Annotated in this window: 56 protein-coding genes and 1 tRNA gene (1 of these 57 cut by a window edge); 44 read left to right on the top strand and 13 right to left on the bottom strand. The window is 64.7% G+C overall.

Going from position 1 to position 55,836, the window contains the following annotated elements; all coding sequences use genetic code 11:
* Positions 1–18: 18 nt before the first annotated feature.
* The 6 genes from MJ8_RS30635 to MJ8_RS30610 all read left to right on the top strand — a co-directional run bounded on the left by MJ8_RS30635 (position 19) and on the right by MJ8_RS30610 (position 5,829).
* Positions 19–414, top strand: coding sequence for a DUF4345 family protein (locus tag MJ8_RS30635; protein WP_201412261.1), 396 nt, complete (start codon positions 19–21; stop codon positions 412–414).
* Positions 415–661: 247 nt separating this feature from the next.
* The gene (locus MJ8_RS30630; protein ID WP_201412260.1) at positions 662–1,222 is read left to right on the top strand and encodes a F0F1 ATP synthase subunit delta; all 561 of its coding nucleotides are present in this window, start codon (positions 662–664) and stop codon (positions 1,220–1,222) included.
* Positions 1,222–2,751: a F0F1 ATP synthase subunit alpha gene (atpA, locus tag MJ8_RS30625; RefSeq protein ID WP_201412259.1), complete on the top strand. Its 1,530-nt coding sequence runs from the start codon at positions 1,222–1,224 to the stop codon at positions 2,749–2,751. Before MJ8_RS30630 ends, atpA begins: the two co-directional genes overlap by 1 nt.
* 29 nt (positions 2,752–2,780) lie before the next feature.
* A complete protein-coding gene (locus MJ8_RS30620; RefSeq protein ID WP_201412258.1) occupies positions 2,781–3,665 on the top strand; it encodes a F0F1 ATP synthase subunit gamma in 885 nt (294 codons plus the stop codon).
* A gap of 68 nt (positions 3,666–3,733) precedes the next feature.
* On the top strand, positions 3,734–5,311 hold the full coding sequence (atpD, locus tag MJ8_RS30615; protein ID WP_201412257.1) for a F0F1 ATP synthase subunit beta: 1,578 nt from the start codon (positions 3,734–3,736) through the stop codon (positions 5,309–5,311).
* A 110-nt stretch (positions 5,312–5,421) separates the two neighbouring features.
* A complete protein-coding gene (locus MJ8_RS30610) occupies positions 5,422–5,829 on the top strand; it encodes a F0F1 ATP synthase subunit epsilon (RefSeq protein WP_112128560.1) in 408 nt (135 codons plus the stop codon).
* Positions 5,830–6,121: 292 nt separating this feature from the next.
* Here MJ8_RS30610 and MJ8_RS30605 read toward each other — a convergent pair whose 3' ends face one another.
* Positions 6,122–7,606, bottom strand: coding sequence for a mannitol dehydrogenase family protein (locus MJ8_RS30605; RefSeq protein ID WP_201412256.1), 1,485 nt, complete (start codon positions 7,604–7,606; stop codon positions 6,122–6,124).
* 179 nt (positions 7,607–7,785) lie between these two features.
* Here MJ8_RS30605 and uxaC point away from each other — a divergent pair, with 179 nt between their 5' ends.
* The 3 genes from uxaC to MJ8_RS30590 all read left to right on the top strand — a co-directional run bounded on the left by uxaC (position 7,786) and on the right by MJ8_RS30590 (position 10,680).
* Positions 7,786–9,195 carry a glucuronate isomerase gene (uxaC, locus tag MJ8_RS30600; RefSeq protein ID WP_201412255.1) on the top strand — a complete coding sequence of 470 codons (1,410 nt, stop codon included), beginning with the start codon at positions 7,786–7,788 and terminating at the stop codon, positions 9,193–9,195.
* Between the two features lie 168 nt (positions 9,196–9,363).
* A complete protein-coding gene (locus MJ8_RS30595) occupies positions 9,364–9,696 on the top strand; it encodes a cupin domain-containing protein (RefSeq protein ID WP_201412254.1) in 333 nt (110 codons plus the stop codon).
* A 411-nt stretch (positions 9,697–10,107) separates the two neighbouring features.
* Positions 10,108–10,680: a sulfotransferase gene (locus MJ8_RS30590; protein WP_225248080.1), complete on the top strand. Its 573-nt coding sequence runs from the start codon at positions 10,108–10,110 to the stop codon at positions 10,678–10,680.
* A 6-nt stretch (positions 10,681–10,686) separates the two neighbouring features.
* Here the strand turns inward: MJ8_RS30590 and MJ8_RS30585 are convergent, their stop codons facing one another.
* On the bottom strand, positions 10,687–11,313 hold the full coding sequence (locus MJ8_RS30585) for a LysE family translocator (RefSeq protein WP_201412253.1): 627 nt from the start codon (positions 11,311–11,313) through the stop codon (positions 10,687–10,689).
* A gap of 361 nt (positions 11,314–11,674) precedes the next feature.
* Between MJ8_RS30585 and recQ the strand changes: the two genes are divergently transcribed.
* The gene (recQ, locus tag MJ8_RS30580; protein WP_201412252.1) at positions 11,675–13,519 is read left to right on the top strand and encodes a DNA helicase RecQ; all 1,845 of its coding nucleotides are present in this window, start codon (positions 11,675–11,677) and stop codon (positions 13,517–13,519) included.
* Between the two features lie 238 nt (positions 13,520–13,757).
* Here recQ and MJ8_RS30575 read toward each other — a convergent pair whose 3' ends face one another.
* Positions 13,758–14,213 carry a MarR family winged helix-turn-helix transcriptional regulator gene (locus MJ8_RS30575; protein WP_201412251.1) on the bottom strand — a complete coding sequence of 152 codons (456 nt, stop codon included), beginning with the start codon at positions 14,211–14,213 and terminating at the stop codon, positions 13,758–13,760.
* A 151-nt stretch (positions 14,214–14,364) separates the two neighbouring features.
* Here MJ8_RS30575 and MJ8_RS30570 point away from each other — a divergent pair, with 151 nt between their 5' ends.
* From MJ8_RS30570 to MJ8_RS30555, 4 genes are read left to right on the top strand one after another with little or no spacing between them, the layout of a single operon-like run.
* Entirely contained in the window at positions 14,365–15,711 is a 1,347-nt protein-coding gene (locus MJ8_RS30570) for an MFS transporter (protein WP_201412250.1), read from the top strand.
* Between the two features lie 48 nt (positions 15,712–15,759).
* Positions 15,760–17,805 carry an FUSC family protein gene (locus MJ8_RS30565; protein WP_201412249.1) on the top strand — a complete coding sequence of 682 codons (2,046 nt, stop codon included), beginning with the start codon at positions 15,760–15,762 and terminating at the stop codon, positions 17,803–17,805.
* A gap of 4 nt (positions 17,806–17,809) precedes the next feature.
* Positions 17,810–18,019, top strand: coding sequence for a DUF1656 domain-containing protein (locus tag MJ8_RS30560; protein ID WP_140646510.1), 210 nt, complete (start codon positions 17,810–17,812; stop codon positions 18,017–18,019).
* The gene (locus MJ8_RS30555; RefSeq protein WP_201412248.1) at positions 18,016–18,897 is read left to right on the top strand and encodes an HlyD family secretion protein; all 882 of its coding nucleotides are present in this window, start codon (positions 18,016–18,018) and stop codon (positions 18,895–18,897) included. The genes MJ8_RS30560 and MJ8_RS30555 overlap by 4 nt, the downstream gene beginning before the upstream one ends.
* A gap of 45 nt (positions 18,898–18,942) precedes the next feature.
* Here MJ8_RS30555 and MJ8_RS30550 read toward each other — a convergent pair whose 3' ends face one another.
* A complete protein-coding gene (locus tag MJ8_RS30550) occupies positions 18,943–19,407 on the bottom strand; it encodes a hypothetical protein (RefSeq protein ID WP_201412247.1) in 465 nt (154 codons plus the stop codon).
* A gap of 162 nt (positions 19,408–19,569) precedes the next feature.
* Positions 19,570–19,659 (bottom strand) — tRNA-Ser (locus MJ8_RS30545).
* Positions 19,660–19,987: 328 nt separating this feature from the next.
* Between MJ8_RS30545 and MJ8_RS30540 the strand changes: the two genes are divergently transcribed.
* From MJ8_RS30540 to MJ8_RS30530, 3 genes are all read left to right on the top strand, one after another.
* Complete coding sequence (locus MJ8_RS30540; RefSeq protein WP_201412246.1) at positions 19,988–20,689, top strand: 50S ribosomal protein L21; 702 nt, start codon at positions 19,988–19,990, stop codon at positions 20,687–20,689.
* A gap of 100 nt (positions 20,690–20,789) precedes the next feature.
* Positions 20,790–21,059 (top strand): 50S ribosomal protein L27, encoded by a 270-nt coding sequence (gene rpmA, locus MJ8_RS30535; RefSeq protein WP_040991608.1) that lies wholly within the window; start codon positions 20,790–20,792, stop codon positions 21,057–21,059.
* Positions 21,060–21,185: 126 nt separating this feature from the next.
* The gene (locus MJ8_RS30530; protein WP_201412245.1) at positions 21,186–21,773 is read left to right on the top strand and encodes a GNAT family N-acetyltransferase; all 588 of its coding nucleotides are present in this window, start codon (positions 21,186–21,188) and stop codon (positions 21,771–21,773) included.
* A 183-nt stretch (positions 21,774–21,956) separates the two neighbouring features.
* On the opposite strand, the gene MJ8_RS30525 is transcribed toward MJ8_RS30530, so the two are convergent.
* Positions 21,957–22,820 (bottom strand): endonuclease/exonuclease/phosphatase family protein, encoded by an 864-nt coding sequence (locus MJ8_RS30525; RefSeq protein ID WP_201412244.1) that lies wholly within the window; start codon positions 22,818–22,820, stop codon positions 21,957–21,959.
* Between the two features lie 149 nt (positions 22,821–22,969).
* On the opposite strand from MJ8_RS30525, the gene obgE reads away from it, so the two are divergent.
* From obgE to MJ8_RS30500, 5 genes are all read left to right on the top strand, one after another.
* Complete coding sequence (gene obgE, locus MJ8_RS30520; protein WP_201412243.1) at positions 22,970–24,004, top strand: GTPase ObgE; 1,035 nt, start codon at positions 22,970–22,972, stop codon at positions 24,002–24,004.
* The gene (gene proB / locus MJ8_RS30515) at positions 24,001–25,140 is read left to right on the top strand and encodes a glutamate 5-kinase (protein ID WP_201412242.1); all 1,140 of its coding nucleotides are present in this window, start codon (positions 24,001–24,003) and stop codon (positions 25,138–25,140) included. The genes obgE and proB overlap by 4 nt, the downstream gene beginning before the upstream one ends.
* Before the next feature lie 25 nt (positions 25,141–25,165).
* On the top strand, positions 25,166–26,452 hold the full coding sequence (locus MJ8_RS30510; protein WP_201412241.1) for a glutamate-5-semialdehyde dehydrogenase: 1,287 nt from the start codon (positions 25,166–25,168) through the stop codon (positions 26,450–26,452).
* A gap of 84 nt (positions 26,453–26,536) precedes the next feature.
* A complete protein-coding gene (locus MJ8_RS30505; protein ID WP_201415630.1) occupies positions 26,537–27,124 on the top strand; it encodes a nicotinate-nucleotide adenylyltransferase in 588 nt (195 codons plus the stop codon).
* 95 nt (positions 27,125–27,219) lie between these two features.
* Complete coding sequence (locus MJ8_RS30500; protein ID WP_201412240.1) at positions 27,220–28,506, top strand: MFS transporter; 1,287 nt, start codon at positions 27,220–27,222, stop codon at positions 28,504–28,506.
* A gap of 71 nt (positions 28,507–28,577) precedes the next feature.
* Here MJ8_RS30500 and MJ8_RS30495 read toward each other — a convergent pair whose 3' ends face one another.
* Positions 28,578–29,429 carry a mechanosensitive ion channel family protein gene (locus MJ8_RS30495; RefSeq protein ID WP_201412239.1) on the bottom strand — a complete coding sequence of 284 codons (852 nt, stop codon included), beginning with the start codon at positions 29,427–29,429 and terminating at the stop codon, positions 28,578–28,580.
* A gap of 245 nt (positions 29,430–29,674) precedes the next feature.
* On the opposite strand from MJ8_RS30495, the gene rsfS reads away from it, so the two are divergent.
* The 10 genes from rsfS (at position 29,675) to MJ8_RS30445 (ending at position 39,368) form a co-directional block, all read left to right on the top strand.
* Positions 29,675–30,052 carry a ribosome silencing factor gene (gene rsfS / locus MJ8_RS30490; protein WP_201412238.1) on the top strand — a complete coding sequence of 126 codons (378 nt, stop codon included), beginning with the start codon at positions 29,675–29,677 and terminating at the stop codon, positions 30,050–30,052.
* Positions 30,053–30,114: 62 nt separating this feature from the next.
* The gene (gene rlmH, locus MJ8_RS30485) at positions 30,115–30,597 is read left to right on the top strand and encodes a 23S rRNA (pseudouridine(1915)-N(3))-methyltransferase RlmH (RefSeq protein ID WP_201412237.1); all 483 of its coding nucleotides are present in this window, start codon (positions 30,115–30,117) and stop codon (positions 30,595–30,597) included.
* Positions 30,598–30,800: 203 nt separating this feature from the next.
* Positions 30,801–32,135 (top strand): murein hydrolase activator EnvC family protein, encoded by a 1,335-nt coding sequence (locus tag MJ8_RS30480; protein ID WP_201412236.1) that lies wholly within the window; start codon positions 30,801–30,803, stop codon positions 32,133–32,135.
* Position 32,136: 1 nt separating this feature from the next.
* A complete protein-coding gene (locus MJ8_RS30475; RefSeq protein ID WP_041001023.1) occupies positions 32,137–33,468 on the top strand; it encodes a S41 family peptidase in 1,332 nt (443 codons plus the stop codon).
* 411 nt (positions 33,469–33,879) lie between these two features.
* Positions 33,880–35,073, top strand: a complete 1,194-nt coding sequence (locus MJ8_RS30470) for a divergent polysaccharide deacetylase family protein (RefSeq protein WP_201412235.1) — start codon at positions 33,880–33,882, stop codon at positions 35,071–35,073.
* 51 nt (positions 35,074–35,124) lie between these two features.
* The gene (locus tag MJ8_RS30465) at positions 35,125–35,640 is read left to right on the top strand and encodes an RNA pyrophosphohydrolase (RefSeq protein WP_201412234.1); all 516 of its coding nucleotides are present in this window, start codon (positions 35,125–35,127) and stop codon (positions 35,638–35,640) included.
* A 75-nt stretch (positions 35,641–35,715) separates the two neighbouring features.
* A complete protein-coding gene (gene alr, locus MJ8_RS30460) occupies positions 35,716–36,870 on the top strand; it encodes an alanine racemase (RefSeq protein ID WP_201412233.1) in 1,155 nt (384 codons plus the stop codon).
* Between the two features lie 272 nt (positions 36,871–37,142).
* Positions 37,143–37,556, top strand: coding sequence for a nucleoside diphosphate kinase regulator (rnk, locus tag MJ8_RS30455; RefSeq protein WP_201412232.1), 414 nt, complete (start codon positions 37,143–37,145; stop codon positions 37,554–37,556).
* Positions 37,553–38,083: a nucleoside-diphosphate kinase gene (locus tag MJ8_RS30450; protein WP_201412231.1), complete on the top strand. Its 531-nt coding sequence runs from the start codon at positions 37,553–37,555 to the stop codon at positions 38,081–38,083. The genes rnk and MJ8_RS30450 overlap by 4 nt, the downstream gene beginning before the upstream one ends.
* A complete protein-coding gene (locus MJ8_RS30445) occupies positions 38,061–39,368 on the top strand; it encodes a D-amino acid dehydrogenase (protein ID WP_412177134.1) in 1,308 nt (435 codons plus the stop codon). Before MJ8_RS30450 ends, MJ8_RS30445 begins: the two co-directional genes overlap by 23 nt.
* 267 nt (positions 39,369–39,635) lie before the next feature.
* Here the strand turns inward: MJ8_RS30445 and MJ8_RS30440 are convergent, their stop codons facing one another.
* Positions 39,636–41,798 carry a phospholipase D-like domain-containing protein gene (locus MJ8_RS30440; protein WP_201412229.1) on the bottom strand — a complete coding sequence of 721 codons (2,163 nt, stop codon included), beginning with the start codon at positions 41,796–41,798 and terminating at the stop codon, positions 39,636–39,638.
* Entirely contained in the window at positions 41,795–42,235 is a 441-nt protein-coding gene (locus MJ8_RS30435) for a hypothetical protein (RefSeq protein WP_201412228.1), read from the bottom strand. The genes MJ8_RS30440 and MJ8_RS30435 overlap by 4 nt, the downstream gene beginning before the upstream one ends.
* 221 nt (positions 42,236–42,456) lie before the next feature.
* Here MJ8_RS30435 and MJ8_RS30430 point away from each other — a divergent pair, with 221 nt between their 5' ends.
* From MJ8_RS30430 to MJ8_RS32495, 3 genes are all read left to right on the top strand, one after another.
* Complete coding sequence (locus MJ8_RS30430; RefSeq protein ID WP_201412227.1) at positions 42,457–43,032, top strand: hypothetical protein; 576 nt, start codon at positions 42,457–42,459, stop codon at positions 43,030–43,032.
* A 91-nt stretch (positions 43,033–43,123) separates the two neighbouring features.
* Positions 43,124–43,438, top strand: a complete 315-nt coding sequence (locus MJ8_RS32500; protein WP_225248079.1) for a hypothetical protein — start codon at positions 43,124–43,126, stop codon at positions 43,436–43,438.
* On the top strand, positions 43,435–43,737 hold the full coding sequence (locus tag MJ8_RS32495; protein ID WP_225248078.1) for a hypothetical protein: 303 nt from the start codon (positions 43,435–43,437) through the stop codon (positions 43,735–43,737). The genes MJ8_RS32500 and MJ8_RS32495 overlap by 4 nt, the downstream gene beginning before the upstream one ends.
* A 30-nt stretch (positions 43,738–43,767) precedes the next feature.
* On the opposite strand, the gene MJ8_RS30420 is transcribed toward MJ8_RS32495, so the two are convergent.
* Positions 43,768–44,649 carry a LysR family transcriptional regulator gene (locus tag MJ8_RS30420; protein ID WP_201412226.1) on the bottom strand — a complete coding sequence of 294 codons (882 nt, stop codon included), beginning with the start codon at positions 44,647–44,649 and terminating at the stop codon, positions 43,768–43,770.
* Positions 44,650–44,809: 160 nt separating this feature from the next.
* Here MJ8_RS30420 and MJ8_RS30415 point away from each other — a divergent pair, with 160 nt between their 5' ends.
* Positions 44,810–46,306 carry a CoA-acylating methylmalonate-semialdehyde dehydrogenase gene (locus MJ8_RS30415; RefSeq protein ID WP_201412225.1) on the top strand — a complete coding sequence of 499 codons (1,497 nt, stop codon included), beginning with the start codon at positions 44,810–44,812 and terminating at the stop codon, positions 46,304–46,306.
* A gap of 279 nt (positions 46,307–46,585) precedes the next feature.
* A complete protein-coding gene (locus tag MJ8_RS30410; protein WP_201412224.1) occupies positions 46,586–46,888 on the top strand; it encodes a hypothetical protein in 303 nt (100 codons plus the stop codon).
* A 35-nt stretch (positions 46,889–46,923) separates the two neighbouring features.
* On the opposite strand, the gene MJ8_RS30405 is transcribed toward MJ8_RS30410, so the two are convergent.
* Both MJ8_RS30405 and MJ8_RS30400 read right to left on the bottom strand, forming a co-directional pair.
* The gene (locus MJ8_RS30405) at positions 46,924–47,724 is read right to left on the bottom strand and encodes an SDR family oxidoreductase (RefSeq protein WP_225248077.1); all 801 of its coding nucleotides are present in this window, start codon (positions 47,722–47,724) and stop codon (positions 46,924–46,926) included.
* Entirely contained in the window at positions 47,721–48,050 is a 330-nt protein-coding gene (locus MJ8_RS30400) for a nuclear transport factor 2 family protein (RefSeq protein WP_201412222.1), read from the bottom strand. The genes MJ8_RS30405 and MJ8_RS30400 overlap by 4 nt, the downstream gene beginning before the upstream one ends.
* A 78-nt stretch (positions 48,051–48,128) precedes the next feature.
* Between MJ8_RS30400 and MJ8_RS30395 the strand changes: the two genes are divergently transcribed.
* Complete coding sequence (locus MJ8_RS30395) at positions 48,129–48,506, top strand: winged helix-turn-helix transcriptional regulator (protein ID WP_225248076.1); 378 nt, start codon at positions 48,129–48,131, stop codon at positions 48,504–48,506.
* 5 nt (positions 48,507–48,511) lie between these two features.
* On the opposite strand, the gene MJ8_RS30390 is transcribed toward MJ8_RS30395, so the two are convergent.
* A complete protein-coding gene (locus MJ8_RS30390) occupies positions 48,512–49,102 on the bottom strand; it encodes a GntR family transcriptional regulator (RefSeq protein ID WP_412177133.1) in 591 nt (196 codons plus the stop codon).
* 183 nt (positions 49,103–49,285) lie between these two features.
* On the opposite strand from MJ8_RS30390, the gene MJ8_RS30385 reads away from it, so the two are divergent.
* The 6 genes from MJ8_RS30385 to MJ8_RS30360 all read left to right on the top strand — a co-directional run.
* Complete coding sequence (locus MJ8_RS30385) at positions 49,286–50,221, top strand: dihydrodipicolinate synthase family protein (protein WP_201412221.1); 936 nt, start codon at positions 49,286–49,288, stop codon at positions 50,219–50,221.
* Positions 50,222–50,235: 14 nt separating this feature from the next.
* Positions 50,236–51,543, top strand: a complete 1,308-nt coding sequence (locus MJ8_RS30380; protein ID WP_201412220.1) for an NAD(P)/FAD-dependent oxidoreductase — start codon at positions 50,236–50,238, stop codon at positions 51,541–51,543.
* A 17-nt stretch (positions 51,544–51,560) separates the two neighbouring features.
* The gene (locus tag MJ8_RS30375) at positions 51,561–52,562 is read left to right on the top strand and encodes a 4-hydroxyproline epimerase (protein ID WP_201412219.1); all 1,002 of its coding nucleotides are present in this window, start codon (positions 51,561–51,563) and stop codon (positions 52,560–52,562) included.
* Positions 52,563–53,109: 547 nt separating this feature from the next.
* On the top strand, positions 53,110–54,012 hold the full coding sequence (locus tag MJ8_RS30370) for a branched-chain amino acid ABC transporter permease (RefSeq protein WP_201412218.1): 903 nt from the start codon (positions 53,110–53,112) through the stop codon (positions 54,010–54,012).
* 5 nt (positions 54,013–54,017) lie between these two features.
* A complete protein-coding gene (gene livM / locus MJ8_RS30365) occupies positions 54,018–55,409 on the top strand; it encodes a high-affinity branched-chain amino acid ABC transporter permease LivM (RefSeq protein WP_201412217.1) in 1,392 nt (463 codons plus the stop codon).
* Positions 55,409–55,836 carry the start of an ATP-binding cassette domain-containing protein gene (locus MJ8_RS30360; RefSeq protein ID WP_201412216.1) on the top strand. The gene runs 985 nt beyond the window's last position, so the window shows 428 of its 1,413 coding nt (coding positions 1–428); the start codon lies at positions 55,409–55,411; its stop codon lies beyond the right edge, outside the window. The genes livM and MJ8_RS30360 overlap by 1 nt, the downstream gene beginning before the upstream one ends.

The following is a 55,836-nucleotide window of genomic DNA, read 5'->3' as shown; positions in this document are numbered from 1 at the left end:
ACTTTACGAGGGGATAAGATGGACTTCGCGTTTCCATGGCCGGCAAGCCAGGGCGAATGGCTGGCCTGGTCGAGCGCCGTCGTGACGCTGGTTCTCGGACTGTTCCTGTTCCTGGCGCCGGGGCTCGCCTTTCGCTTGCTGCGCCTGCAGCCGAGGCCGGAGAAGGCGGCGGCGATCGCCGAGGGGCGCGGGCGCATGTCTGGCTTCTATCTCGGCGTCAGTCTGTGCTGCATCCTGCTGGCGCAGCCGCTGCTCTACATGGCGCTGGGCTTCTCCTGGCTGTTCACCGCCTTCGGCCGGCTTTTGTCGATGATGTCGGACGGCGCCAACACCCCTTTCAACTGGATTTCGATCGTGGTTGAATTGGCGCTGGCGGCGCTGCCGCTGGCCTTTGCTTTCGGCTTGGTGCCTTGAATCTGCGACTAATCCGGCGCTTGAGCTTGGCCTTATCCCGGTGATGCGACAAAAGTGCCTGAAAACCATGCCGGACGATGCATTGCGGTCTTAAAAAGCCTGTGCTAGACGGCAATCGACTTTCGACCGGGGATAGCGGAAGCCGCGCCTCCGTGCTTGGAAAAATCGCAGTAAGGTCAAAGATTTAGCCAGAGTTTTCGCTCGCGCCAACAATCTGCGGCCTGTCAGACAAGAGAAAAGACGGTCCGTGGCCCAATCGTCATCGCCAATCTCAGCTGTCGCAGAGCGCTATGCCGGCTCGTTGTTCGAGCTCGCGCTGCAGGACAATTCGGTCGCCAAGGTCGAGGCCGACCTCGCCGGCTTCGAGGCGCTGCTCAACGGCAGCGACGATCTTGCACGGCTGATCAACAGTCCGGTATTTTCCAGCGAGGATCAGGCCAAGGCCATCGGCGCCATCGTCGACAAGGCCAAGATCACCGGCTTGGTCGGCAATTTCCTGCGCGTCGTCGCCAAGAACCGCCGCCTGTTCGCGGTGCCTGGTATGATCAAGGCGTTCCGCCAGATCGCCGCCGAGCATCGCGGCGAGGCATCCGCCGAGGTCACTTCGGCGCATGCGCTGACGGCCGCGCAGCAGACTGAACTCAAGGCGACGCTGAAGAGCATCGCCGGCAAGGATGTGGCCATCGCCATGACCGTCGATCCGTCGCTGCTCGGCGGCCTGATCGTCAAGATGGGCTCGCGCCAGATCGATACGTCGCTCAAAACCAAACTCAATTCGCTCAAGCTTGCACTGAAAGAGGTCGGCTGATGGACATCCGCGCCGCGGAAATTTCCGCAATTCTGAAAGACCAGATCAAGAATTTCGGCAAGGAGGCCGAGGTCTCCGAAGTCGGCCAGGTTCTGTCCGTCGGTGACGGCATCGCCCGCGTCTACGGCCTCGACAATGTCCAGGCCGGCGAGATGGTCGAATTCCCGGGCGGCATCCGCGGCATGGCGCTGAACCTCGAAGCCGACAATGTCGGCGTCGTCATCTTCGGCAACGACCGCGACATCAAGGAAGGCGACACCGTCAAGCGCACCGGCGCCATCGTCGACGTTCCGGTCGGCCCGGGCCTGCTCGGCCGCGTGGTCGACGCGCTCGGCAACCCGATCGACGGCAAGGGGCCGATCAAGGCCACCGAACGCCGCCGCGTCGACGTCAAGGCGCCCGGCATCATTCCGCGCAAGTCGGTGCATGAGCCGATGTCGACTGGCCTCAAGGCCATCGACGCGCTGATCCCGGTCGGCCGCGGCCAGCGCGAGCTGGTCATCGGCGACCGCCAGACCGGCAAGACCGCCATCATCCTCGACACGATGCTGAACCAGAAGTCGGTGCACGACAACGGCCCGGAAAAAGAGAAGCTCTACTGCGTCTACGTCGCCGTCGGCCAGAAGCGCTCGACCGTCGCACAGTTCGTGAAGGTGCTGGAAGAGCGCGGCGCGCTCGACTATTCCATCATCATCGCCGCCACCGCGTCCGATCCGGCGCCGATGCAGTTCCTGGCGCCGTTCGCCGGCTGCACCATGGGCGAGTATTTCCGCGACAACGGCATGCATGCGCTCATCAGCTACGACGACCTGTCTAAGCAGGCCGTCGCCTATCGCCAGATGTCGCTCCTGCTGCGCCGCCCGCCGGGCCGCGAAGCCTATCCGGGCGACGTCTTCTATCTCCATTCGCGCCTGCTCGAGCGCGCCGCCAAGCTCAACGACGACAACGGCGCCGGCTCGCTGACCGCGCTGCCGGTCATCGAGACGCAGGCCAACGACGTGTCGGCCTACATCCCGACCAACGTGATCTCGATCACCGACGGCCAGATCTTCCTCGAGACCAACCTGTTCTTCCAGGGCATCCGCCCGGCGGTCAACGTCGGCCTGTCGGTGTCGCGCGTCGGCTCGTCGGCGCAGATCAAGGCGATGAAGCAGGTTGCGGGCTCGATCAAGGGCGAACTCGCGCAGTACCGCGAAATGGCGGCCTTCGCGCAGTTCGGCTCGGACCTCGACGCCGCGACCCAGCGCCTCTTGAATCGCGGTTCGCGCCTGACGGAGCTCTTGAAGCAGCCGCAGTTCTCGCCGCTGAAGACCGAAGAGCAGGTCGCCGTGATCTTCGCCGGCGTCAACGGCTATCTCGACAAGCTGGCGCTCAACCAGGTCGGCAAGTTCGAGCAGGGCCTGCTCAGCCACATGCGCGCGGCCGGCAAGGACGTGCTCGACGGCATCCGCAAGGAGAAGGCGCTGTCGGACGATCTGCGCGCCAAGCTCAAGGCGGAAATCGACGCCTTCGCCAAGACCTTCGCTTGAACGAAGCCGGACGGGATCGGGTTTGAAGCATGGCTTCGTTAAAAGACCTTCGTAACCGTATCGCCTCGGTCAAGGCGACGCAGAAGATCACCAAGGCGATGCAGATGGTCGCCGCGGCGAAGCTGCGTCGCGCGCAGGAGGCGGCGGAGGCGGCCAGACCCTATTCCGAGCGCATGAGCGCGGTTCTGGCCAACATCACCCAGGCGATCGGCGGCGGCGGCGATGCCCCGGCGCTGATGACGGGCACCGGCCGGGACGACGTGCATCTGCTCATCGTCTGCACCGCCGAGCGCGGCCTGTGCGGCGGCTTCAACTCGCAGATCGCGCGTCTTGCCCGCGACCATATCCGCAGGCTGCTGGCCGACGGCAAGCAGGTGAAGATCATCTGCGTCGGCAAGAAGGGCTATGACATCCTGCGCCGCGACTATGGCTCGCTGATCCTCGAACGCGTCGACCTTCGCGAGGTCAAGACGCTCGGCTTCGCCAATGCCGATGCGATCGCGCGCAAGGTCATCCACCTCTTCAACGAGGGCGGCTTCGACATCTGCACGCTGTTCTATTCGCAATTCAAGTCGGTGATCAGCCAGATCCCGACGGCGCAGCAGATCATCCCGGCAGCGCAGGCTTCGGCGGCAGCCGAAGGCGGCAATGGCGGCGGCGCCGTCTACGAATACGAGCCGGAGCCGGGCGAGATCCTCTCCGACCTCATCCCGCGCAACATCGCCGTGCAGATCTTCCGGGCGCTTCTGGAAAACGCGGCCGGCGAGATGGGCGCCAAGATGAGCGCAATGGACAATGCGACGCGCAATGCCGGCGACATGATCAACAGGCTGTCGATCACCTACAACCGCCAGCGGCAGGCGCAGATCACCAAGGAACTGATCGAAATCATTTCGGGCGCCGAGGCGCTCTAGGCACGCGCGGGCGAGGTCCGGGACCTCGCGGCGGCGTGAACAACGGATAGACGAAAAGGGCAAAGACGATGGCGAAAGCAGCTACCCCGAAGACCGCGGCCAAGGAGGCATCGGCACCGAAGGCGGCAAAGGCCCCGGCAGCCGCCGCGAAGGCCGCCGCTCCGGCAAAGAAGGCGGCCGCTCCGGCCAAGGCCGCGGTTTCCGCGGCCAGCGTCGCGGCCAAGCGCGTCGGCGCCGCCGGCAAGGTCCGCCAGGTCATCGGCGCCGTCGTCGACGTGCAGTTCGAAGATCATCTGCCGGCCATTCTGAACGCGCTGGAAACCGACAATGTCGGCAACCGCCTGGTGCTCGAAGTTGCCCAGCATCTCGGCGAGAACACCGTGCGCTGCATTGCCATGGACTCGACCGAAGGTCTCGTCCGCGGCCAGGACGTCTTTGACACCGGCGCGCCGATCTCGGTTCCGGTGGGTCCGGGCATGCTCGGCCGCATCATCAACGTCATCGGCGAGCCGGTCGACGAAGCCGGTCCGGTCGACGCCGTCGAGCTGCGCGCCATCCACCAGCCTGCCCCGGCCTATGTCGACCAGTCGACGGAAGCGCAGATCCTGGTCACCGGCATCAAGGTTCTCGACCTGCTCGCGCCTTACGCCCGCGGCGGCAAGATCGGCCTGTTCGGCGGTGCCGGCGTCGGCAAGACCGTGCTGATCCAGGAACTGATCAACAACGTCGCCAAGGCCCACGGCGGCTTCTCGGTGTTCGCCGGCGTCGGCGAGCGCACCCGCGAAGGCAACGACCTCTATCACGAATTCATCGAATCGGGCGTCAACAAGAAGGGCGGCGGCCAGGGTTCGAAGGCCGCGCTCGTGTACGGCCAGATGAACGAGCCGCCGGGCGCCCGCGCCCGCGTCGGCCTGACCGGCCTGACGGTCGCCGAGTACTTCCGCGACCAGGGTCAGGACGTGCTGTTCTTCGTCGACAACATCTTCCGCTTCACGCAGGCGGGCTCGGAAGTGTCGGCGCTGCTCGGCCGCATTCCTTCCGCCGTGGGTTACCAGCCGACGCTGGCCACCGACATGGGCGCGCTGCAGGAGCGCATCACGACGACGACCAAGGGCTCGATCACCTCGGTGCAGGCGATCTACGTGCCGGCCGACGACTTGACCGACCCGGCGCCGGCGACCTCCTTCGCCCACCTCGACGCCACGACCGTGCTCAACCGCGCGATCTCGGAAAAGGGCATCTATCCGGCCGTCGATCCGCTGGACTCCACCTCGCGCATGCTCGACCCGATGGTCGTCGGCGAGGAGCACTATCAGGTCGCCCGCCAGGTGCAGTCGATCCTGCAGCGCTACAAGTCGCTGCAGGACATCATCGCCATCCTCGGCATGGACGAGCTGTCGGAAGAGGACAAGCAGACGGTTGCCCGCGCCCGCAAGATCGAGCGCTTCCTGTCGCAGCCGTTCTTCGTCGCCGAAGTGTTCACCGGCTCGCCGGGCAAGCTGGTCGACCTCGCCGACACCATCAAGGGCTTCAAGGGTCTTTGCGCCGGCGACTATGACCACCTGCCGGAAGCCGCCTTCTACATGGTTGGCGGCATCGAGGAAGCGGTCGAGAAGGCGCAGCGCCTCGCGGCTGAAGCGGCATAAGAAAGCGAATAGGGAGTAGTGGGTTAGTGGGTAGAGAATAGCGGTGTGATCCGGGCGGTTGCGTCCCTTCACTACTGACTACTCACTATTCCCTACCTGCTAAGTTTTACATGGCTGAAGCTTTCAAGTTCGAACTGGTCTCGCCGGAGCGGCTGCTCGTTTCCGAGCAGGTCGAGTCAGTCGTCATCCCGGGCGCCGAAGGCGAGATGACGGTGATGGCGCAGCACGCGCCGGTCATGACCACCATCAAGCCTGGTGTCGTCACGGTGAAGGCCGCCGGCGGCAAGGAAGACCGCTATGTCGTGTTCGGCGGCTTCGCCGACATCCTGCCTTCCGGCTGCACGCTGCTTGCCGAATCGGCCGTGCATGTGAACGACATCGACCGCGCCGACCTCGCGCGTCGCATCCAGGACGCCAAGGAAGACGCCGCCGACGCCAAGGACGACGTGGCACGCAGCCGCGCGGAGCAGTTCCTTGCCCAGCTCACCACGCTGGAAGGCGCGCTGCTGCCGGCCTGATTTCGGCTGCTGATAAGTGATTGAGAAAGGTGGGGCTTGTCCCCGCCTTTTTTGTTGCCGCTTTTCGCTTGCGAAAGAGTCCCGAATGCGAATCGGGTCGACTATGCTGCGCGGCAGGTAGAGCAATTCCAGGAAAAGTGTGAGCGGTTTTCCGTCTGGAATTGCGTAAAAACAAAGAGATAGAGCGGTTCGCCGTTTCCGTGAAACGGTGAAACGCTCTAGTGAACGGGTCGGCCGGCCAATAAGTGTGAAGCCGCCCGGCTCACCGTCGAGCCAATACCGGGCACAAACGCTATCCGGCTGTTCCACTCTTGCTACCAATGCCGAGCGCGGCAAGAGCCAGCTTCGGGCCGCCCTGCTTGAAACGGACCAGATGCGTGGCGACAAGCTCGATCAACGTCCGGCGGTCCGCGTGGCCCATGGCGAAGCCGGCGAGGTCGAACACGGCCTCGGCCATTGTCGCCGTCGGCAGATTGCGGCCGAACAGGTCGCCGAGCGCCGCATCGAGCGGATCGGTGAAATGTCCCTCGGGCAAAGGACCGCCGCGCGCGGCGCATGCCGCGATCCAGGCGGCGACAACCAGCGACAGATGTTCCGGCAGCAGGCCCGCCTTCAGCCGGGCAAGCGCGGAAGCGACGATGCGCTGCGGCAGCTTCTGGCTGCCGTCGTTGGCGATCTGCGCGGTCCGGTGGGCGAGCGCGGTGTTGGAAAAGCGTTGGGCGAGCTCGGCCGTGTAGGGGATCGGGTCCAGCCCGGCATCCTGCGGCAGTGTTGGAATGGCCTCGGTCCAAAGCCGGTCGACGAACTGCCTTATTGCCGGATCGGCAAAGGCGCGGTCGACGGTGGCGTGGCCGGCGAGCAGGCCGAGATAGGCGATGCCGGAATGCGCGCCGTTCAGCAGCCTCAGCTTCATATCCTCGAAGGGGCCGACATCCTCGACCATGGTGACGCCGAATTTGTCCCAGGCCGGTCGGCCGGTTGGGAAACGGTCTTCGATCACCCATTGCCGGAACGGCTCGGTCATCACCGGCCAGGCGTCCTCGACGCCGAGCTCGTCGGCGACGCGCGCCCGGTCGGCATCGGTGGTCGCCGGCACGATGCGGTCGACCATGGAAGACGGGAAGGCCACGCCGTCGGCGACATGGCGCGCGAGATCGGCATCGCGCAGCTTTGCGAATTCGATCAGCAGCCGGTGCAGCGTCGCGCCGTTTGCCGGTAGGTTGTCGCAGCAGAGCACCGTGAAGGGAGGCGTGCCGGCAATGCGGCGGCGCGCCAGCGCTTCGGCGAGAAAGCCGTGGGCCGTCTTCGGCGATCCGGGGTTGGCGAGGTCGTGGATGATGTCGGGGTGCGCGCCGTCGAGCGTGCCGTCGGCTGCCCTGAGATAGGCCTTCTCGGTAATGGTGAGCGTGACGATGCGGGTGCGCGGGTCGGTCAGCGCGGCGAGCACCGCGCTGGGGTCCTCGGGAGCGACGAGCAAGGATTGGATCGAGCCGATGACCTGCAGCTGTTCGCCGGCGCTGTCCCGGATTGCCAGGGTGTAGAGCCCATCCTGCGGCTCAAGCGCATCGCGCGTGTCGGGGCTGCGCAGCGAAACCCCGACGATGCCCCAATCGCTTTCGCCGTTCGCCAGGCAGGCGTCGACATAGGCGGCCTGATGGGCGCGGTGAAAAGCGCCGACCCCGAGATGGACGATGCCGGGTGTAACGGCGCGGCGGTCATAGGACGGGATCGCCGCCGGCACATTCGCAATCGTAGTGTTGGACAGGCGCTTCGTCATCGGACGTGAAGGCTCCAATCGTTTTCAGCCAGGCCGCCAGGGATGACGGCAAAGATGGATGGCGGCGTAGCACCGGCCGCCTCCGCCGACAATGGACGGGGCGGCGAGGCCGCAGCTTTTCGTGTGTTGACAGCATTTCTCCCGGACCCTACCGGTGGGTCGCCGGAGGAGGGATCGACGTGGCCGCATTGACCGATCCGGATCTGCTGTTTGCCGCCGAGGGGCGCCCGCTTTCGCTCGCGCGCGCCCTTTACGCCGGCGTCAAAGACCTGCCCATCGTCAGCCCGCATGGTCATACCGACCCGCGCTGGTATGCGCTCAACGAGCCGTTTCCGGATCCCGCGCAGCTGCTGATCGTGCCCGACCACTACATTTTCCGCATGCTGTTCAGCCAGGGCGTGCGGCTGGAAGAGCTCGGCGTGGCGAGCCTCGGCGGCTCGCCGGTCGAGACCGACGGCCGCGCGATCTGGCGGCGCTTCGCCGAGCATTATCATCTCTTTCGCGGCACACCGACGCGGCTCTGGCTCGACCACGTGCTCGAGCATCTGTTCGGCATCGAAGAGTCGCTTTCCACGGCCAGCGCCGACCGCACCTACCATACGATCGCCGCGCTGCTGCGACGCGACGACTATCGTCCGCGCGCGCTGTTCGAGCGATTCAACATCGAGGTGATCGCGACGACCGAAGGCGCGCTCGACGACCTCAAATGGCATCGGGCGATCCGCGACAGCGGCTGGGACGGCCGCGTCGTCACCGCCTACCGGCCGGACGCCGTGGTCGATCCCGATTTCGAGGGGTTTGCGTCCAATCTCGATCGGCTCGGCGAGATCACCGGATGCGACACCGCCAGCTGGGCCGGTTATCTCGAGGCGCACCGGAAGCGTCGCGCCTATTTCAAGGAATTCGGCGCCACCTCGTCCGATCACGGCCATCCAACCGCCGAGACCGCCAATCTCTCCGACGCGGCGGCGGAGGAGCTGTTCAACCGCATCCGCCGTGGCTCGGAGGACGGCCGCGAGCGAAAACTGTTCCGCGCCCAGATGCTCACCGAAATGGCCAAGATGAGTCGTGACGACGGCCTTGTGATGCAGATCCATCCCGGGTCATGGCGCAATCATTCGCCTTCCGTTTTCCAGAAGTTCGGGCGCGACAAGGGCTTCGATATCCCTACCCGCACCGATTATGTGACGGCGCTGAAGCCGCTGCTCGACTGCGTCGGGCTGGAGCGCGACCTCACGATCATCCTGTTCACGCTGGACGAGACCAGCTACGCGCGCGAGCTGGCGCCGCTTGCCGGCGTCTATCCGGCGCTGAAGCTCGGACCGGCCTGGTGGTTCCACGACAGCCCGGAAGGCATGCGCCGCTTCCGCGAGATGACGACGGAAACGGCCGGCTTCTACAACACCGTCGGCTTCAACGACGACACCCGCGCCTTCCCCTCGATCCCGGCGCGCCATGACGTCGCGCGCCGCGTCGACTGCGCCTTCCTGGCGCGCCTCGTCGCCGAGCGTCGACTGCGCGAGGACGAGGCGCATGAGGTGGCCGGGGAGTTGGCCTATACGCTTGCCAAGAAAGCATATCGCCTGTGAGGACGCAGCGCCACGGAACGACCGGTCCTTCGACCGGCGGCAAGCGAAAGGCATGACGAGCTTGAGCGATCTTTCCGCCTTCGCGGGCGTCGGACTATATGCACGGCGCGATGGTGCGGCTGGCTGGCGCGGTGACCGTTTCCCGCCAATTCGAACGGACGTTTTGCGATGACCGAAATCTTTTCCCATGCGGGCGAAAAAGCCTGGGAGCCGACGGCGGACGGTAACAGGCGGCGCGTGCTGGTGCACACCGACGAACTGATGATGGTCGAGTTCGCCTTCGACAAGGGCGGCGTCGGGGCGCTGCATTCGCATCCGCATGTCCAGGCGAGCTACGTCGCCGAGGGCCGCTTCGAGGTCACCATCGACGGCCGGTCGGAGCTTGTCGAAACAGGAAGCAGCTTCATCGTGCCGTCCAATCTCGTGCACGGCGTCAAGGCGCTGGAGGCCGGCCGCCTGGTCGACAGCTTCGCGCCGTGCCGTGCCGATTTCCTGGGCTGAGTACCAAAAGGAAAACCCGCGCCGTCGGGCGCGGGTTTGTTGCCTGGGCGCTCATCGCGCCGCCGCGGTACTCAAACATCGCCGCAGGAGGGCAACGGTGCCGCAGCAGGGTAAAGATAGGTTTAACAGCCCCCTTTGAGTCTCCAGCCCTTGAAACCCGCCCGCATATCGGCCAATCAGCTAATGGCGGTCACGGCAATGTGATCCGGCGTGATCGGGGGATCGGAGATTGTGCGGAAACTTCAGGCGGCTGTCGGTTTTCTGGTTGCCCGATCGAGCAGGGAACTCGATCGCCTTGTAACGGCCGTTAAAATTCGCTGGCGCTCGAGGCCGAATGCGCCGGCCGCGCGGACCAACAAGATATTCATAGCCGGGTGTGCGCGCAGCGGAACGACCCTGACGCAACGCGTCATGGAAAGCTTCGAGGATACTTTCGTCTGGCCGCGCGAGGCGCGGCACACGAAATTCTATCTGCTGGATCGCCAGGAAAACAATCTGGTCATCAAGCGCGACTACCGGGCCTTCGCCCATCTTGCGAAACTGCCCGCCGACATCGGTCTCATCTATTGCGTTCGGCACCCCTTGGATGTGCTCACCAGCGTGCATCCGCAGACCATGAAGGAGCGTCGATTCCATACCACGGCCGACCGCTGGGTCCTGGAATACGACGCCCTGCTGAGCTTGCGAAAGGCGCAGCCGGCGCGGGATATTCTTTACCTGCGCTACGAAGACACGATCGCCGATCCGGACGCCGTGCAACAACGGATCGCAAGCCGGTTCGGGCTTCGCCCGAGAGTGCCGGTGACCGGGGACGGGGGGCGCCCCATCCACTCACGCTCGCTGCGCAAGTGGGAGCGCAACGAAGACTATCGTGCCTATCTTCAACGAGCGCTGTCGCCGGCCGCGCTCGCGCCCATGCAAGCCTTCTGTCGCGAATTCGGCTATGACATGCCCGACTGGGTTCGATCCGACTTATCCGGCTGAACGACTTCAGCGCTGCTGCAGCGCCAGGCGTATGCCGAGCGCGCAATAGATGCCGCCAACCACCTTGCCCTGCCATTTCAGCACCGCCGGATGGCGGCGCAGGAAGGAACCCAGGCCGCCCGCGCTGACGGCGAAGACGACGGTGCTGAAGAGCCCAAGCAGGACGAAGATGATGCCGAGCAGCATCAGCTGCAGCATCACGAAACCGCCTTGCGGGTGCACGAATTGCGGCAGGAAGGCCAGGAAAAACAGTGCGGTCTTCGGATTGAGCACTTCGGTCAGGATCGCCTGCCGGAAGGCCTTGCCCGCCGAGATGGGCAGCGTCCTGCCCGCCAGCCCGGCCGGCGCCTTTTCGAGAATGGCGCGGATGCCGAGGTAAACGAGATAGGCCGCGCCGATATATTTGACGATGCTGAACAGCATCGCCGAAGCGGCGATGATGGCCGAGATGCCGACGATGGCCATGATGGTGTGGATCACATCGCCCGCGGCGACGCCGGCGCCGGTGGCGATGCCGACCTTCGTGCCCGAGCTCGTCGCCCGCGCGACGGTGAGCAGAGTCGCCGGCCCCGGAATGAAGACGAAGCCGAACACGACGGCTACGTAGGTGATGAGCGTGGCGGGATCGATCATGCGAAGGTTCCTTTTGCGTCGACCGCCGCCGGCTGCAGGCGGCCCAGCGTTATAGCACCGCGGAATGCGCCGTCGGAACTCCCCCGCCGATATGCCAGCGGCGGCTTTTCGAGGACGGGCATCGGCGCGAGGCGACGTTTCCCCGCCGGAATGGTTCACCGTCCCGCGGGATCGCTGAATCACTCGGGTCCTTGTTTCCGCGCAATTCTGGACGGAAAACCGATACACACTTTTCCTGGGATTGCGCCAACCGTCGTTGTGGCCGGATGACGGCTGCGCTACTCCAGGGCATCGCACGGGTGAATCTCTTGGCTGGTCTTCACACAATCCCGAAAACGAATTCCTGTCCGGTGTCTGCCCGGTGACCCCACAGGCAGCGAGCATCCGGGCCGAGGACCACAAGCGGCGCGTCCTGAAGGACGTGTTCGGCTTCGACGATTTCCGCCCCGGACAGGCGACAGTGATCGAGGCGCTGCTCTCCGGACGGCATGTGTTGGCGGTGATGCCGACAGGCGCCGGCAAATCGCTCTGCTATCAGGTTCCGGCGCTGGTCAAGGGCGGGCTCACCATCGTGGTGTCGCCGCTGGTGGCGCTGATGCAGGACCAGGTTGCCGCCTTGCGTCTTGCCGGCGTGGCCGCCGACACTATCAATTCCTCGCTCGACCGCGAGACCAATGTCGCGGCCTGGCGCCGCGTGGCCTCCGGGCAGACGCGGCTGCTCTATCTGGCGCCGGAGCGGCTGATGACGGAGCGGATGCTGGACGCGCTGTCGCGGCTCGATGTCGGCCTGATCGCCATCGACGAGGCGCACTGCATCTCGCAATGGGGTCCGGCCTTCCGGCGCGAATATGAGGACCTGTCGCGGCTGCGCGGGCTCTTCCCGCAAGTGCCGATCATCGCGCTGACGGCGACGGCGGACGAGGCGACGCGCGCCGATATCGAGGCGCGGCTGTTCGCCGGGCGGGCCGAAACCCTCGTGCTGGGCTTCGACCGACCCAACATCAAGCTGGCGATAGAGGCCAAGCAGGACAGCAAGCGCCAGCTGCTGCGCTTCATCGAGCGCCACCAGGGCAAGAGCGGCATCATCTATTGCCTGTCGCGCCGCAAGACGGAGGAAATGGCGGCTTTCCTGGAAAAGAACGGCGTGCGCGCGCTGGCCTACCATGCCGGCATGAGCAAGGAGGCGCGGGAGGCGAACCAGAACGCCTTCATGAGCCTGTCGGGCGTCGTCATGGTGGCGACCATCGCCTTCGGCATGGGCATCGACAAGCCCGATGTCGCCTATGTCTTCCACACCGACCTGCCGGGCAGCCTGGAGGCCTATTACCAGGAGATCGGCCGCGCCGGGCGCGACGGACGGGCGGCGGAAGCGCATATGCTCTACGGCGCCGGCGACATCCGCACGCGCCGGATGTTCATCGACGAGGAGGATACCTCGCCCGAGCACAAAAGACGGGCGCACCGCCGGCTCGACACGCTGATCGGCTATTGCGAGACGGCGCAGTGCCGGCGCCAGGTGCTGCTCGGTTATTTCGGCGAGGAGGCGCAAGCCTGCGGCAATTGCGACAATTGCCTTGACCGGGCGCCGCGCGCCGACGGCAGCGCCGAGGCGCGGATCATCCTGGCGGCGGTCGCGCAGAGCGGCGAGCGCTTCGGCGCCGCCCATGTCATCGACATCCTGCTCGGCCACGAGACCGAAAAGGTGCTGGCGAGAGGCCATCAGAAGCTCGAAAGCTTCAGGACCGGCATCATGCACAGGAAGCCGGTCTGGCTGTCGCTCGTCCGGCAACTTGTCGCCGGCGGCTTCCTGATGCCCGATCCCGACGGCCATGGCGGTCTCGTCATCTCGGAAAGCGGCCGTGCGCTCGGGCGTGGCGAGGTTGCGTTCGAGTATCGTGTCGAGGGCCGGGACCGTCTCGCGCGCGGCAGGAAGCGTGCCGCGCAAGGCTTCGCCATGGATGGCGAGGGCGTCGATGCGTCGCTCCTGGCGACGCTCAAGACGCTGCGGCTGCGGCTCGCCAAGGAACGCCAGGTGCCGGCCTATGTGGTGTTCTCCGACCGCACGCTGATCGACATGGCCGAGCGCCGCCCGCGCGACCTCGACGATTTCGCCGAAGTGACCGGCGTGGGCGCCGCCAAGCTCAAGGAGTTCGGCGAGGTGTTTTTAGCTGCGATTGCGGCGCATCAGGCCGATGGGTCGGACTGAGGACCTTGACAGGTGCTTCGGGGTCTATCCTCGCGGGCCCGGATTACCGGTTACGACGAAGCGGCGGCGCTTCTTTCCGATCTGTCGGTGCTTGCCGAAAGAAAGGGCGGGGAATTCCGTCTCCGGCTTCAGTCGATCCGTGAGCGCCATGCCGGGAAAGGGCGCTTCCTCGAACGTCTGACATTGCTGGGGTAGATGCGCTCCCCGAGGGCGCATGCCTTCACTGTCGGATGCGCGCTCAGCTCTCGCCGAGCTTGTTGGCGAGCTCCGCCTGGATCTGGCGCAGCACCGCGGAGGCGGTCTCGAGCTCTTCGTCGCCGATGAGCGAAACCAGCTCGTGCCGGAGCTCGGCGAGCACGGTGTTGATGGTCTTCATCCGCGCCTCGCCGTCGTTGGTCAGCGACACGATCTTGGCCCGGCGGTCGCTTGGGTCCTCCCGCCTGGCGACCAGGCCTTCCGCCACCAGGAGATCGATGAGACGCACCACGGAAGGACCTTCGAGGCCGGCCTGTTCGGCGACGGCCCCCTGGCGGGCTTCGCCGCCCAACTGCCACAGCGCCAGGAGCGGCATGGCCATGGCGTGGGACAAGCCGCAGCGATCCAGCCGCTCGTTGGCGGTACGGCGCCAGAGACGCGCCACATTGGTTATGATCTGGCCGATCGTTTCGCGGCTTCTGGACCGTTCATTTTCCATTGCTAATTATTCGCATACAATCTATTAGGATGCAATCTATATCGGCGAGGTGGCGCGATGGATCCGTTGCATCGGAGAAGTCCGCTCTCACCAAGTCTCCGTTCTCGATCCAGGGGGCCGGCCCTGACTGGCTCCCTCGAAGGTGTTTTCGATGTCCGTTGCTCTCGACGCAGTGCCAATAACTTCCCCCGCCAATCCGCGTTCCAGGGTGATCCTTGCCAGCCTGATCGGCACCACCATCGAGTTCTACGATTTCTATGTCTATGCCACGGCGGCGGTGCTCGTGTTCCCGCATTTGTTCTTTCCCGCCGGCAACGACACGACGGCGCTGCTTGCCTCTTTCGCGGTGTTTGGCGCCGCCATGATCGCGCGCCCGCTGGGCGCGATCTTCTTCGGCCATCTCGGCGACCGGCGTGGCCGCAAGATCACGCTGGTCGGCGCACTGCTCACCATGGGGCTGGCGACATTCCTGATCGGTCTGCTCCCGACTTACGCGAGCGCCGGATGGCTGGCGCCGGCCCTGCTGGTCGTGCTGCGCCTGGCCCAGGGCTTCGCGCTCGGCGGGGAGTGGAGCGGCGCGGCGCTGGTCGCGACCGAGAACGCGCCGAAAGGCAAGCGCGCCGTCTACGGCACTTTCCCGCAGCTGGGCGCGCCGATCGGCTTCATCATCGCCAACGGCCTGTTCCTGATCATCGCCGCCATACTGCCGTCGGACGATCCCTCGCGGCCGTCGCTGGCCTTCCTTTCCTGGGGCTGGCGCATCCCGTTCCTGTTTTCGCTGATCATGGTGGCCATCGGCCTCTGGGTGCGGCTGAACCTGGTCGAGAGCGCAGCCTTCGACAACACCGTGCGCGCCGGCAAGGTCAGGAAGGTACCCTTGGCGTCGGTCGTCGGCACGCATTGGAAAGAGCTCGTCCTCGGCACGTTCTACATGCTTGCCACCTACGTCCTGTTCTACCTGATGACGACGTTTTCACTAAGCTACGGCCGCGCCGCGCCTACGGCCTCCGTGCCCGGCCTTGGCTACGATTACACGACCTTCGTGCTGATGATGATCATCGGCGTGGTCTTCTTCGGCGTCTTCACCATGGTCTCCGGTCCGTGGGCCGACCGTTGGGGCCGGCGCCGGACGCTGATCTGGATAACCATCGCCATCGCACTCTTCGGGCTCTCCTGGGTGCCGATGCTGCATGCCGGCGGCGCCGGCGTCATGGCGTGGCTCGTCGCCGGCTTCAGCCTGATGGGCATGACCTTCGGTCCGATGGGCGCGCTGCTGCCGGAGCTCTTCCCGGCCAATGTGCGCTACACCGGCTCTGGCATCTCCTACAACGTGTCGTCGATCCTCGGCGCCGCGGTGGCGCCCTTCATCGCCGTGGCGCTCTGGAGCATGGGCGGCGGACCTTTCTGGGTCGGCGTCTACCTCTCGGCCATGGCGATGCTCACGCTGGTTGCCCTGCTGATCGGGCGCGAGACCAAGGATGTCGACATCAACCGCTAGCCAACCGTGGCGCCCGCCGGCGAGGAGGCGGGCGCGAGAACCAAACCCATGACGCTTCCCTCCTGGCAGGACTGGCTGTTTTCGATCAAGGCGTTCCTCGCCTCGATGCTGGCGCTCTACATAGCGCTGTCCTTCGACCTGCCGCGGCCTTATTGGGCCATGGCGGCCGTCTATGTCGTGGCCAATCCGCTTGCCGGCGCAACTTCGTCCAAGGGGCTCTACCGTGCGCTCGGCACGCTGATCGGCGCCGCTGCATCCGTCGTCGTGTTGCCGACCTTCGTCAATTCGCCGCTGTTGATGAGCATCGTCGTGGCCTTGTGGACCGGGGTGCTGCTCTACATCTCGATGCTCGATCGCACGCCGCGCAGCTATGTCTTCATGCTGGCCGGCTATTCGCTGCCGCTGATCGCCCTGCCGGCCGTCGACGCACCCCAAACGATCTTCGATATCGCCTCGGCCCGCAGCCAGGAGATCATCCTCGGCATCGTCTGCGCCAGCGTGGTCGCGCAGCTGGTGTTTCCGATAGGGCTGTCTTCGCTGATGTCGTCGCGCATTTCCAACTGGCTGGGCGACGCCGCTGCCTGGGCCGGTGAGATCCTGCGAGGCGAGGGCGCGGCCAGGCCGGCAGCTCCGGTCCGGCAGAAGCTGGCATCCGACATTTCCGGGTTCGACATCCTCATCAGCCAGCTTGGATACGATCACCAGACGCACGGGCTTACGCGGCAGGCGCGGCAATTGCGCGGGCGTCTCATGCTGCTGCTTCCGTTGCTCTCGTCGCTCGATGACCGGCTTCACGAACTGAGATCGCAGGATCGTGTGCTGCGCGACGATCTCGTCGCTCTGCTCGACGACGTCGGCGCATGGCTGCAGGCCGTCGCCGATCCGGGACGCGCCGTCGCGCTGCGCTCGCGCATCGCCGATTTGCGTCCGCCTGCCTATGCCGTCGACTGGCGGAGCCTGATTCTCGACAGCGCGCTCGCCCGGCTGCGCGAGATCGTCGATGCCTGGCACGATTGCCTCGTCCTGAAGAAGCAGATCGCAAGCAGCGAATCCGGCGGCGAAAAGCTCGCCTTCCGGCGGCGGCGCACTTTCTCGCGCACCCGCCATCACGATTATGGAATGCTGTTCTTCTATGCCGCTTCGGTGATCGTCGCCATCCTGATCGCCTGCGCCCTGTGGATCTATTCGGGCTGGGCCGAAGGCTCCGGATTCGTGCTCATGGTGGCGGTCGGATGCTCGTTCTTCGCAGCGACTGACCGGCCAGCGCCGCTGCTGTTGTCGATGTTCATCTGGTGCACGGTGAGCCTTATGGTCACCGCGGCCTATCAATTCGCCATCCTGCCTTCGATCCAGAGCTTTCCCTTGCTGGTTCTCGTGCTGGCGCCGCCGTTCCTTGTGCTCGGCACTCTCATTCCAAGGCCCCAACTCAACATGCTGGCGATGCTGCTCACCGTTAACACCGCGTCGTTCATCGCGCTCAGCGACAGGTTTTCCGCCGATTTCACCTCCTTCGCGGGCGGAGGGCTCGCCGCGCTCGCCGGCGTCGGTTTCGCGCTTGTATGGACGCTGGTGATCCGGCCGTTCGGCGGTGAGATCTCCGCCCGGCGATTGGTGCATGCCGGCTGGTCGGACCTTGCCCAGCTCGCCGCCGGCGAGCGCGCCGAGGACCAGCGGAGGCTTGCCGGGCGCATGCTCGATCGCCTCGGGCAGCTCGTTCCCCGGCTGGCATCCATGGAAAACAAGGAATTGTCGGCGATCGACGGCTATGCGGAAATCAGGCTGGGCCTCAACATCGTGGAGCTGCAGCGGCTGCGCGGCCGGCTTACATCCGACGAGGGCGAGGCGATCGGCGATGTGCTGTCCGCCATCGCCGATCTGTTCAAGGAACGCCTCAGGCTCGGCGAGCCCGTTCCGGCGTCGCCGGGGTTGCGCGAACGCATCGACGCGGCGCTTGCCACCGTCGCGGGCCGTCAGGCCACGCCGGCTCGCCGATCCGCCGACGCGCTGGTCGGGCTGCGTCGCGCGCTGTTCCGAAACGCGGCGCCACCTGTTTATTCGACAGTGCCGGCACCGATGCTCCTGGTAGCGGAGTAGATACATGCAGAACGACATCAGTATTGGCGGCGTCTATCTGCCGGGACTTCTGGTCACGATGCTCGCGGCCTTCGTCGTGGCGCGGATCGTCTGGCAGGTTTTGTCATGGACCGGCCTCTATTCGCTCGTCTGGCACCGGGCGCTTTTCAACCTCGCGCTTTACATCCTCATCCTCGGGGCAATGTCCTCGCTCTCAAATCGGCTGTTCTCATGAAATACCGTCTTCTTCGACTGACCGGCAGGGTCCTCGTCACGGCTGCCGTCGTCGCCGTCGCCTGCGTTGCCGCCTGGAAGCTTTGGGACGACAACATGAATGCCCCATGGACGCGCGACGCGCATGTGCGCGCCGATGTCGTGGGCGTCACGCCCGACGTTTCGGGCCTCGTGGCGGAGGTCCTGGTCAAGGATAACCAGGTGGTGAAGAAGGGCGATGTGCTGTTCGAGGTCGACCGCCAGCGCTTTGCCGTCGCGCTTGCGCAGGCGCAGGCAGTGGTCGAAGGCCGGCAGGCGACGCTCGACCAGGCGAGGAGAAATCTGGAACGTCTCAAGCGGCTGACGGCGTCGGCGGTCAGCGTCCAGCAGATCGAGGAGGCGCAATCGAGCCTGGCCGAGGCGGAGTCGGAAAGCCTGCAGGCAAGTGCCGCGCGCGACCTGGCGCAACTCAACCTCGACCGCGCGCAAGTCAGGGCACCGGTCAACGGCATCATCACCAATCTCAGCCTTCGCCCCGGAGACTATGTCACGACGGGCGCGGCCACGATGGCGCTGGTCGACACCGATACCGTCCGCATCGACGGCTATTTCGAGGAGACGAAGCTGCCGCGCATCGAGGTGGGCGCCAAGGCTACGATCCGACCGATGGGATGGAAATCGTCGCTTTCGGGCCATGTCGCAAGCATAGCCGCCGGCATCGAGGACCGCGAGCGCACCTCCGGGACGCTGCTGGCGGACATCAATCCGACCTTCACCTGGGTGCGGCTGGCGCAGCGCGTTCCCGTGCATATCGCGCTGGACGGCGATGCCGTCACGAAGGCAAGGCTGGTGGTCGGAACGTCGGCGACGGTGACCATCGACCGGGCGAGGGACGACTGAAGGCGAGGTCAAATCACCGAACGGATCGAGGAATAAGGGAGGCGGCTAACGCCAAAGGCAAACCTTGACGTCCTTCCCGACATAGCAGGCGCCTTCACGGCGAAGCTCTCCCCAGTCTCCTGCCTCGCCGTGCGTGTCGCGAATATCCCCGTTCGCATAGCCTGCCCAAGCATCACCGTCCTTGTATATGACGGCCCAGTAATCCTTCGACATCTCGCCCGCTCCACTATGCGTGTCGGGATAGTCTATGCCGGCAAAGACCTGCTTGGGGCCCTGGATGTTGAAATCGCCGCCCTTCTCTATTTGGTAGGAGCATTTTCCGGATATGCGGGTCTCGCCGTGAACGACCAGCAGGCAGCGGCCCCATTTGTAGCCGCTCGGCAGACGATGCTGTGCTGCGTGCGCGGGCGAAATGGAGGACGCAATTGCCAGGGCGATCGCTATGGTTCGGCCGGTCAGCAGCCAACCCAAAGAGCGACCTGATACCGTTGCATTCCGTCCATAGCGCATGTCGAACGGCCCTCCGCAGGGTGAGTCCCTTGAGATCATATTCCACCGACCATAGCGGATTCTTGTCACGCCGGTGTGTGCTGCTTCACGCTGCTGCCGATGCCATCCTGCTTGGCGCGACGGATCGCGTCGATCCTGCGAAGCGCGCAGCGCGAAGCAGGATGGCGGAGAGGGAGGGATTCGAACCCCCGATACCCTTGCGAGTATGCCGCATTTCGAGTGCGGTGCATTCGACCACTCTGCCACCTCTCCGCGAGGTCATGGTCGGCCGTTGCCGGCGCGGCGCACTAGATAACGGCTGGCTGCTGGAGTTACAAGGGCCTATTCGCCCGATTTCCAGCTTCTTTAAAAAGCGGCGTTGACTGCGCCGACGTCTCCTTTGCCGGCGGGATGCGCGTGGGTATCGTCCAGGGCGAGCCCGTTTGCCTTGACTCCGGCGCAACCTTCGGTTAGGGACAGCCCGCATTCGGCGTGGAGGCTCTTCCGCGCCGCTTGTTTTTTGAACCCGCAGACTGACAAAAAGACGGCCCAACCGCCCGAGGCGGTTCATCGAGGCCGACCGAACAGCGAAAGGCAAAAAATGTTCGCAGTCATCAAAACGGGCGGCAAGCAGTATCGCGTCGCCGCCAACGATCTCCTGAAGATCGAGAAACTCGAAGCCAAGGTCGGCGATATCGTCGAAATCGGCAATGTGCTCGCGCATGGCGAGGGCGAGAACGTCACCTTCGGCGCGCCGTTCGTCGATGGCGCCATGGTCACGGCGGAAGTCGTCGAGCAGGGCAAGAACCGCACCGTCATCGCTTTCAAGAAGCGCCGCCGCCAGAATTCGCGCCGCAAGATCGGCCACCGCCAGCTTCTGACCACCGTCCGGATCGCCGAGATCCTGCTGGGCGGCGCCAAGCCGTCGAAGAAGGCCGCCGCCAAGCCGGAAGCCAAGGCAGAGACCAAGGCCGAAGTCGCTGCCGAGGCGAAAGCCGAAGCCGCGCCGAAGGAGCCCAAGGCCAAGAAGGAAGCTGCGCCGAAGGCGGAAGCCGCTGCCGGCGAAGAGGCAAAGCCCGCGCCGCTGTTCAAGGCGCCAAAGGGCGAGCCGGACGACCTGACGGTCATCAAGGGCATCGGCCCGGTCGCGGCGAAGGACCTCGCCGAGCAGGGCATCGTCACCTTCGCGCAGCTCGCCAAGCTCACCGACAAGGACGTCGCCAAGATCGACGAGCACATGCCGTTCAGCGCCGACCAGATCAAGGACTGGCGCGAGCAGGCCAAGGAACTGGCGAAGAAGTAATTTTACCGGCGGCGATCGTCGCCGCTACGGGACTTGAAACGGAACGCGAACGCGTTCATAAGACCATTCAAGCGCCTCAGGGCGCATCGGAGTTAGTCAAATGGCACACAAGAAAGCTGGCGGTTCGTCGCGCAACGGTCGCGATTCGCACTCCAAGCGTCTGGGCGTGAAGAAGTTCGGCGGCGAAGCCGTCGTGGCCGGCAACATCATCATTCGTCAGCGCGGCACGCAATGGCATCCGGGCACCAATGTTGGCATGGGCACGGACCACACCCTTTTTGCGCTCGAAGCCGGCGCAGTCACCTTCAACAAAAAAGCCAACGGCCGAACCTACGTATCGGTGAACCCGATTACCAAAGCAGCGGAGTAGCCGGTTCCGCACCATAACACCGGCGCCCATCTCGGGAACCGGTGTCTGGCCAGGCCAGGAAAAGGATCAGGAGAGATGGGTTTGCCCTCTCTCCTTTTTCATTTTTTCTTGCCCTGGAGGACTAAAATGGTTGCGGAAGCGGACGACACGGAAGACGAAAGTTACGCGATCGATTGCCCGGTGCTGGCCACCGAGCGGCTGGTCATGCGCGCCCCGCGCGAAAGCGATCTCGAGCAACTCGTCACGCTTGCCGACAACCGACATGTCGCCGAAATGCTGGCACGCATGCCGCATCCCTATGGCGAGGCCGAAGGCCGCACCTTCCTTGCCATGGCGGCGTCGCGGCGCGCCGGCATCGTCTACGCGCTGACGCTCAAGGATGGCGGCACCTTCGTCGGCTGCGCCGGCTTGAACACCACCGATCGCGGCCTGGAGCTGGGCTACTGGATCGGCGAGCCCTATTGGAAGCGCGGCTATGCCACGGAAGCCGCGCATGCGCTCGTCGACCTCGCCTTCCAGCGGACCTCGATCCAGGTGCTGCATGCCTCGACCCGGGTGATCAATCCGGCTTCGCGCCGCGTCATCCACAAATGCGGCTTCCAGTATGCCGGCCAGGGCATGCTGAACTCGATCGTCGCCGGCCAGGTGCCTGTCGAGCGGTACCGCCTTGATCGCAAGACGTGGAACAGTCTGCGCAACTGGATCCATTATTGACAGGTGTTTCGGAAGGTGAGCGGCGCCCCCTCACCCGGATTGCCAGCCGAATTGCGACGGGCAATTCGGGGCAATCCGACCTCTCCCCGAGGGGAGAGGAGCAGGTAAGGGCCGGCGGCAATCTCTTCTCCCCTCGGGAAGAAGGGTGGCCGCGAAGCGGCCGGATGAGGGGAAGTCCAGAACTCAGCCGAGCTCCGCCCAGAGCGGCAGATGATCCGACCCGATGGCATCCCGGTCGGACCACAGGCGCTCCAGCGACTTGGCGAGCGAGGCGCTGGTGAAGATGTAGTCGATGCATTTGTGGCGGCTTTTGTCGGCGGGCCGCTCAGGATCGACCCAGGTGACGAGGTCGGCGACCGCAAGACGCTGGGCGATGTCGACGGCGAGATCGGCCGTCAGCGGCATGCCGAACTCATGGTCCGGGCGGCCGGCAAGCTCGACATATTCGGGCGAGCCCGGCAGCATGTTGAAGTCGCCCATGACGATGAAGGCTTCCGGATACGGCAGGTCCGGCAGGCCGATCTCGGGAATGCCCGACAGGCCGCCGCCTTCCAGCGCGTAGTTCAGCAGGCGCTGGCGCAGGAAACGGATCTGGCTCTGGCGCTCGACCGGGCTGCGGTGGTCGAGATGGGTGGAATAGAAGCGGATGAAGCCGAGCGGCGTCTCGATCAGCGCTTCGAGCGCGCCGCGCTGGAAGTTCATGGTCTCGAGGCTGCGGCTGCGCGGCAGAAGGAGATTGCGCGACAGATGAATGGGAGTCTTCGACAGCACCATGTTGCCGAGCTGGAAGGAGGTCGAGATGGCGCGGCCGTTCTCCAGGCGCGAGCCGATATTGACCTCGAAATTGCTGCCATAGGCGGCGAAATAATCGGGCAGCGCCTCGCCGATCTCGGCCACCATGTCGCGGTCGCCGTTGCGCGGGTTGTTGCGGGTCACCTCCTGCAGCGCAATGACGTCTGCGCCGCGCACGGCGTCGGCGATGCGGCCGACGTCGTATTTGCCGTCGAGCCCGATGCCGTATTGGATGTTGTAGGTGACGATCTTCATTCCCGCGCCCCTCCAATCACGCCGCACCGGTGCTACCGCGTCCCCGGCAAAAGGGCATCCGGCGCTTTAGTCGCAAATCGGCCTCGCCCTTGGCCCTGCCTTGGTTTAGAGCAATCCGCAAGCGCAATAGCAGAAACCTGAAAACCAAGATGAAATTCCTCGACCAAGCCAAGGTTTACATCCGTTCCGGCGACGGCGGCGCCGGTTCGTTGTCCTTTCGGCGTGAAAAATTCATCGAGTTCGGCGGACCGGATGGCGGCGATGGCGGTCGCGGCGGCGATGTCTGGGTGGAAGCGGTCGACGGGCTGAACACGCTGATCGACTATCGCTACCAGCAGCATTTCAAGGCCAAGACCGGCATGCACGGCATGGGCCGCAACATGACGGGCGCCAAGGGCGCCGACGTGACGCTGAAGGTGCCGGCGGGCACGCAGGTCTTTGCCGAGGACAATGAGACGCTGATCTGCGACCTGACCGTGGTCGGCCAGCGCTTCCTGCTCGCCAAGGGCGGCAATGGCGGTTTCGGCAACCAGCATTTCAAGACCTCGACCAACCAGGCGCCGCGACGCGCCAATCCCGGCCAGCCTGGCGAGGAATTGAGCATCTGGCTCCGGCTCAAGCTGATCGCCGACGCCGGCCTGGTCGGCATGCCCAATGCCGGCAAATCGACCTTCCTCGCGGCCGTCACCGCGGCCAAGCCGAAGATCGCCGACTATCCGTTCACGACGCTTCACCCCGGGCTCGGCGTCGCCCGTATCGACGGCCGCGAATTCGTGCTGGCCGACATTCCCGGCCTGATCGAGGGCGCGCATGAGGGGGTGGGCATCGGCGACCGTTTCCTCGGCCATGTCGAGCGCACGCGCGTGCTGCTCCACCTGGTCTCGGCGCAGGAAGAAAATCCCGGCAAGGCCTACAAGACGGTGCGCGCCGAGCTCGAAGCCTATGGTCATGGATTGACCGACAAGGTCGAGATCGTGGCGCTCAGCCAGATCGATATCCTCGACGCGGACGCCCGCAAGAAGAAGGCCGCCTCGCTGAAGCGCGCAGCCGGCCGCGCGCCGATGCTTTTGTCGGCCGTCACCGGCGAAGGCGTCGAGGCGGTGCTGCGCGCGCTGATGGCGGTGGTCGCCGAATCGCGCGACGCCGTTCCGGCTCCTGTCGAGACGCGTTGGCAAAACCCATGAAATCGCTGAAATCATACCGGCGCATCACCGTGAAGATCGGCTCTGCGCTGCTCGTCGACCGCGCGACAGGTTTGAAGCGCGACTGGCTGACCTCGCTTGCAGACGACATCGCAGTGCTGGCCGAGGCCGGCGCCGAAGTGCTGGTCGTTTCGTCGGGCGCGATCGCGCTCGGCCGCACCATTCTCGGCCTCGGCAAGCGCGCGCTGAAGCTGGAGGAGAGCCAGGCTGCCGCCGCCGTCGGTCAGATCGCGCTTGCCGGCGCATGGTCGGACGCGCTCGGCAAGGACGGGCTGAAGTCCGGCCAGATTCTTCTCACTCTTGGCGACACGGAGGAGCGCCGGCGCTACCTCAACGCGCGCGCGACGATCTCGACCCTGCTCAAGATGAAGGCGGTACCGGTCATAAACGAGAACGACACGGTGGCGACCTCGGAAATCCGCTACGGCGACAATGACCGGCTGGCGGCGCGGGTGGCGACGATGATGGGCGCCGATCTTCTGGTGCTGCTTTCCGATATCGATGGGCTCTATACGGCGCCGCCGGCCAAGGACCCGCAGGCAAAATTCATCCCCGTGGTCGACCGCATCACGCCCGACATCGAGGCGATGGCGGGCGCGGCCGCGTCCGAATTGTCGCGCGGCGGGATGCGCACCAAGCTCGACGCCGGCAAGATCGCCAATGCCGCCGGCACGGCGATGATAATCACCTCGGGCACCCGGCTTTCGCCGCTGATGGCGATCGAGCGCGGCGAGCGCTCGACCTTCTTCAAGCCGAGCGCCAACCCGGTGAAGGGCTACAAGACCTGGATCGCCGGGCAGCTCGAGCCGGCCGGCCGGCTCACCGTCGATGCCGGCGCCGTCGGGGCTTTGAAGTCCGGAAAGTCGCTGCTGCCGGCCGGGGTAAAACTGGTCAGCGGCAATTTCTCGCGCGGCGACACGGTGGCGATCCTGTCGCCGGACGGCCGCGAGATTGCGCGCGGGCTGGTTGCCTATGATGCCGCCGATGCCGTAAGGATCGCGGGTCTGAAGACGGCCGAGATCGAAAACGTGCTCGGCTACGAGGCGCGTTCGGCGATGATCCATCGTGACGACCTTGTGGTAAGCGTTGTCGGCGACCAAGTGTTGGCCGACGAATAAGTATTGAACGGGCGGAGGATGAAACATGCTGAAGCTGCATGAAAAATCCGGCGAAGATACGGTGGCGCTGATGGCCGATATCGGCCGGCGCGCCCGCGCGGCCGCCCGACCATTGGCCGTCGCTTCAACCGAGGCCAAGAATGCCGCGCTTGCCGCCATGGCGGACGCCATCCTGCGCAACGAGCAGGCGATCCTCGATGCCAACGCCATCGACATGTCGAATGGCGAGGAGGCCGGCTTGTCCGGCTCCTTCATGGATCGCCTCAAACTTACGCCCTCGCGCATCAAGGCGATGGCCGACGGCATTCGCGAGATCGCCGCGCTCAAGGATCCGGTCGGCGACGTCATCGCCGAATGGCACCGGCCGAACGGGCTGCATATCGAGCGCGTGCGCACGCCGCTCGGTGTGATCGGCGTCATCTATGAGAGCAGGCCGAATGTGACTGCGGACGCCGGCGCGCTTTGCCTCAAGGCAGGCAATCCGGTGATCCTGCGCGGCGGCTCGGATTCGATCAATTCCTCGTCAGCCATCCATGCCTGCATGGTCGAAGGGCTGAAGGCGGCCGGCCTGCCTGAGGATGCCATCCAACTGGTGCTGACCACCGACCGCGCCGCCGTCGGCGAGATGCTCAAAGGTCTGAGCGGCAATCTCGACGTCATCATTCCGCGCGGCGGCAAAAGCCTGGTCGGGCGCGTGCAGACCGAGGCGCGGGTGCCGGTCTTCGCGCATCTGGAAGGCATCTGTCATCTCTATATCGACCGCTCTGCCGATCTCGGCATGGCGGTGAAGATCGCGGTCAATGCCAAGATGCGGCGCACTGGCGTCTGCGGCGCGGCCGAGACCTTGCTGGTCGACCGCGCGGCGGCCGCCACGCATCTGGTGCCGATCCTGGACGCGCTGCGCGCCGCCGGCTGCGAGATCCATGCCGATGCCGAGGTGATGAAAGCCTTCGCCGACGCCAGCCCGGCAACCGACGCCGACTGGGTGACGGAATATCTCGATGCCATCATCGCGGTGAAGCTGGTCGACGGCGTCGCCGGCGCGATCGAGCATATCGAGACCTTCTCGTCGCACCACACCGAGGCGATCATCGCCGAGGACGCGCAGGCGGTTGAACGTTTCTTCAACGAGATCGACTCGGCGATCCTGCTGCACAATGCCTCGACGCAGTTCGCCGATGGCGGCGAGTTCGGCATGGGCGCCGAGATCGGCATCGCCACCGGCAAGATGCATGCGCGAGGGCCGGTCGGCGTCGAGCAACTCACCTCGTTCAAATACCGCGTGCGCGGATCGGGACAGGTGAGGCCTTGACGCTTTTCGCCCGGCAGGCCTGAGGGGAGGCCAAGGCGGATGCTTTCGCAAGCCGAGCAGCCTGTCCCGGCCCGCTACTTTCGCATGCCGCACGCCGCCAAGGGGCTGACCGTCGGGCTGTTCGGCGGTTCGTTCAACCCACCGCATGCCGGCCATGCGCTGGTTGCCGAGATCGCGCTGAGAAGGCTCGCACTCGACCAGCTGTGGTGGATGGTGACGCCCGGCAACCCGCTGAAAAGCGCGCGCGAGCTGGCGCCGCTTGCCGAGCGCATCGAGCTGTCCGAAAAGATCGCCAGGAATCCCAGGATCAAGGTCACCGCTTTCGAGGCGGCGCAGCATGTGCGCTACACCGCCGACACGCTGGCGCTGGTCAAGGCGCGCAATCCGGGCGTCGACTTCGTCTGGATCATGGGCGCGGATAGCTTGCGCGACTTCCACCGCTGGCAGCGCTGGCGCGAGATCGTGCTGACCTTCCCGATCGCGGTCATCGATCGCCCGGGCGCGACGCTCTCCTTCCTGTCGTCGGTCGTCGCCAAGACCTTCGACTATGCCCGCATCGACGAGGGCGACGCACCGCTGCTCGCCCGCATGCAGGCGCCGGCCTGGACCTTCATCCACGGGCCGCGCTCGTCGCTCTCCTCCACCGCGATCCGCAAGGCAGCGAAGGGGTAGCACCTTTTCCTTCTCCCACAGGGGGAGAAGGGAAAACCCAGCCATGTCGCTTTTACGGCGGCTTTTCGCCCTCCGGTCAGCGATGCTGCGCAGGCATGCTGAAGCAGAACCCCACCACGACCGACGCCGTCCGGGCCGAACAACCGGCGCCGCTGATCGCCATTGCCAGCGTCATCGTGTCGATGGCGCTGATCGCGATCGGCAACGGGCTGATGTTCGCCTATATCCCCGTGCGTCTCGGCGCCGACGGCTTCGACCCGACCTGGGCCGGGCTGATCGTCACCGGGCTTTCGGCCGGGGGGCTCGCCGGCTGCATCCTGACCGGGCCCTTGGTTCGGCGCGTCGGCCACGCCCGCGCCTTCATGGTGCTTTCGGCGCTGATCGCGCTTTCCAACGCCGCGATCGGCGCCGGCCCGATCCCGCTTTTATGGATCGCCGCGCGGGCGCTTTACGGCTTTGCCATCTGCGGGCTGTTCATTGTCGCGCAGAGCTGGCTCAACGACGCCTTGCCGAATTCGATCCGCGGCCGGGTGATGGCGGTGTTCTACGTCGCCTATATCGCCGGGCTCGGCGTGGGGTATGCGACGCTCGCGGCGGTCGACATCCACACGGCCGCGGCGGCGCTGATCGGCATCACCTTCACCGCGCTTTCCATCCTGCCGGTCGGCATGACGCGGCTTGCCCAGCCGCCCGCGCCGCAGGCGGCCTCGGTGGCGCTGCGCCGTGCCTGGCGCATATCGCCGGTCGGCGTCGCCGGCATGCTCGCCGTTGGCGGCCTCTCGATGATCGTTTCCGGCTTCGCGCCGATCCACGCCACGGCCAAGGGCTACAGCCAGGCCGACGTGGCGCTCTTGCTGTCGGCGATGCCGGTCGGGACGCTGATCCTGCAGATCCCGCTCGGCTGGATTTCGGACCGCACCGACCGGCGCTACGTGCTTGCTGGGGCCGCGGCGCTCGCGACCGTCGCCAGCGTGCTTGCCATCGTCTTCGACGGCGGTGCGCTGATGGCGCTTGTGGTGATCTATCTGATCTGGGACGGGGCGTCGGAATCGATCTACGCGCTCTCCAGCGCGCATGCCGCCGATCGCGCCGCCAAGGACGAGCTTCTGGCGCTGTCGAGTTCGATGCTGTTTGCCTGGTCGCTCGCGGGCTTCATCGTGCCGGGCCTCGTCACGGCGCTTTCCGCCGTCTTCGGCACCGCAACCTTCATCTATGTCGGCATCGTGATTGCATCGGCCTTCTGCCTGTTCGTGCTGTGGCGCGTGACGGCTGGCCGGCCGACGCCGGCTCCGCCAAGCGGCAGCTTCGCGCCGATGTCGGCGCAGACGCCCTTGCCGGTGGAGCTTGCCTTCGCGCCGGACGAGACGGCGACCAAGCACTGATCGGGGAAGCCTCTCTTCGTTTTTACGCAACTCCGGAATGGAAAACCGCTCACACTTTTCCTGGAATTGCTCTATTGCTTGCGCGCTTCCGGCGCCGGCACTTCCGGCGGCGGCAGCGGAATCGAGATACCTTCGCTGTCGAAAGCCTGCTTGGCGCGCTTGGTCATGTCGATCTGGGTCGAAAAGTAATCGGCGGCCGAAGTCCAGTAGCGCAAGGTGAGCGAAACGGTCGCGTCGCCGAGACTGGCCACGAAGGCGATCGGCGCCGGTTCGCGGCGGATGCGCTTCTCAGCCCCGGCGATGGCAAGCAGCGTCTTTTGCGCGCGGTCGATATCGTTCCAGGAACCGATGCTTAAGGTGATGTCGGCGCGGCGCACGCCGTTGCGGGTGAAATTGCGCACCGGCTGGTTCCACAGCGTCGAATTGGGCGCCAGCACATAGACGCCGTCCGCGGAACGCAGCTTGGTGGCGAAGAGGCCGATCTCCTCGATCGTGCCGGCAATCGCGCCGACCTCGACATATTCGCCGATCCGGAACGGCCTCAGCGCGAGCAGCATGATGCCGGCAGCGATGTTCTGCAGCGTGCCCTGCAATGCCAGTCCGATGGCGAGACCGATGGCGCCTATTGCGGCGATGATGGAGGCCGTCTGCACCCCGAACTGGCCGAGCACCATGATGGCAACCAGGATCAGGATGGCGTAACGCACGATCTTGGAGAAGAAATGCCGCAAGGTCGCGTCGAAGCCATGGATATGACCGAGCCCGACACGGATCGAGCGTTCGGCAAGGCCGGCGAAGAGATAGCCGACGACCATAAGGATGATGGCGCCGATGGCCGAGAAGGAATAGGAAACGATCAGGGTGCTGAGCTGTGCGAGCCCGGCCTGGATGGTGATGAGGGCGCTTTGCGGGTCGGTGGGCATGGCGGGGATCCCGTTGGTCGGTGCGCCGATAACCCATGCGTCCGGGATCAGTTCCTGCTTTTTAGACCCTCCTAAAGCTGCGGTCCGGACCCCGGGCGCAGCTCAGGCAAAACGGTCGGTCGTCTTGAAACTGCAATGGAACTCTGCCTATCTAAGTGGTGTCACCTGATTGCATGGGTGATTTGGTTGTTCTTGTTGGGAAAGGAAACACACTGAGAACAGCACTGCGGAAGAAGGCTGACATCATGCCTTCGCCGGCCGGGATCAGCGGCAACGCCGCCGCGACCCTCGCCATCGACACAGTCCTTGCCAGTCTGGAAGACTCCAAGGCCGAAAACATCGTCTCAATCGACATCCAGGGAAAATCGAGCCTCGGCGACTATATGGTCATCGCCTCGGGCCGATCGCACCGTCATGTCTCGGCTGTCGCCGATCATCTCCTCAAGGCGCTGAAGGATGCCGGCCTCGGCGCCGCGCGCGTCGAGGGGTTGGCCAGCGCCGACTGGGTCCTGATCGATTCCGGCGACATCATCGTCCATGTCTTCCGCCCCGAAGTCCGCGAATTCTACAATCTCGAAAAGATGTGGCAGGCGCCGGACCTCGAGGAAGAGACCTTGCACTGAGCCTTGATCCGCCTGCCGTGAACCGTCACGGTATGCGCTGAAGCAAGCTCGCCGGGGCGAGGATGAAGATCACCGTTCATGCCGTGGGCCGGATGAAGACCGGCCCCGAGAGAGAGCTCGCCGACCGCTATTTCGAGCGCTTCGCCAAGAGCGGGCCCGCGGTCGGGCTGGAATTTGCCGGCATCGTCGAGATCCCCGAAAGCCGCGGACAGAGCGCCGACGAGCGCCGCCGCGAGGAAGCCCAGAAGCTGCAGGCCCAGTTGCTGGCCGGAACCGTTCTCATCCTGCTCGACGAACGCGGCAAGTCGCTCTCCTCGGAGGATCTGGCCGCCCGCATCGGCCAGCTGCGCGACGGCGGCCGCAAGGCGCTGGTGGTGGCCATCGGCGGCGCCGACGGCCATGACAAATCCCTCCGCGACCAGGCCGATCTGGTGCTGTCCTTCGGCGCGTTGACCTGGCCGCACCAACTGGTGCGCGTGATGCTGGGCGAGCAGCTCTACCGGGTTGCCACCATCTTGGCGGGTCATCCCTATCATCGTTCATGAATAGCCGGTCGGCCAAGAAGCTGGGGATTACCGGCCCACGCTAGGATTTCCGCCTCAATCGCGCAGCAAACGGTATTCTGTTTTTACGCAATTCCAGACGGAAGACGGAAAACCGTTACACGCTTGTCCGGGAATTGCCCTGAGCGGCGCTTCCAACATGGTTGATGGTTCGTTAACGAAGCGGCGGATAGGTTAGAGGCCTGATGTCTGAAGGCTGGTACCCGATCATGCGCGCCTGGCGCAGCCGCTGCGGCTTGACCCTTGTCGCCGCTGCGCTCGCGCTCGGGCCGGTCCGGGCGACCGAGAACACGCTCGACACGGCGCCCGACCCGGATCAGAGCCGGGCCGAATACGAGCAGGTCTCCAAGGAAATCACGCTTTCGTCGGAGCGGCTGGCAAAGCTTGCCGCCGATATCGCTTCGGTGCGCAAGGACTATGCCTCCATCACCGCGGCGCTCATCCAGTCGGCGATGACCGAGCAGAAGCTCGGCCAGGACATCGAGGACATCGGCGCCAAGCTCGAGGGGCTGAAAGCCGAGGAAAAGAAGCTGCGCGCCTCGCTCATGGCGCGGCGCGACGTGCTGGCCGAAGTGCTGGGAGCGCTGCAGCGCATGGGGCTCAACCCGCCGCCGGCGATCCTGGTCAAGCCCGAGGACGCGCTGTCGTCGGTGCGCAGCGCCATCCTGCTTGGCGCTGTCGTGCCGGAACTGCGCCAGCAGACCGACCGGCTGATGGCCGATCTCAAGGAGCAGACGCGTGTGACGGCCTCGATCGAGGCCGAACGGTCAAGGCTCACCACCGCCGTCACCGACCAGACGGCGGAGAAGAAGCGGCTCACCATGCTGCTCGAGGCCAAGAAGAAGCTGCAGGCCGATACCCAGGCAGCGATCGTGGCCGAGCAGCAGCATTCGCAGGAATTGGCGGCGAAGGCGAGCAGCCTCAAGGACCTGATCGCCTCGCTCGAAGCCGACAAGGCGCGCAAGGCCCAGGACCAGGTCAAGGCGGGCGAGCGCAAATCGACCGACGCCGACACGACGGCCTCGACCACCGAACTCGCCGCGCTGCCGGTGCCGGAGGCCAACCGCCTGACGGGATCGGCGCCGTTCTCGGCCTTGCAAGGCCAGATCGCGCTGCCGGTCATCGGCAAGATAAAACGGCGTTTCGGTACCGACGACGGCAATGGCGCGGCGATGCAGGGCGACATGGTTGCGACACAATCGGGAGCCATCGTCACCGCGCCGGCGGATGGAAACGTGCTTTATGCGGGGCCGTTTCGCTCTTATGGTCAACTCTTGATCCTCAATGCGGGCGACGGGTATCATGTCGTCCTGGCGGGGATGAGCAGAATCAGCGTCGCGACCGGACAATCGGTGCTCGCGGGAGAGCCGATCGGCGCGATGGGAGAGGCCCGGGTGGCAAGCACCTCGGCCTCGCGGAATGGAAATGCGACGCCGGAACTCTATGTCGAGTTCCGCAAGGATGGAAAACCCGTCGATCCGGCCCCATGGTGGGCGGACCGATTCTCTGGAAGGACGTGAAATGATGCGGAAACTGTCGCTTCTGTTTGCCGGCGCGCTGATGGGCGCATCGGCAATGAGCCTGGTCTACGGCGCACCGGGTTCGGCGGCGAACGCTGCGGGCTCGGAAACCTACAAGCAACTGGCGATCTTCGGCGATATCTTCGAGCGGGTGCGCGCGAACTATGTGACGCCGCCGGACGACAAGTCGCTCGTCGAGAACGCCATCAACGGCATGCTGTCCTCTCTCGACCCGCACTCCTCCTACATGAACGCCGAACAGGCGCAGGACATGCGCGTGCAGACCAAGGGCGAGTTCGGCGGCCTCGGCATCGAGGTCACCATGGAGAACGACCTCGTCAAGGTGATCACGCCGATCGACGACACCCCGGCCGCCAAGGCGGGCGTGCTTGCCGGCGACTACATCGCCAAGATCGACGGCGAGGAGGTCCGCGGCCTCACCCTCAACGACGCGGTCGAGAAGATGCGAGGCCCGGTCAACACGCCGATCAAGCTCACCATCCTGCGCCAGGGCGCCGACAAGCCGATCGAGCTGACGGTGGTGCGCGACATCATCAAGGTCAAGGCGGTGAAGTACCGGGTCGAGAATGACATCGGCTACATGAAGATCACCTCCTTCACCGAAAAGACCTATGACGATCTCGAGAACGCCATCGAGAACATCAAGAAGCAGGTGCCGAACGACAAGCTGAAGGGTTATGTGCTCGATCTGCGCCTCAATCCGGGCGGCCTGCTCGACCAGGCGGTGAGCGTGTCGGACGCCTTCCTCAAGCGCGGCGAGATCGTCTCGACGCGCGGCCGCGACCCGAAGGACGTGACCCGCTTCGACGCCAAGCCGAAGCAGAACGACGACATCAACGGCAAGCCGCTGATCGTGCTGGTCAATGGCGGTTCGGCGAGCGCTTCCGAAATCGTCGCCGGCGCGCTGCAGGACCTGCGCCGCGCCACCGTTGTCGGCACGCAGTCCTTCGGCAAGGGCTCGGTGCAGACCATCATCCCGCTCGGCGAGAACGGCGCGCTTAGGCTCACCACGGCGCTCTATTACACGCCGTCGGGCAAGTCGATCCAGGGCAAGGGCATCACGCCCGACATCAAGGTCGACCAGCCGCTGCCGCCGGACCTGCAGGGCCGCGACCTGACCCGCGGCGAATCCGACCTCAAGGGCCACATCAAGGGCGCCGACGAGAACGCCAACGGTTCCGGCTCGGCCGCCTATGTGCCGCCGGAACCCAAGGACGACCTGCAGCTGATCTATGCCGAGCAGCTGCTGCGCGGCGAGAAGACCGATCCGTCCTTCCCGCCGAACCCGGACAAGGCCGTGCTGAACCAGTAACGCGGCTCGGTCTTTGAATATGTGCATGTCGTTGTCCCGAAACCGCGGCGCACTTTCGGGCGACATGCTTTGAATTTTGATTTTAAGCATGTCTTTGTCCCGAAACCGGGGCCACTTTCGGGAGACATGCTTTAGGTCAGGCTCTGGCCGATCGAGCGAAGCAATGCAATGCTGCCGGGACCGCGAGGTTCCGGCAGTTTGATTCGGGGACCGAGGCTAAGAGCATGATCCCGAAAAGTGGGAACCGGTTTTCGGAAAAGATCATGCTCCAACAAGAATTTAGATCAGGATCGCGGTTCAACGAAACGTCATCCTGATCTGGGCGCCACGCGTCTGGAGTATAGCGCCGAAGATTGCGCAGGATTTCACGTTCAACGTGACATTCACGAGGCGGCGTGCTGGGAATTTGACTTGGCAGACATCGGCAAAGATATCGAACGCCCGCTTGGACAGTCGCTCCCGCCAAAGCGGCCCGTGCGGCGCGGCATCGGCGGCGGCACGCTTGCCGCTGCGGTCGCCGTGCTTGCGGTGATCGGCGTCTCCGGCGCGATCGCGCTGCGTGAAAAGCCGTTCCGCAAGCCGGAAGAAGTGGCGGTTTCGACGCCGAAGGTCATCGCCGCTCCCGCCGCGCCTGCTCCCGCCACACCCGCGCCGGCCCCCGTCGCCGCGGCGACGCCACAGGCCGGCACGCCGATGAAGAGCGGCTGGCCGCAGATCATCCACGTCCAGACCGAGGAGGGCGACAGCCCGCCGAAAGCGGCCATCGTCATCCGCGATCCATCGGCGCTCGGCCAGAACCTCAAGGTCGCCCATATTCCGGACAGGGCGCTGATCGAGGCCAGCGACACCGGTCCGCTGCCGATCCGCTCCGCCGACGGCAGGCGGCCCTTCGACGTCTATGCGCGGCCGTGGTCGGGCGCGCGCGGGGCGCGCGTTGCGATCGTCATCGGCGGGCTCGCAGTGTCGCAGACCGGCACACAAGCGGCGATCGCCAAATTGCCGGCCGAAGTGACGCTGGCTTTCGCGCCGCAAGGCAACAGCATCGGCCGCTGGATGCAGGCGGCAAGGCAGAGCGGACATGAGATCGTCATGCAAGTGCCGCTCGAGCCGTTCGACTATCCCAACGTCAATCCCGGCCGCAACACGCTGACGGTGTCGGCCAGCCCGGGCGAGAACCTGAAGAGCCTGCGCTGGGCACTGTCCAGGACCACGAACTATACCGCGGTCATGAACTATATGGGCGCGCGCTTTTCTGCCGACGCGAACGCGATGGAGCCGTTCATGACCGAGCTCGGCAAGCGGGGGCTTGCCTATATCGACGACGGGTCTTCCGCGCGCAGCGTTGCGCCGGAGCTTGCCTTGAAGGACGGCGTGCCTTTCGTCGCCGGCGATATGGCGATCGATTCGGTGCAGGATCGCGGCGAAATCCTCAAGAAGCTGGACAGTCTCGAAGCCACGGCGCGGGCCAAGGGCTCGGCGGTCGGCATCGGCTCGGCCTTCGACATCACCGTTGACACGGTGACGTCCTGGATTGCCGAAGCGAAGAAGCGCGGCATCGAGATCGTGCCGATCTCGGCGGTGGCGATCGATCCGCAAAAGGGCTAACGCTACAGCCTCGCCGCAGTCAATTCTCAAGATCGCCGGAACGCTGCCCCCATGGCCAAAAAGATCGATCCCGAAACCCTGCCCTATCGTCCCTGTGTCGGGCTGATGATCCTCAACAGGGCAGGCCTGGTCTGGGTCGGGCACCGTATCGCCGAGCCGGACAGCGAGTTCGCCGGCACGACGCAGCTCTGGCAGATGCCGCAAGGCGGCATCGACAAGGGCGAAGAGCCGATCGAGGCCGCCGGGCGCGAGCTCCATGAGGAAACCGGCATGCGCAGCGTGTCGCTGCTTGCCGAGGCGCCACGCTGGATCAACTACGACCTGCCGCCACATCTGGTCGGCGTCGCCTTCAAGGGCCGCTATCGCGGCCAGACGCAAAAATGGTTCGCCTACCGCTTCGAGGGCGACGAAAGCGAGATCGAAATCAATCCGCCTCCCGGCGGCCATACGGCCGAATTCGACGAATGGGCGTGGCGGCCGATGCGCGAACTGCCCGAGCTGATCGTGCCCTTCAAGCGCAAGGTCTATGAGCAGGTGATGGCAGCCTTCCAACACCTGGCTCCCTGACTGGCCTCATCCACCCCGGTTGTCGAGCCGGCCCGGTCGCCTTATTGATTGCCGATGCAATGAGCGGGGGTCGCCATGAACGACGACACCGGACGCGGGTTTCCGGCACAAAAAAATGCGGACGGCGGTTCGACGGTCAGCGAGGCGGCCGCGGGCGCGATCCTGACGATCGACCTTGGCGCCATCCGGGAAAATTACCGCCGGCTGAAGGCGCGGCTGAACGGCGTCCGCTGCGCCGGTGTGCTCAAGGCCGACGGCTATGGGCTTGGCGCCGCGCAAGTGGCCTCGGCGTTGGCGAAGGAAGGCTGCGACCTCTTCTTCGTCGCGCTGCTCGGGGAAGGCATCGCGCTGCGCAGGGCGATCGGGCCGGGGCCCGACATCTTCGTGCTGAACGGACTGCCTCCGGGTTCGGAGCCGGAAGCGCTGGCGGCCGGGCTTTGCCCGGTCATCAACAGCCCCGTTCAACTAAAGGCCTGGCGCGAGATCGCGCGGGACGCAGGCAAGAGCCTGCCTGCCGCCATCCAGGTCGATAGCGGCATGGCCCGGCTCGGCATGGCGCCGGCGGACGTCGAGGCGCTCGCGAGCGAGGCGGGCGCCCTAGACGGCATCGACATCCGCTTCGTGATGAGCCATCTCGCCCGCGCCGACGAGCCGCAGCAGGGGGCCAACGAGAAGCAGCGGCGCGAATTCGAGCGGCTGCGCAAGCTGCTGCCCGCGGCGCCCGCCTCCCTGGCCAACTCGTCCGGCATCTTTCTCGGCCCGGAATATCACTACGAGCTTGCCCGCCCGGGGGCTGCGCTCTACGGCATCAACCCGACACCCCACGCACCCAACCCGATGCTGCCGGTGATACGGCTGGAAGCCAAGGTGGCGCAAACGCGCGAGATCGGCGCCGGCACAGGCATCGGCTACGGCCATACCCACCAAGCGGACGGGCCGCTCAGGCTGGCGACCATCTCGCTGGGCTATGGCGACGGCTGGCACCGGCGCGCTGCTTCGGCCGCCTGGTTCGAGGGCGTGCGGTTGCCCTTCGTCGGCCGCGTGTCGATGGACTCTATCATCCTCGACATCTCGGCGCTTCCCGCCGGCCGGCTCGGCGAGGGCGATCTCGTCGAGCTCATCGGTCCCTCGCAAAGCGTCGACGAGGCAGCAGGCCACGCCGGGACGATCGGCTACGAGATGTTGACCAGCCTGGGTGCGCGCTTTCACCGCCGCTACACGGGCGGTTGAGGCAGGCGCCTTGCTTGACAAGCCGGTGCTTCTCGGCAAGGTTCGGGATATGAGCAACCTCGCTTATACCAAAACCTGCTTCAGGGTTTGCCCCATCGCGGGAGCGTAGCCCCGGCGTGGCCGCCAATGCCGGCGGCCGCGTGAACCGGGGCGTTTAATTCCTAACATTTTCATCGAGCCTGCGGCCCTTGCGGCCAGGCTTTGTTCGCCGCCTTCGATGTGGCGGCTTGCGCGCATTCGGGCAAACGATGCGCCAGAATATGAGGTGTGCCATGCATGCAGCAACGCAAGCGCGTTCGCGAAACTCCATCCTTGTCAGTGCGGTGGACCACGACCGGCTGAGCAGCCTCGCCAGGGCCTTTCTCGACCGCGTGCCCGATATGGCCGAGGACCTGCTTGCCGAGATGGACCGCGCCAGGGTCGCCACCGGGGCGGCAATGCCGGCCGACGTGGTGCGGATGGGCTCGACGGTCACGCTTCAGGACCCGGAGGGAAGCACCCAGACGGTGACGCTGGTCTATCCGGCCGAGGCCGACATCGCCGAAAGACGCATATCGGTGCTGACGCCGCTTGGAACGGCGCTGATCGGCGCGCGGGCCGGACGCACAGTTTCCTGGAAGAGCCGCGACAGCCGGGTTCTCTCGGCAACGATCGATGCCGTCGAACAAGCGCCGAGGACGCCATGACCAGGACTGTCTACCGCCTGACGGCCAAGGATTTCGCGGTGATCGAGGCGATGCTGATGCGCCGTCGCGCGTTCGCCGATCCGATCGTGCCGATGCTCGAACGCAAGCTCGCCGAAAGCCGCGTCATCACGACCGGAGCCGTCGAGCCCGACCTTGCCACGCTCAACAGCCGGGTGATTTTCCGCGTCGGCGGCGGTTCATCGCAAACGCGCACGCTGGTGCAGGCCGAGGCATCCGCCCCCGTCGGCTCCGGCCTGTCGGTCGCCACGTGGCACGGTCTCTGCCTGCTTGGCATGAAGGCGGGCCAATCGGCATTGGCCGAGCGGCCCGATGGCCCCGCCGAGGAGGTCCTTCTCGAGGATGTGGCCTATCAGCCGGAAGCCGCGCGGCGGGAAGCGCGGGAACGCACCTCCGAACGCCATGTCCTGAAGCTGGTCCACAGCGCGCCCGCCGCTGACTGGCCCCTTGGCGGGCGCGGCAAAATCCGGCAGACAGAGGGGGACGATCCGGGCCCTTCGGCGGCATGATCGGCCTTTGAGGGAGCATAGAATGAAAGTCATCGTGCTGGGCGGCGGCGTGATCGGGGTCACCACCGCATACTTCCTCACCGAGGCCGGTCATGAGGTGACCGTCTACGATCGCCAGCCGGGGCCGGCGCTCGAAACCAGCTTCGCCAATGCCGGCGAAGTGTCGCCTGGCTATGCCTCGCCCTGGGCCGGGCCGGGCATCCCGGTCAAGGCCATCAAATGGCTGTTGATGAAATACGGCCCGCTTGTCGTGCGGCCGGCTTTCGACCCCAATATGTGGACGTGGCTCCTCAAGATGCTGCGGAACTGCACGGCCGAGCGCTACGCGCTCAACAAGTCGCGCATGGTACCGCTGGCCGAATATAGCCGCGACACGCTGAAGGCTCTGCGCGAGGCGACCGGCATCACCTATGACGAGCGGACCAAAGGCACGCTGCAGCTTTTCCGCAAGCAGAAGCAGCTCGACGGCACCGGCGGTGATGTCGAGGTGCTGAAGAAATACGGCGTGCCCTACGAGATCCTCGACCGCGACGGCTGTGTCGCCGCCGAGCCCGCGCTTGCGGCGGTGCGCGACAAATTCGTCGGCGGCCTCAGGCTTCCGGGCGACGAGACCGGCGACTGCAAGATGTTCACCGACAAGCTCGCCGAGCTCTGCGTGGCGCGCGGCGTGACCTTCGAATACGGCTCGACCATCCGGCGCATCGTCAGGAACCGCAACCGCCTCACCAATGTGCTCACCGACAGCGGATGGAAAACCGCGGACGCCTTCGTGATGGCGATGGGCAGCTATTCGGCGCAATTCATGCGCACGCTGGGGCGGCCGATTCCGGTCTATCCGGTCAAGGGCTATTCCATCACCGTGCCGATCACCAATGCCGAGGCAGCACCCGTGTCGACGGTCATGGACGAGACCTACAAGGTGGCGATCACCCGGCTCGGCGACCGTATCCGCGTCGGCGGCACGGCGGAGATTTCGGGCTATGACCTTCGCCTGCATGAATCGCGCCGCCGCACGCTTGAACACTCGGTCGGCGATCTCTTCCCCGGCGGCGGCGATCTCAAGGCGGCGAGCTTCTGGTGCGGCTTGCGGCCGATGACGCCGGACGGACCGCCCTTGGTCGGACTGAGCGAGGTTGCCAACCTCTACCTCAACACCGGCCACGGCACGCTCGGCTGGACCATGGCCTGCGGCTCGGCCAAGGTGCTGGCCGACATCATGTCCAACCGGGTGCCCGAGGTCAACGCGCGTGACCTGAGCCCGGAGCGGTATCTGAAGCCCATCTGAAGGTGCGCTGATATTCCGGTGAGGCCGGCCTGCGAATGGCGGCTTCTTGCGCTTCTACAGCGCCGCGCGTCCGGATGGACGCGCAAAGGACGCTGTAGCACTTTGACTTAGCGCATGATCCTTTTCCGAAAATCGAAAACGATTTTCGGGGTCATGCGCGTGCTCACGTACTTCAAGTACGCTCCGCTCCGGGTCTCGGAAGCCGCCATTCTCGGCACGGCCTGACCGGAATCTCAGCACACCTTAGTTCGCTCCGGTCCGGCGGCGTCAAAACGCCTCTCTGACCCATTTGTCGCTGAACAGCAGCCGGTAGGCCCAGCCGATCGTGACATTGGTGGCGACCGGCCGCGAATGGGCGAGGTAATCGTCATAGACCGGCTTCATGCGGCGGTAGAAGGCCGGATCGAGCACGACCATGCCATTCTCCGAGTCGTGGAAGAAGCTGCGGTTGTTGAGGTTGACCGAGGAGATGGCGACCAGCCTCTCGTCGATCATCATGATCTTGGAATGCAGCACGACATCCGGCGCCTTGAACTCGCGGATGTTGATGCGGTCGCCATATTTCTCGACGAACAGCTTGTTGAGCGCGGTAAGGAACCGGCCGCCGATATCGCCCTTGAGGTCGATGCGGCCGACGACATCGATCTTCACGCCCCTGGCCAGCGCCCGGTCGAAGGCGCGAGCGATAGCTGGCGTCAGGTTGAGATAGGGATTGACGATCTCGATGCGCTGCTCGGCGGTGTCGATCAGTTCCACGAAATAGGCCTCCAGCGCGTGGCCGTCCTCGTAGGGCACGGAAATGAAATGCCGCGCCACGCCGCGCGGGGCAGCTATGGAGCGAACCGGAATGGAGAACGGCCGCGACAGATTGGTGTCGGCATCGCGCAGCCAGATGGTCGACAGATGCGCGGCCAGCGTCTCGACGGTCGCCGGGTCAGCGATCTCGATGTCGAAGTCGCTCCAGTTGGAATAGTAGTTCAGCGAGAAGCCGTCGGTCTTGCCGTATTGTTCAAGCTCCGGATAGCGGGTCAGGTCGACCGGCTTGTGGAACAGAAAACCGTCATGGATGTTGCGACCGCCGATGATGACGCGCGAGCGGCCGGGCTGTTCGGCCAGCGTCGCCAGCATCTTGACGTGGTGGGTCTTGTGGAGCTGCGAGAGCTGCTCGTCGATCGGCGCGCCGTGATCGGCCTGCCAGCGATATTCCTGCAGCTCGACATTGGGGAATTCCGCCGCCAACCGGTGCAGCATGGCGTCGTCCTTCTCCCGCTCCAGCACGTCGGTCACCAGGATTCGTACCTTGGCGCCCTGCGCCGCATGATGGCGGATCAGCCGGTCCATGATGCGGCCGGAGAAGTCCGCCTTGAACTCGAGCGACGACAGATAGATCAGCCTGAGCTTCGGCGCGTTGGAGAAATCGAGCGGCAGCTCAGGGTCCGCCTTGTCGAAGGCGCTGTCCGGCAGCGTCTTGCCGAGCAGGGCCTCGACCTTGGCGTTGAAGCCGTCGCGCGATTTGCGCAGCAGGGTCGGCGATCCCAATGGCAGCGCGCAAGTCTGCGACAGCCAGCGGCCGGCATAGAAGGCGCGGTCGAGCTCCTCCATTCCCGCCGGATCTGGCACCGGGCAGCGGTCGTAGCGGCTGTCGAGCCCCGCGATCCACGGATCGGCGCTCTCCTCGCGCAGCAAGGTCAGCGGCGTGCCGGCCGGCGCCAGGGTCGAAGTGATGCGAAGATCGCAGCGGGTCAGCGCCTCGCCGGGAAACAGGCTGACCGAGGTTTCGGCGGCCGGCAGGCTGAGATGGAACGGCGCGGCCCTGGCAACCGTGGTGGAACGGCCCGATGCGCGGATCGCGAGCGGGCCGTTGCAGCTGCCGCCGATGTCGACCGGCTGTCGGCCGGCTTGGCGCAGCACGATCTCGACCGAGCGCGCCTGGAGGCCCGAGAAGCTGAAGGTCTTGGGCGCCAAGGGCCGCGCCGTGGCATCGAGATAGAGCGTCTGCCGCGACATGCGCCAGCGCCCGGCGAATCGGCCTTCGCCGGGCTTTTCTCGTGTCGGCGCAATCTCGGCGTTGTCGAGCGGTCTGGCCAACCGCTGCAGCGCCGGATAGGTCGCGAGGAAACCGCCGTTCTGGACATCGCGCCAGTCGCGGCCGAAGCGGCCCGTGCCGTTGGCGCGGTCGAGCGCATCGAGGCGGCTTTGGGCGAGCAGCGCCTGGAACTGTTTCTCGTAGGCGCGATTGCCGTCGCCTGCGAAGTAGTGGGCTCCAGCGATCTCCGCGCCGCTGCTGTCCGCCGAGACGGGCAGGCGGCCGCAAGCGTCGTCGCCTGGGAAGAAGGCGCAGGCGGAATGCCCCGGCATGCCGGCGCAACCGGCAAATGACGCCAGCGCCAGTCCAAGCAATACCTTGGCGAGGGCCGGCCTGAGGCTCATCCGGCCGCCCCGTTCATGGCCTTGAGCTGGGCAGGATCGCGCGGCGGCAGGAAGCCCTGCGGAAAGATCCTGCAGACGGGGAACGCGAAAGTTGCGATCAGCAACTCGGCCTCGCTGCGCATCTTGCGCGGCGCCGTCCGGTCGTCGCGGATCTTCCTGGCGGAAGCGACAAGCGCGCCGTCACAGTCGCAATGATCGTGCCTTGCGATGTAGCAGGCGTCATGGACCCGGCAAGCGGCATCGAGACGGTCGACCGGCCTTGCCGACAGATCGCCGGTGCGCGTGCCCGGGCCGCAATAATTGCCGATGACGAAAGGCGAGGGGCGCGACATGGCATAGCGGATCGGCTTCGGCAGCTCCGCTTCCGGAACCTTCGCCCAGGGATTGGCGCAGTCCGACAGGAAAAGCAGCGGCAGAATGGCAAGAAAGGCTCGCATTTCTCCGCCGGCGTTCCGAAGATTATCCCCAGGGCGTTTCGCCGTTTCACGGAGCCGGCGATCCGCTCTATCCCTCTGTTTTGACGCAATTCCTAGAATTGCTAGCGCTCCATCATGGCACGGCAAAGCGCGCGGGTGCCACAGTGGCTGAATTTGTGGCGCAGGCAAGGCGGCATGACCAATTGCCTGTGATAGGATCGGCCGCAGCGAGGGACCTTGGGATGCGTCTTTTTCTTTTGGCAATGGCGGCCGCATATCTGACCTCCGCCCCGGCGGCGCTTGCCGCGGACAAGACCATTCACGATCGGGAGCATGGCTTTTCGCTGACCTATCCCGAGGAATGGGCGAGCGAAACCGCCTTTGACAACACCATTCGGCTCAAGATCAAATCCGGCGCAGAAGGACTCACCTGCCGCGTGTCGGAAAATGCCTACGATCCGACCGCTCCCGACAATCCACCCGACGTCAGGGCGTTCATGGAGGAAGACTGGAAGGTGAGCAACTGGCAGACCATGGTCGGCGCCGCCTATCAGGCGGCGGCGTTCCGCCAGGACAGGCTGGCGCATTTCCCGGACGGCTATCCGGTGCGCATTGCGGAGATGGATTTCCACTATGCCGACGAAAATGTCAGCTTCTACGGCCATTCCAGCATCGCGCTGACGCTGCGCAACTCGCATTACGGTTTCGTCGATTGCGGGGTCGCGGGCGCCAACTCCGAAGAGGTAGAGCGGAAATGGGCGCCGCTTGCGGACGAGGCCGAGAAGATAGTGACGTCGTTCGTCCTCGATGCGGATTAGTGCAATTCAGGAAAAGTGTGAGCGCGGTTAGGTTCGGCGCTTCGCCATAGCTTTCCGCCAGGAATTGCGTCAAAAATGATGAGATAGAGCGTTGACCATTTCCGCGAAACGTTTGAAGGACGAATACCCGTCGATGCGGTTTTGTTTTCTGACCACCACTTTGGTGTTTCTCGTCTTGTGCGCCTTCGCGGCGAAGGCTGCAGACAAGACCGTCCACGACCAGAAGAACGGGTTTTCGCTGAGCTTTCCAGAAGAATGGCTTGATGAGACGCCTTCCGACAAAGAGATACGCCTGAGCGTGAAATCCGCCGATCTTACCTGCATGGTTTCTGCGTCATTTTACGATCAATCGGCACCGGGCTCGCCATCCCCGATACGGGCAAATTCATGGAGGGCTGGTCGATGAATAATTGGAAAAAGACGATAGGCAGCTCATTCAGCACAGCCGATTTTAGCAATGACAGGCTTGCGAGATTTCCCGATGCCTACCCCGTGCGCCTGGCCGACTTGGATTTTACGGTTCGTAGAGAGAATGCCACCTTTTATGGTCACTCCAGGTTCGCGTTCTCAGTCCGAGGGGCGCGCTATGGTTATGTGAACTGCAGCGTGATGGGCGAAAGCGCCGAGCAAGTGGCGCGGATGTGGGCGCCGATTGCAGACAAGGCTGAGCGAGTGGTGAATTCGTTTGTTCTCGACTCGCCTTGAGCCACGAATTGCGTTTGCAGGTCTGTGAAGTCAGACGAACAGGCTGCGCTCCCGCTCCACCGCCTTGGTGATGAAGTTGGCGACCAGTTGGACGCGGCGGAGCGGTCTGACCGATTCGTGATAGACCAGCCAGTAGGCGCGGCGGATGGGCGCGACGATGTCGACCGGCACCAGCTCCGGCATCGAGCGGGCGACGAAAGTATGCAGGATGCCGATGCCGGCGCCGGAGCGCACCGCTTCGGCCTGGCCGAGCGCCGAGGAGATGGCGAAGCTGGTGCGCCATTCGGGGCTGAATTCGGCGGCATAGTCGAGCGAGGGACTGACGATGAGGTCCGGCACATAGCCGATCAGCGTGTGCCGGGCGAGTTCCGCCGGCGCCTGCGGCAGGCCGCTGGCTTCGGCATAGGCGCGGGAGGCAAAGAGGCCGAGCGTGTAGTCGACCAGCTTGCCGGCCACCAGCCGGCCTTCCGTCGGCCGCTCGACGGTGATCGCGATATCGGCCTCGCGGCGCGACAGCGAAAAGGAGCGCGGCACCGGCACCAGCTGGATGGTGAGCTCGCGGTGCAGAGCGGTCAGTTCGCCCAGCCGCTTTGCCAGGAAAGCGACGCCGAAGCCGTCCGGCGCGCCGATGCGAACCGTGCCCGAAACGTCGTCGCCTTCGCCGGCAATGGTCGAGCGCGCGGCGATCATGTCGCCTTCCATGCGCTCGGCGATGTCGAGGAAGCGCTCGCCGGCCGGCGTCAGCTCGCTGCCGGTGGTGAGCCGCCGGAAGAGTTTTGTGCGAAGCGCCTCCTCCAGCGCGGCGATGCGGCGCGAGACGGTAGCGTGGTTGAGCTCCAGGCGTTTGGCCGCGCCGAGGATCTGCCCGGCACGCGCCACGGCGAGGAAGATGCGGACGTCATCCCAGTTCATACAAATCCCCGATGACGGGCCAACCCAGTCATTTGCGACAATTAATGCACACTGCGCCGTCGCTGTCTATTTTTCGCACAACGGTTGCGATCTTCCTCGCGTTGCCATCGCGGCCGCGAAGGCGGACAATGGGATCATCACCAAGACAGGGAGAGAAACCATGATCGAATACGGTCATTTCATCGGCGGCAAGCGTGTCGCCGGCACCAGCGGCCGCAAGCAGGATGTGATGCAGCCGATGGACGGCTCCGTGCGCGGCACGGTGGCGCTGGCCTCGCAGGCGGAACTTCGCGCGGCGGTCGAGAATGCCAAGGCAGCGCAGCCGAAGTGGGCGGCCACCAATCCTCAGCGCCGGGTACGCGTGCTGATGAAGTTCCTCGAACTGGTCCAGCGCGATTATGACGAACTGGCCGACATCCTGGCGCGCGAGCATGGCAAGACCATCGCCGACGCGCGCGGCGACATCCAGCGCGGCCTCGAAGTGGTCGAGGTCTGCATCGGCGCGCCGCATATGATGAAGGGCGAGTTCACCGACGGCGCCGGCCCCGGCATCGACGTCTATTCGATGCGCCAGCCGCTCGGCGTCGTCGCCGGCATCACCCCGTTCAACTTCCCGGCCATGATCCCGCTCTGGAAGATCGCGCCGGCCATCGCCTGCGGCAACGCCTTCATCCTGAAGCCGTCCGAGCGCGATCCGGGCGTGCCGTTGCGCATTGCCGAGCTCTTCATCGAGGCCGGCCTGCCCGAGGGCATCCTCAACGTTGTCAACGGCGACAAGGAAGTGGTCGACGCCATCCTCGACGATCCGGATATCAAGGCCATCGGCTTCGTCGGCTCGACGCCGATCGCGCATTACATCTATTCGCGCGGCACCGCCTCGGGCAAGCGCGTGCAGTGCTTCGGCGGCGCCAAGAACCACATGATCATCATGCCCGACGCTGACATGGACCAGACGGTCGACGCGCTGATCGGCGCCGGCTACGGCTCGGCCGGCGAGCGCTGCATGGCGATCTCGGTGGCCGTCCCGGTCGGCAACGACACCGCCAACCGGCTCATGGAAAAGCTGGTGCCGCGCGTCGAAAGCCTGAAGGTCGGCCCCTCGACGGATTCTTCCGCGGATTTCGGCCCGCTGGTGACGGCACAGGCGCTGGAGCGCGTGAAGGGGTACGTCGATATCGGCGTCAAGGAAGGCGCCAAGCTCGTCGTCGACGGCCGCGGCTTCAAGATGCAGGGCTATGAGAACGGCTACTATATGGGCGGCTGCTTGTTCGACAATGTCACCGCCGACATGCGCATCTACAAGGAAGAAATCTTCGGGCCGGTGCTCTCGGTGGTGCGCGCGCCGCGCTACGAGGATGCCATCAAGCTCGCCAACGACCATGAGATGGGCAATGGCGTCGCCATCTTCACCCGCGACGGCGACGCCGCGCGTGACTTCGCCAGCCGTGTTCAGGTCGGCATGGTCGGCGTCAACGTGCCGATCCCGGTTCCGATCGCCTACTACACGTTCGGTGGCTGGAAGGCGTCGTCCTTCGGCGACCTCAACCAGCACGGCCCGGATGCGTTCCGCTTCTACACCAAGACCAAGACGGTCACCTCGCGCTGGCCGTCGGGCATCAAGGACGGCGCCGAGTTCGTCATCCCGACGATGAACTAGAGCGACGTTTGTCCAAGTTGAGATTGAGGAAGCGCGGTGCGAACCGCGCTTCCTTTTTATGCTGCGTCAACCTCTCGCTTTCCGCTCCGCGTCTAATCCAAGGTGCATGACTCCAAGAACGGCACATCGAGAGCGTATCCGCACCTTCTAAAATTCCATCGTCATGTGATGGAACCAACAGACCATCATTCGCCTTAGGCTGTATTCCTGCCATGCGTGCAGGCAACCTAACGGCGCCGGTTCAAGCCGGGGTTCTCGTCTGGCGCGAGGAGGTGTCAGATGACACGAATTGTTGTGGCGGCAACGTTGGCGGTGGCGGCGATAACCGTTGGAGCCGCTCCGGCGAGCGCGGCGGCGCAATGCGCGGCGCGCGCCGACATCATCAAGGCCCTTGGCGACAAGTTCCATGAAACCGAGGCCGGGCGCGGCCTGATCAATCCGAACGTCGTGCTCGAGATCTTCGTCTCGGAACAGGGAAGCTGGACCGTGCTTGCTTCCGACACCAAGGGGCAAAGCTGCGTGCTCTCCGTCGGCGAGGGTTGGGACAGCCAGTCGATCACCGCTGCGATGCCTGGTGCCTGAACCGGGCTGTCGGGAAGCTTGACGCGACGTGGCGGTCAGATCGTCGGGATAGTGCCGCCATCGATGACGTACTCGGCGCCGTGGATTGCCGGTGCGCGATCCGAAACCAGAAAGGTGACCAGTTCTGCGATCTCCTGAGGCCATGCCGGCCGACCGATCGGGATGCCGCCGAGCGCATCCATGATGCCTTGTCGCGCGGTTTCCTCGTCCGAGCCGGCATGAGCGGCAAGCCGCTTGACCATGGCTTCAGACGCAGTGGTGTGGATCCAGCCCGGCGCCACGGCGTTGACGCGGATGCCTTTAGGGCCAAGTTCTTTGGACAAGGCCTTGCTGTATGTGGAGAGCGCGGCCTTCGCAGTTGCATAGGCGATGGTCGATTCATACAAGGGCAGCCGGCGCTGGATCGACGAGACATGGACGATCGCGCCTGAGCCTTGCTTGATCATCTCGGGAACGAGGAATCGGTCGAGCCTTACTGCCGCCAGCAGATTGAGGTTGAGTTCATCCTGCCAGATTCCATCGGACAGCGCAGCGAAACCGCCGCCTGGGCTTTTCGACCCGCCAACGCTATGAATGACGATGTCGATACCGCCAAGTCCGGCGATAGTGGCGGCGGCGACGTTTGCCGCGCCGTCGAGAGTGCTGACGTCAGCTTGCACGAAGAGTTCCGCCGGTGACCCGGTGTCGGGCGAACGGGCGGTCGTCGCGACCCTTGCATCTGCCGCGGCAAGCCGGTGAACGATAGCTTCGCCTGCACCCTTGGTGCCGCCGGTCACCAGCACGCGCTTGCCCCGGAACTCCCGGTCATCGATCGCGAATGTCTGCCGGATGGTCACAGGCCAATCTCCAGTTTCGCGATCCGATCGCCGCCCAGCGTGAAATTGTAGTGGAGCGGTATCGGGCTGCCGGGGAAATCTCCGGAGACGATGCCGGCGATCCGCCATACGTTGGCCGTGACACCGACCTCCTTCACCTCGACTTTGGCGTGATACTTGTCGGTCGTGCTTTGCATCCACCGGCGGATCGCTTCGGTTCCGCGGTGGGTCTGGCCTTCGTCCTTGACGATGGCGTCCAGCGTGAAAGGGGCGAGCATCGCGTTGATGTCGTGGCGGTTGTTGGCGACGAAATAATCCGCCAGCGGCGGAGGAAGGGTCACAGTCACGGTCTGTCTCCGATTGGATGCCGCCGTCTGTGGGAGGGGCGGCTGTTGTCGGCCGCTAAGATGAGGTATGCTGTGGAAATGACAAGAACCGACGAAAAAGTAAGGTACTTACCCGAAAGTAAGTCAGAGGCCCTGACGCCTTCATCCGCGGCGAGCGGCGTCGAAAACGCGCTGCGCATTCTCGAAGGCCGATGGAAGCTGGTGATCCTGTTTCACCTGTTCGGCGGCAACGTGCTGCGCTTCTCCGACCTCGAACGAGCTATTCCCGCGATTTCGCAGAAGATGCTGATCCAGCAACTCAGGCAGATGGAAGCAGACGGCATTGTGCGCCGCATCGTTCATCACCAGGTGCCGCCGAAGGTCGAGTACTGCCTGACCGACTGGGGTCAGGCGTTGTGCCCGGCGCTCGACGCGCTGCTGAAATGGGCAGCAAAAAAAGAGCCGATTGAGGCCTGACGGCATTACCGGGTGGCGGCGACCTCGGCGTGGCCGCGCAGCAGCGCCATCAGTTTCTTGGCATCCTTGGCGGCGGCTTCCTCGTCGCCGTCGAGGATAGAGCGGATCAGCGCGACGTGGTGCTCGGCGGATTCGGCCAGCCCGGTGTCGGCCTTGTAGCGATACCAGAAGCGGCGGCTGTGGGTCTGCAAGGGGGCGGCGACACGCGCTGCGAAGGGGTTGTCGGCAGCGATCGCCAGCGCTTCGTCGAGCGCCTTGTCGGCCTGGATGAAGGCAAGCACGTTGCCGGAGATCACCGCCTTCTGCATCGCGAGCGCCGCCTCATGGAAAAGGTCGGCGGCCTCGCGGGTGACGAAGCGGGCGGCCGAGCGGGCGAGCACCACCTCGATGCCGCGCCGCGCATCCAGCACCCGCAGCCAGTCGCCGGCGTGAAGCGGCGCGACCGCGATGCCGGCGCGGGGCCTGATGTCGAGAAGTCCTTCCCAGGCCAGCCGCTGGATCGCCTCGCGCACCGGCGTGCGTCCGAGACTCAGCCGCTCGATCAACGCGCCTTCGGTGACGAAGCTCGACGGCGCCAGCTCGAGCGTGACGATCATGTGCTCCAGCCCGCGATAAGCCTTGGTCGCCACCGGCTCGAAGGTCGTGTTGGCGTCAGCGGATATCAGCGGGGAGATCAATGGCGGGCTCCTGATATATTTTTCATATATCATAGCGGATTCAGCATTGACGGGCCAGCTCTTAATAGATATACGACTGATATATCAATTGGAGAGACAGCCATGTGGACCGGAGTTTTCCCCGCGGTCACGACCAAATTCACCGCCGATGACCGCCTCGACCACGCCGAGATGGAGCGTTGTTACGGGCTGCAGATGGAGGCCGGCTGCGACGGCATCATCGTCTGCGGCTCGCTGGGCGAGGGGCCAATGCTGTCGCATGACGAGAAGATCGAGGTGCTGAAGACGGCGCAGAAAGTCGCCGGGAAGAAGCCGGTACTCTTGACTGTCAACGAGCCCGGCACGCGCGAGGCGGCTGCCATCGCCAGGCGCGCCGCTAAGGAAGGCGCCGACGGGCTGATGGTGGTGCCGAGCCCGATCTATCACACGAATCCGCAAGAGACGGTCGCGGCGCTGCGCGGGGTGGCCGAGGCGGGCGACCTGCCGGTGATGATCTATTCCAACCGGCTCGCCTATCGCGTCGACGTCACCGTCGACCTGATGGAGGAACTGGCGTCGGACAAGCGCTTCGTCGCCATCAAGGAATCCTCCGACGACATCCGCCGCTCGACCGAGATCATCAACCGCTTCGGCGACCGCTACGACCTCTTCACCGGCGTCGACAACCTTGCCTTCGAGGCGCTGTCGGTGGGCGCCATCGGCTGGGTCGCCGGCCTGGTCACCGCCTTCCCGCGCGAGACGGTCGCGATCTACCAGCTCATGCGGCAGGGCCGCCGCGACGAGGCGCTGGCGATCTACCGCTGGTTCCGGCCCTTGCTCGACCTCGATGTTTCGATCTATCTGGTCCAAAACATCAAGCTTGCCGAAGTGCTGGCGATCGGTACCAATGACCGCGTGCGCATGCCGCGCCAGCCGCTGTCGGGCGAACGCCGCAAGGCGGTCGAGAAGATCGTCCGGGATGCGCTGGCGGTGCGGCCGAAGCTGCCGTCGCTGCAGACGTCGCCCCGGTCGACGGACGGTCTGGCGGCGGCCGAATAAGAGGTTGCATTCGCGTGCAGGGAAATTCCGAGGAACGGGGCGGCCCGTCATCCGCCCCTCTGGCCTCTTCTCCCCGTTCACAGGGAGAAGAGGAGGATATCGCCATCATCGGCGGCGGCATCATTGGCATCTGTGCCGCGGCCTTCCTGTCCGAGGCGGGGCGCGGCGTCACCGTCTTCGACCGCACCGGCATCTGCGAGGAGACGAGCTCCGGCAATGCCGCCGCCTTCGCCTTCTCCGACGTGCTGCCGCTGGCTCATAAGGGGATGATCCGCCAATTGCCGAAATGGCTCGCCGATCCGCTCGGGCCGCTGGCCGTTCCGCCGGCCTATCTGCCCAAGCTCCTGCCCTGGCTGATCCGTTTCTGGCGGGCGGGCGCGGCGAAGCACTACGAGACGAGCCTCGCCACGCAGGCGGGCATGATGAAGCTCGCCGAAGCCGAATGGATGGGCCTGCTCGACCGGTCCGGCACGCGGCCGATGCTGCGCGAGGACGGCTCGTTGGAATTCTATGAGAGCGAGGCGGAGTTCCGCGCCGCGCTGCCCGGTTGGGCCGAGCGCCAGCGTTTCGGCATCGGCTTCCGCCATGTCGAGGGCGAGGAGATGGCGGCGCTCCAGCCGGGTCTTTCGCCACGCTTCGTCAAGGGCACCTTCGTGCCGGGATGGAAGACCGTCGCCGATCCGAAGCTGCTCGGTAAGGCGGTCTGGGCCTATGCGGAAAGGCTCGGCGCCCGTTTCGAGCATGCGCGGGGCGAGCGCATCGAGGCCGGCGCGGACGGCGCCACGATCCTGCTCGCCGATGGCAGCAGGAGGAGGGCCAAGAAGCTCCTGATCGCCGCCGGCGCCTGGTCGCATCTCCTGGCAAGAAATCTCGGAGACCGCATTCCGCTCGAAACCGAGCGCGGCTACAACACGACACTGCCGGCGTCGGCTTTCGACGTGAAGCGGCAGCTGATCTTTTCCGGGCATGGCTTCGTCATCACGCCGCTGCAAACCGGCCTGCGCGTCGGCGGAGCCGTCGAGCTCGGCGGTATCGAGCGGCCGCCCAACTTCGCGCGTTCCAAGGCGATGCTGGAGAAGGCGAAGCGTTTTCTGCCCGGACTCGATCCGTCCGGCGGCCGCGAATGGATGGGGTTTCGCCCGTCGCTGCCGGATTCGCTGCCGGTGATCGGCGCGGCGCGCGCACCGAATGTCTATTATGCCTTCGGCCACGGCCATCTCGGCCTCACCCAGTCGGCGGCGACCGGCCGCTTGATCCGCGATCTCGTTCTCGGGCAGACTCCGCCGCTCGATCTCAGCCCGTTCCGCGCGCAGCGGTTCTGAAAGTTCAGGAAACAAACATGGCCAGGAAATCCTTCTTCTGCATCGACGGCCACACCTGCGGCAATCCGGTGCGTCTCGTCGCCGGCGGCGGGCCGCTGCTCCAAGGCTCGACGATGATGGAGCGGCGGGCGCATTTCCTCGCCGAATATGACTGGATTCGTACCGGGCTGATGTTCGAGCCGCGCGGCCATGACGTGATGTCGGGCTCGATCCTCTATCCGCCGACGCGCGAGGACTGCGACATCGCCATCCTGTTCATCGAGACGTCGGGTTGCCTGCCGATGTGCGGCCACGGCACGATCGGCACGGTCACTTTTGCCGTCGAGCATGGGCTTGTGAAGCCGAAGACGCCGGGTGTCTTGAGGCTCGACACGCCGGCCGGCCTGGTCATCGCCGAATACAAGCAGGTCGGCGAATATGTCGAGGAGGTGCGCATCACCAACGTGCCCTCCTTCCTCTATGCCGAAGGCCTGACCGTCGAATGCCCGGTGCTCGGCGAGATCAGCGTCGATGTTGCCTATGGCGGCAATTTCTACGCCATCGTCGAGCCGCAGAAGAATTACCGGGACATGGCCGATTATTCGGCAGGCGACCTCATCGCCTGGAGCCCGGTGGTGCGCCAGCGCCTCAACGAGAAATACTCCTTCGTGCATCCGGAGAATCCCGGCATCAACCGGTTGTCGCACATGCTGTGGACCGGCAAGCCGAAACATGCCGAGGCCGATGCGCGCAACGCGGTCTTCTATGGCGACAAGGCGATCGATCGTTCGCCCTGCGGCACCGGCACCTCGGCACGGATGGCGCAGCTCCATGCCAAGGGCAAGCTCAAGGAAGGCGACAGTTTCGTGCATGAATCGATCATCGGCTCGTTGTTCAAGGGCAGGGTCGAAAAGGAAGTCAGTGTGGCCGGCAAGCCGGCGATCATCCCCTCGATCGGCGGCTGGGCACGAATGACCGGTCTCAACACCATCTTCATCGACGACCGCGATCCGTTTGCGCACGGGTTCATCGTGACGTGACAGGATCGGCCGGGATACGCCCAGGCCTCGGGCCGGCCGCGCGGGCGACATGCGGACGGCGGGCGTCTCCATCCGCCGCTCGAAGGGATTGAAAGACACAAGCTCAAAGGACAGGCAGGCTCTGCTTACCGAGACTTTGCTTCGAGGCTTTTCTATTTCGCAGAGGCGCCTTCCATCGAGTGCGCCTCGCCGTCACGCGACCGTCACACAAGGCGGAATCCTGACCTTGCGGAAGGTGCGGCGGTGCAAAACCGAGTGCTTCGGTTCATGCAAGGATTCTTCTCATCAACTTATTTTTACGCCGATTCCTTCGACAGGAGGCTCATCATAAGGTTGAATCGTCAAAGACATTGCGTTGTGCCAATGATAGGGTCCGCGATAGTCCAGGGGTCGGGTGCGAAAAAACGGGCAATCGGGCGGCGTGCTTCCAAACCACGCGGAGCGATTGAAAAATCACGTTGCAATCCGGGCTCGAAACTTTACGACTAGGGGAAATACGAAAAGGAATGCGTCCTGAAAGGCGACATTCCAGGGGAGCCGCATAAATATGCAATATTTCGTCCAGCAGCTTATCAACGGGCTGACGCTGGGATCGATCTATGGGCTGATCGCGATCGGCTATACGATGGTCTACGGCATCATCGGCATGATCAATTTCGCCCATGGCGACATTTTCATGGTCGGCGCCTTCACCGCGCTCATCGTCTTCCTGATCCTCGGCGCGCTGTTCTACTCGGTGCCGGTCGTGGTGGCGCTTCTGATCATGATGATCGTGGCGATGCTTCTCACCAGTCTCTACAACTGGACGATCGAAAAGGTGGCCTACCGGCCGCTGCGCGGCTCCTTCCGCCTGGCGCCGCTGATCACCGCCATCGGCATGTCGATCGCGCTGTCCAACTTCGTGCAGGTCACGCAGGGTCCGCGCAACAAGCCGATCCCGCCGCTGGTCAGCCAGGTCTACACGATCGACGGCATCAGCATCTCGCTGAAGCAGATCCTCATTGTGATCGTCACCGTCATATTGCTGGCGATCTTCTGGTATCTCGTCAACCGAACCGCGCTCGGCCGGGCGCAGCGCGCCTGCGAGCAGGACCGCAAGATGGCCGCGCTGCTCGGCATCGACGTCGACCGCACCATCTCCATCACCTTCATCATGGGCGCGGCCCTTGCCGCCGTCGCCGGCACGCTGTTCCTGATGTATTACGGCGTCGTGGTGTTCTCGGACGGCTTCGTGCCGGGCGTGAAGGCTTTCACGGCGGCGGTGCTCGGCGGCATCGGCTCGCTGCCCGGCGCCGTGCTCGGCGGATTGCTGATCGGCTTCATCGAGAGCATGTGGTCGGCCTATTTCTCGATCGACTACAAGGACGTCGCCGCCTTCTCGATCCTGGCGATCGTGCTGATCTTCCTGCCCTCCGGCATTCTCGGCCGGCCTGAAGTCGAAAAGGTCTGATCCTCATGGCCGCTACCGTGTCTTCGGAGCGCGACACCGTCGCTACTCCTGTCCAACGCGCTTTTCGCGAAGCGCTCTACGCTGGCGCCATCTCGCTTGGCCTGTTCGTGCTGTTCATCGGTCTCAGGACCGACCAGAACATCAGCAACGAGCTGATCCTGGTGCAGCGCTGGGGCCTGCTCGCCATCGTGGTCGCCGCCGTTACCGTCGGCCGTTTCCTCTATGTGGCTTACGCCGTCCCGGCCATGGAACGGTCGAAGGCCGCGAAGGCTGCGGCGCCCGCCGTCGTCGCCGAGCCCGGCTTCGTCAGGCAGAACTTCAACAAGATCGGCGCCACCTTGCTGATCCTCTACCCAATCGCCATGGTGGCCTTCTTCGGCTTCCAAGGCTCGCTGAAATGGGTCGACAATTTCGGCATCCAGATCCTCATCTATGTGATGCTCGCCTGGGGCCTGAACATCGTTATCGGGCTCGCCGGCCTGCTCGATCTCGGCTATGTCGCCTTCTATGCCGTCGGCGCCTATGCCTATGCTCTGCTCGGCACGCATTTCGGCCTGTCCTTCTGGATCCTGTTGCCGGCTGCGGGCGCCATGGCCGCGTTCTGGGGCGTGATGCTCGGCTTCCCGGTGCTGCGGTTGCGCGGCGACTATCTGGCGATCGTCACCCTCGCCTTCGGTGAGATCATCCGGCTGGTGCTGATCAACTGGCGCGAGGTGACCAACGGTTCGGCCGGCATCTCCGGCATCCCGAAAGTGTCGTTCTTCGGCCTGATGTCGTTCAACGTCTCCGACCCGAATTACATCGCCAAGGTGCTGCACATCGCCCAATCGGGCGCCTACTACAAGATCTTCCTCTATTACCTCATCCTGGCGCTCTGCTTCCTCACCGCCTTCGTCACCATCAGGCTTCGCCGGCTGCCCGTGGGCCGCGCCTGGGAAGCCCTGCGCGAGGACGAGATCGCCTGCCGCTCGCTCGGCATCAACACCACCACCACCAAGCTGACGGCCTTTGCCACCGGCGCCATGTTCGGCGGCTTCGCCGGCTCGTTCTTCGCCGCCCGGCAAGGTTTCGTCAGCCCCGAATCCTTCGTCTTCCTGGAATCGGCGATCATCCTCGCCATCGTCGTTCTCGGCGGCATGGGGTCGCTGGGCGGCATCGCGGTGGCGGCGCTGGTGATGATCGGCGGCACCGAGATCCTGCGCGAGCTCGACTTCCTCAAGGTGGTGTTCGGGCCGGACTTCACGCCTGAGCTCTACCGCATGCTTCTGTTCGGCATGGCGATGGTGATCGTCATGCTGTGGAAACCGCGCGGCTTCGTTGGCAGCCGCGAGCCAACGGCCTTCCTCAAGGAGCGAAGAGCGGTCTCGGCCTCCTTCACCAAGGAGGGCCACGGCTGATGAACGCGACCCCTTCCTCGAACGACTTCATCCTGCAGGTCGAGCATCTGTCGATGAAATTCGGCGGCCTGGTCGCCATCGGCGACCTGTCCTTCCAGGCTAGGCGCGGCGAAATCACCGCGCTGATCGGGCCGAATGGCGCGGGCAAAACGACGGTGTTCAACTGCATCACCGGCTTCTACAAGCCCACCGAGGGCATGATCACGCTCAACAAGCGTGACGGTTCGACCTATCTGCTCGAACGCCTGCCCAACCATGAGATCCCGGCGCGAGCCAATGTGGCGCGTACCTTCCAGAACATCCGCCTGTTCTCCGGTATGACGCTGCTCGAGAACCTTCTGGTCGCGCAGCACAACAAGCTGATGAAGGCTTCCGGCTACACCTTCCTCGGCCTGTTCGGCTTCCCGAGCTATCGACAGGCCTCGGC

Origin of the sequence: Mesorhizobium sp. J8 (assembly GCF_016591715.1) — a bacterium.
Taxonomy (GTDB): domain Bacteria; phylum Pseudomonadota; class Alphaproteobacteria; order Rhizobiales; family Rhizobiaceae; genus Mesorhizobium.
Note: the sequence above shows the minus strand (reverse complement) of the source record. Positions and strands in the feature narration are given on the sequence as shown.

Bases quoted from the DNA above. Each gene is read 5' to 3' on its own strand.
- MJ8_RS30635 (WP_201412261.1), top strand. From the start codon at position 19: ATGGACTTCGCGTTTCCATGGCCGGCAAGCCAGGGCGAATGGCTGGCC.
- atpA (WP_201412259.1), top strand. From the start codon at position 1,222: ATGGACATCCGCGCCGCGGAAATTTCCGCAATTCTGAAAGACCAGATC.
- MJ8_RS30620 (WP_201412258.1), top strand. From the start codon at position 2,781: ATGGCTTCGTTAAAAGACCTTCGTAACCGTATCGCCTCGGTCAAGGCG.
- atpD (WP_201412257.1), top strand. From the start codon at position 3,734: ATGGCGAAAGCAGCTACCCCGAAGACCGCGGCCAAGGAGGCATCGGCA.
- MJ8_RS30610 (WP_112128560.1), top strand. From the start codon at position 5,422: ATGGCTGAAGCTTTCAAGTTCGAACTGGTCTCGCCGGAGCGGCTGCTC.
- MJ8_RS30605 (WP_201412256.1), bottom strand. From the start codon at position 7,606: ATGACGAAGCGCCTGTCCAACACTACGATTGCGAATGTGCCGGCGGCG.
- MJ8_RS30595 (WP_201412254.1), top strand. From the start codon at position 9,364: ATGACCGAAATCTTTTCCCATGCGGGCGAAAAAGCCTGGGAGCCGACG.
- MJ8_RS30590 (WP_225248080.1), top strand. From the start codon at position 10,108: ATGGAAAGCTTCGAGGATACTTTCGTCTGGCCGCGCGAGGCGCGGCAC.
- MJ8_RS30585 (WP_201412253.1), bottom strand. From the start codon at position 11,313: ATGATCGATCCCGCCACGCTCATCACCTACGTAGCCGTCGTGTTCGGC.
- MJ8_RS30575 (WP_201412251.1), bottom strand. From the start codon at position 14,213: ATGGAAAATGAACGGTCCAGAAGCCGCGAAACGATCGGCCAGATCATA.
- MJ8_RS30570 (WP_201412250.1), top strand. From the start codon at position 14,365: ATGTCCGTTGCTCTCGACGCAGTGCCAATAACTTCCCCCGCCAATCCG.
- MJ8_RS30565 (WP_201412249.1), top strand. From the start codon at position 15,760: ATGACGCTTCCCTCCTGGCAGGACTGGCTGTTTTCGATCAAGGCGTTC.
- MJ8_RS30560 (WP_140646510.1), top strand. From the start codon at position 17,810: ATGCAGAACGACATCAGTATTGGCGGCGTCTATCTGCCGGGACTTCTG.
- MJ8_RS30555 (WP_201412248.1), top strand. From the start codon at position 18,016: ATGAAATACCGTCTTCTTCGACTGACCGGCAGGGTCCTCGTCACGGCT.
- MJ8_RS30550 (WP_201412247.1), bottom strand. From the start codon at position 19,407: ATGCGCTATGGACGGAATGCAACGGTATCAGGTCGCTCTTTGGGTTGG.
- MJ8_RS30540 (WP_201412246.1), top strand. From the start codon at position 19,988: ATGTTCGCAGTCATCAAAACGGGCGGCAAGCAGTATCGCGTCGCCGCC.
- rpmA (WP_040991608.1), top strand. From the start codon at position 20,790: ATGGCACACAAGAAAGCTGGCGGTTCGTCGCGCAACGGTCGCGATTCG.
- MJ8_RS30530 (WP_201412245.1), top strand. From the start codon at position 21,186: ATGGTTGCGGAAGCGGACGACACGGAAGACGAAAGTTACGCGATCGAT.
- MJ8_RS30525 (WP_201412244.1), bottom strand. From the start codon at position 22,820: ATGAAGATCGTCACCTACAACATCCAATACGGCATCGGGCTCGACGGC.
- obgE (WP_201412243.1), top strand. From the start codon at position 22,970: ATGAAATTCCTCGACCAAGCCAAGGTTTACATCCGTTCCGGCGACGGC.
- proB (WP_201412242.1), top strand. From the start codon at position 24,001: ATGAAATCGCTGAAATCATACCGGCGCATCACCGTGAAGATCGGCTCT.
- MJ8_RS30510 (WP_201412241.1), top strand. From the start codon at position 25,166: ATGCTGAAGCTGCATGAAAAATCCGGCGAAGATACGGTGGCGCTGATG.
- MJ8_RS30505 (WP_201415630.1), top strand. From the start codon at position 26,537: ATGCCGCACGCCGCCAAGGGGCTGACCGTCGGGCTGTTCGGCGGTTCG.
- MJ8_RS30500 (WP_201412240.1), top strand. From the start codon at position 27,220: ATGCTGAAGCAGAACCCCACCACGACCGACGCCGTCCGGGCCGAACAA.
- MJ8_RS30495 (WP_201412239.1), bottom strand. From the start codon at position 29,429: ATGCCCACCGACCCGCAAAGCGCCCTCATCACCATCCAGGCCGGGCTC.
- rsfS (WP_201412238.1), top strand. From the start codon at position 29,675: ATGCCTTCGCCGGCCGGGATCAGCGGCAACGCCGCCGCGACCCTCGCC.
- rlmH (WP_201412237.1), top strand. From the start codon at position 30,115: ATGAAGATCACCGTTCATGCCGTGGGCCGGATGAAGACCGGCCCCGAG.
- MJ8_RS30480 (WP_201412236.1), top strand. From the start codon at position 30,801: ATGTCTGAAGGCTGGTACCCGATCATGCGCGCCTGGCGCAGCCGCTGC.
- MJ8_RS30475 (WP_041001023.1), top strand. From the start codon at position 32,137: ATGATGCGGAAACTGTCGCTTCTGTTTGCCGGCGCGCTGATGGGCGCA.
- MJ8_RS30465 (WP_201412234.1), top strand. From the start codon at position 35,125: ATGGCCAAAAAGATCGATCCCGAAACCCTGCCCTATCGTCCCTGTGTC.
- alr (WP_201412233.1), top strand. From the start codon at position 35,716: ATGAACGACGACACCGGACGCGGGTTTCCGGCACAAAAAAATGCGGAC.
- rnk (WP_201412232.1), top strand. From the start codon at position 37,143: ATGCATGCAGCAACGCAAGCGCGTTCGCGAAACTCCATCCTTGTCAGT.
- MJ8_RS30450 (WP_201412231.1), top strand. From the start codon at position 37,553: ATGACCAGGACTGTCTACCGCCTGACGGCCAAGGATTTCGCGGTGATC.
- MJ8_RS30440 (WP_201412229.1), bottom strand. From the start codon at position 41,798: ATGAGCCTCAGGCCGGCCCTCGCCAAGGTATTGCTTGGACTGGCGCTG.
- MJ8_RS30435 (WP_201412228.1), bottom strand. From the start codon at position 42,235: ATGCGAGCCTTTCTTGCCATTCTGCCGCTGCTTTTCCTGTCGGACTGC.
- MJ8_RS30430 (WP_201412227.1), top strand. From the start codon at position 42,457: ATGCGTCTTTTTCTTTTGGCAATGGCGGCCGCATATCTGACCTCCGCC.
- MJ8_RS32495 (WP_225248078.1), top strand. From the start codon at position 43,435: ATGAATAATTGGAAAAAGACGATAGGCAGCTCATTCAGCACAGCCGAT.
- MJ8_RS30420 (WP_201412226.1), bottom strand. From the start codon at position 44,649: ATGAACTGGGATGACGTCCGCATCTTCCTCGCCGTGGCGCGTGCCGGG.
- MJ8_RS30415 (WP_201412225.1), top strand. From the start codon at position 44,810: ATGATCGAATACGGTCATTTCATCGGCGGCAAGCGTGTCGCCGGCACC.
- MJ8_RS30410 (WP_201412224.1), top strand. From the start codon at position 46,586: ATGACACGAATTGTTGTGGCGGCAACGTTGGCGGTGGCGGCGATAACC.
- MJ8_RS30395 (WP_225248076.1), top strand. From the start codon at position 48,129: ATGACAAGAACCGACGAAAAAGTAAGGTACTTACCCGAAAGTAAGTCA.
- MJ8_RS30390 (WP_412177133.1), bottom strand. From the start codon at position 49,102: ATGATCGTCACGCTCGAGCTGGCGCCGTCGAGCTTCGTCACCGAAGGC.
- MJ8_RS30385 (WP_201412221.1), top strand. From the start codon at position 49,286: ATGTGGACCGGAGTTTTCCCCGCGGTCACGACCAAATTCACCGCCGAT.
- MJ8_RS30375 (WP_201412219.1), top strand. From the start codon at position 51,561: ATGGCCAGGAAATCCTTCTTCTGCATCGACGGCCACACCTGCGGCAAT.
- MJ8_RS30370 (WP_201412218.1), top strand. From the start codon at position 53,110: ATGCAATATTTCGTCCAGCAGCTTATCAACGGGCTGACGCTGGGATCG.
- livM (WP_201412217.1), top strand. From the start codon at position 54,018: ATGGCCGCTACCGTGTCTTCGGAGCGCGACACCGTCGCTACTCCTGTC.